At 52.7% G+C, this 57,671-nt stretch carries 57 protein-coding genes and 2 pseudogenes (2 of these 59 cut by a window edge); 40 read left to right on the top strand and 19 right to left on the bottom strand.

Going from position 1 to position 57,671, the window contains the following annotated elements; genetic code table 11:
• The 5 genes from LIX15_RS31640 to LIX15_RS31620 all read right to left on the bottom strand — a co-directional run.
• Window positions 1–553: the 5' portion of an LLM class flavin-dependent oxidoreductase gene (locus tag LIX15_RS31640; protein ID WP_227778790.1), read on the bottom strand. It extends 428 nt beyond the left edge of the window; 553 of the gene's 981 nt are visible here — the first part of the coding sequence; it begins with the start codon at window positions 551–553; its stop codon lies beyond the left edge, outside the window.
• A gap of 8 nt (window positions 554–561) precedes the next feature.
• Complete coding sequence (locus tag LIX15_RS31635; RefSeq protein ID WP_227778788.1) at window positions 562–1,776, bottom strand: acyl-CoA dehydrogenase family protein; 1,215 nt, start codon at window positions 1,774–1,776, stop codon at window positions 562–564.
• Between the two features lie 138 nt (window positions 1,777–1,914).
• Complete coding sequence (locus LIX15_RS31630; protein WP_425556828.1) at window positions 1,915–2,688, bottom strand: SDR family NAD(P)-dependent oxidoreductase; 774 nt, start codon at window positions 2,686–2,688, stop codon at window positions 1,915–1,917.
• Window positions 2,685–4,229: a class I adenylate-forming enzyme family protein gene (locus LIX15_RS31625; protein ID WP_227778787.1), complete on the bottom strand. Its 1,545-nt coding sequence runs from the start codon at window positions 4,227–4,229 to the stop codon at window positions 2,685–2,687. Before LIX15_RS31625 ends, LIX15_RS31630 begins: the two co-directional genes overlap by 4 nt.
• 102 nt (window positions 4,230–4,331) lie before the next feature.
• Window positions 4,332–5,030, bottom strand: coding sequence for an HAD family hydrolase (locus LIX15_RS31620; RefSeq protein WP_227778785.1), 699 nt, complete (start codon window positions 5,028–5,030; stop codon window positions 4,332–4,334).
• 123 nt (window positions 5,031–5,153) lie between these two features.
• On the opposite strand from LIX15_RS31620, the gene LIX15_RS31615 reads away from it, so the two are divergent.
• Together LIX15_RS31615 and LIX15_RS31610 are read left to right on the top strand one after the other, a co-directional pair.
• Entirely contained in the window at window positions 5,154–6,797 is a 1,644-nt protein-coding gene (locus LIX15_RS31615) for a long-chain fatty acid--CoA ligase (protein ID WP_227778783.1), read from the top strand.
• Window positions 6,798–6,897: 100 nt separating this feature from the next.
• Window positions 6,898–8,142 carry an MFS transporter gene (locus LIX15_RS31610; RefSeq protein ID WP_227778781.1) on the top strand — a complete coding sequence of 415 codons (1,245 nt, stop codon included), beginning with the start codon at window positions 6,898–6,900 and terminating at the stop codon, window positions 8,140–8,142.
• A 151-nt stretch (window positions 8,143–8,293) separates the two neighbouring features.
• Here LIX15_RS31610 and LIX15_RS31605 read toward each other — a convergent pair whose 3' ends face one another.
• On the bottom strand, window positions 8,294–9,859 hold the full coding sequence (locus LIX15_RS31605) for a long-chain-fatty-acid--CoA ligase (protein WP_227778780.1): 1,566 nt from the start codon (window positions 9,857–9,859) through the stop codon (window positions 8,294–8,296).
• 199 nt (window positions 9,860–10,058) lie between these two features.
• Between LIX15_RS31605 and LIX15_RS31600 the strand changes: the two genes are divergently transcribed.
• Both LIX15_RS31600 and LIX15_RS31595 read left to right on the top strand, forming a co-directional pair.
• Entirely contained in the window at window positions 10,059–12,137 is a 2,079-nt protein-coding gene (locus tag LIX15_RS31600; protein WP_227778779.1) for a hydantoinase/oxoprolinase family protein, read from the top strand.
• Entirely contained in the window at window positions 12,134–13,801 is a 1,668-nt protein-coding gene (locus tag LIX15_RS31595) for a hydantoinase B/oxoprolinase family protein (protein WP_227778777.1), read from the top strand. The genes LIX15_RS31600 and LIX15_RS31595 overlap by 4 nt, the downstream gene beginning before the upstream one ends.
• A gap of 62 nt (window positions 13,802–13,863) precedes the next feature.
• Here the strand turns inward: LIX15_RS31595 and LIX15_RS31590 are convergent, their stop codons facing one another.
• Window positions 13,864–14,673, bottom strand: a complete 810-nt coding sequence (locus LIX15_RS31590) for an SDR family NAD(P)-dependent oxidoreductase (RefSeq protein WP_227778776.1) — start codon at window positions 14,671–14,673, stop codon at window positions 13,864–13,866.
• A 187-nt stretch (window positions 14,674–14,860) separates the two neighbouring features.
• Here LIX15_RS31590 and LIX15_RS31585 point away from each other — a divergent pair, with 187 nt between their 5' ends.
• Window positions 14,861–15,859 (top strand): thiamine pyrophosphate-dependent dehydrogenase E1 component subunit alpha, encoded by a 999-nt coding sequence (locus LIX15_RS31585; protein ID WP_227778774.1) that lies wholly within the window; start codon window positions 14,861–14,863, stop codon window positions 15,857–15,859.
• Window positions 15,860–15,861: 2 nt separating this feature from the next.
• Window positions 15,862–16,827, top strand: a complete 966-nt coding sequence (locus LIX15_RS31580; RefSeq protein WP_227778772.1) for an alpha-ketoacid dehydrogenase subunit beta — start codon at window positions 15,862–15,864, stop codon at window positions 16,825–16,827.
• Between the two features lie 127 nt (window positions 16,828–16,954).
• Here the strand turns inward: LIX15_RS31580 and LIX15_RS31575 are convergent, their stop codons facing one another.
• Window positions 16,955–17,695 (bottom strand): SDR family NAD(P)-dependent oxidoreductase, encoded by a 741-nt coding sequence (locus tag LIX15_RS31575; RefSeq protein WP_227778770.1) that lies wholly within the window; start codon window positions 17,693–17,695, stop codon window positions 16,955–16,957.
• Between the two features lie 150 nt (window positions 17,696–17,845).
• On the opposite strand from LIX15_RS31575, the gene lpdA reads away from it, so the two are divergent.
• Window positions 17,846–19,270 carry a dihydrolipoyl dehydrogenase gene (gene lpdA / locus LIX15_RS31570; protein ID WP_368410737.1) on the top strand — a complete coding sequence of 475 codons (1,425 nt, stop codon included), beginning with the start codon at window positions 17,846–17,848 and terminating at the stop codon, window positions 19,268–19,270.
• 56 nt (window positions 19,271–19,326) lie between these two features.
• Window positions 19,327–20,595 carry a dihydrolipoamide acetyltransferase family protein gene (locus LIX15_RS31565; protein WP_227778769.1) on the top strand — a complete coding sequence of 423 codons (1,269 nt, stop codon included), beginning with the start codon at window positions 19,327–19,329 and terminating at the stop codon, window positions 20,593–20,595.
• Window positions 20,596–20,627: 32 nt separating this feature from the next.
• Here LIX15_RS31565 and LIX15_RS31560 read toward each other — a convergent pair whose 3' ends face one another.
• The gene (locus tag LIX15_RS31560) at window positions 20,628–21,686 is read right to left on the bottom strand and encodes a 2,3-butanediol dehydrogenase (protein ID WP_227778767.1); all 1,059 of its coding nucleotides are present in this window, start codon (window positions 21,684–21,686) and stop codon (window positions 20,628–20,630) included.
• Window positions 21,687–22,075: 389 nt separating this feature from the next.
• Here LIX15_RS31560 and LIX15_RS31555 point away from each other — a divergent pair, with 389 nt between their 5' ends.
• From LIX15_RS31555 to LIX15_RS31540, 4 genes are all read left to right on the top strand, one after another.
• Complete coding sequence (locus LIX15_RS31555; RefSeq protein WP_227778766.1) at window positions 22,076–24,175, top strand: hydantoinase/oxoprolinase family protein; 2,100 nt, start codon at window positions 22,076–22,078, stop codon at window positions 24,173–24,175.
• Window position 24,176: 1 nt separating this feature from the next.
• Complete coding sequence (locus LIX15_RS31550) at window positions 24,177–26,162, top strand: hydantoinase B/oxoprolinase family protein (protein WP_227778764.1); 1,986 nt, start codon at window positions 24,177–24,179, stop codon at window positions 26,160–26,162.
• A gap of 2 nt (window positions 26,163–26,164) precedes the next feature.
• A complete protein-coding gene (locus LIX15_RS31545) occupies window positions 26,165–26,464 on the top strand; it encodes an acetone carboxylase subunit gamma (protein ID WP_227778762.1) in 300 nt (99 codons plus the stop codon).
• Window positions 26,465–26,628: 164 nt separating this feature from the next.
• Entirely contained in the window at window positions 26,629–27,705 is a 1,077-nt protein-coding gene (locus LIX15_RS31540) for a phosphotransferase family protein (RefSeq protein WP_227778760.1), read from the top strand.
• A gap of 59 nt (window positions 27,706–27,764) precedes the next feature.
• Here LIX15_RS31540 and LIX15_RS31535 read toward each other — a convergent pair whose 3' ends face one another.
• The gene (locus tag LIX15_RS31535) at window positions 27,765–28,283 is read right to left on the bottom strand and encodes a winged helix-turn-helix domain-containing protein (protein WP_227779297.1); all 519 of its coding nucleotides are present in this window, start codon (window positions 28,281–28,283) and stop codon (window positions 27,765–27,767) included.
• A 1,858-nt stretch (window positions 28,284–30,141) separates the two neighbouring features.
• Here LIX15_RS31535 and LIX15_RS31530 point away from each other — a divergent pair.
• The 7 genes and pseudogenes from LIX15_RS31530 to LIX15_RS33560 all read left to right on the top strand — a co-directional run.
• Window positions 30,142–30,669 (top strand): annotated as a pseudogene (locus LIX15_RS31530) (tyrosine-type recombinase/integrase); the annotation flags it as partial.
• A gap of 261 nt (window positions 30,670–30,930) precedes the next feature.
• Window positions 30,931–31,077 (top strand): hypothetical protein, encoded by a 147-nt coding sequence (locus LIX15_RS31525; RefSeq protein WP_227778758.1) that lies wholly within the window; start codon window positions 30,931–30,933, stop codon window positions 31,075–31,077.
• 298 nt (window positions 31,078–31,375) lie between these two features.
• Window positions 31,376–32,113, top strand: coding sequence for a hypothetical protein (locus LIX15_RS31520; RefSeq protein ID WP_227778756.1), 738 nt, complete (start codon window positions 31,376–31,378; stop codon window positions 32,111–32,113).
• Between the two features lie 353 nt (window positions 32,114–32,466).
• On the top strand, window positions 32,467–32,628 hold the full coding sequence (locus LIX15_RS31515; RefSeq protein WP_227778755.1) for a hypothetical protein: 162 nt from the start codon (window positions 32,467–32,469) through the stop codon (window positions 32,626–32,628).
• A gap of 96 nt (window positions 32,629–32,724) precedes the next feature.
• Window positions 32,725–32,910, top strand: coding sequence for a hypothetical protein (locus tag LIX15_RS31510; RefSeq protein ID WP_227778754.1), 186 nt, complete (start codon window positions 32,725–32,727; stop codon window positions 32,908–32,910).
• Window positions 32,911–33,066: 156 nt separating this feature from the next.
• The gene (locus tag LIX15_RS31505; protein WP_227779295.1) at window positions 33,067–33,387 is read left to right on the top strand and encodes an SHOCT domain-containing protein; all 321 of its coding nucleotides are present in this window, start codon (window positions 33,067–33,069) and stop codon (window positions 33,385–33,387) included.
• 511 nt (window positions 33,388–33,898) lie between these two features.
• On the top strand, window positions 33,899–34,294 hold the full coding sequence (locus tag LIX15_RS33560) for an antibiotic biosynthesis monooxygenase family protein (RefSeq protein ID WP_227778752.1): 396 nt from the start codon (window positions 33,899–33,901) through the stop codon (window positions 34,292–34,294).
• Between the two features lie 222 nt (window positions 34,295–34,516).
• On the opposite strand, the gene LIX15_RS31495 is transcribed toward LIX15_RS33560, so the two are convergent.
• Window positions 34,517–35,011, bottom strand: a complete 495-nt coding sequence (locus LIX15_RS31495) for a luciferase domain-containing protein (RefSeq protein ID WP_227778750.1) — start codon at window positions 35,009–35,011, stop codon at window positions 34,517–34,519.
• Window positions 35,012–35,191: 180 nt separating this feature from the next.
• Window positions 35,192–35,821 (bottom strand): helix-turn-helix domain-containing protein, encoded by a 630-nt coding sequence (locus LIX15_RS31490; RefSeq protein WP_227778749.1) that lies wholly within the window; start codon window positions 35,819–35,821, stop codon window positions 35,192–35,194.
• 321 nt (window positions 35,822–36,142) lie between these two features.
• On the opposite strand from LIX15_RS31490, the gene LIX15_RS33555 reads away from it, so the two are divergent.
• Window positions 36,143–36,535, top strand: coding sequence for a high-potential iron-sulfur protein (locus LIX15_RS33555; RefSeq protein WP_345413353.1), 393 nt, complete (start codon window positions 36,143–36,145; stop codon window positions 36,533–36,535).
• 146 nt (window positions 36,536–36,681) lie between these two features.
• On the opposite strand, the gene LIX15_RS31480 is transcribed toward LIX15_RS33555, so the two are convergent.
• Window positions 36,682–37,221: a universal stress protein gene (locus tag LIX15_RS31480; protein ID WP_227778745.1), complete on the bottom strand. Its 540-nt coding sequence runs from the start codon at window positions 37,219–37,221 to the stop codon at window positions 36,682–36,684.
• Window positions 37,222–37,318: 97 nt separating this feature from the next.
• A complete protein-coding gene (locus LIX15_RS31475; protein WP_227778743.1) occupies window positions 37,319–38,092 on the bottom strand; it encodes an SDR family NAD(P)-dependent oxidoreductase in 774 nt (257 codons plus the stop codon).
• Between the two features lie 217 nt (window positions 38,093–38,309).
• On the opposite strand from LIX15_RS31475, the gene LIX15_RS31470 reads away from it, so the two are divergent.
• The 11 genes from LIX15_RS31470 (at window position 38,310) to LIX15_RS31420 (ending at window position 47,469) form a co-directional block, all read left to right on the top strand.
• On the top strand, window positions 38,310–39,206 hold the full coding sequence (locus LIX15_RS31470) for an ABC transporter ATP-binding protein (RefSeq protein ID WP_227778742.1): 897 nt from the start codon (window positions 38,310–38,312) through the stop codon (window positions 39,204–39,206).
• 222 nt (window positions 39,207–39,428) lie between these two features.
• A complete protein-coding gene (locus tag LIX15_RS31465) occupies window positions 39,429–40,073 on the top strand; it encodes a DUF2705 family protein (protein ID WP_486327139.1) in 645 nt (214 codons plus the stop codon).
• A 238-nt stretch (window positions 40,074–40,311) separates the two neighbouring features.
• On the top strand, window positions 40,312–40,752 hold the full coding sequence (locus LIX15_RS31460) for a hypothetical protein (protein WP_227778740.1): 441 nt from the start codon (window positions 40,312–40,314) through the stop codon (window positions 40,750–40,752).
• Between the two features lie 117 nt (window positions 40,753–40,869).
• Window positions 40,870–41,475, top strand: a complete 606-nt coding sequence (locus LIX15_RS31455) for an NADPH-dependent FMN reductase (protein WP_227778739.1) — start codon at window positions 40,870–40,872, stop codon at window positions 41,473–41,475.
• A gap of 114 nt (window positions 41,476–41,589) precedes the next feature.
• Window positions 41,590–42,645 (top strand): ABC transporter ATP-binding protein, encoded by a 1,056-nt coding sequence (locus LIX15_RS31450; RefSeq protein WP_227778737.1) that lies wholly within the window; start codon window positions 41,590–41,592, stop codon window positions 42,643–42,645.
• Window positions 42,642–43,478 carry an ABC transporter permease gene (locus tag LIX15_RS31445; RefSeq protein WP_227778735.1) on the top strand — a complete coding sequence of 279 codons (837 nt, stop codon included), beginning with the start codon at window positions 42,642–42,644 and terminating at the stop codon, window positions 43,476–43,478. Before LIX15_RS31450 ends, LIX15_RS31445 begins: the two co-directional genes overlap by 4 nt.
• A 135-nt stretch (window positions 43,479–43,613) precedes the next feature.
• Entirely contained in the window at window positions 43,614–44,465 is an 852-nt protein-coding gene (locus tag LIX15_RS31440) for a hypothetical protein (protein ID WP_227778734.1), read from the top strand.
• A 289-nt stretch (window positions 44,466–44,754) separates the two neighbouring features.
• Window positions 44,755–45,228, top strand: coding sequence for a hypothetical protein (locus LIX15_RS31435; protein ID WP_227778733.1), 474 nt, complete (start codon window positions 44,755–44,757; stop codon window positions 45,226–45,228).
• A 280-nt stretch (window positions 45,229–45,508) separates the two neighbouring features.
• A complete protein-coding gene (locus LIX15_RS31430) occupies window positions 45,509–45,892 on the top strand; it encodes a MarR family winged helix-turn-helix transcriptional regulator (protein ID WP_227778731.1) in 384 nt (127 codons plus the stop codon).
• A gap of 16 nt (window positions 45,893–45,908) precedes the next feature.
• Complete coding sequence (locus LIX15_RS31425) at window positions 45,909–46,718, top strand: DUF899 domain-containing protein (protein ID WP_438267242.1); 810 nt, start codon at window positions 45,909–45,911, stop codon at window positions 46,716–46,718.
• A 1-nt stretch (window position 46,719) separates the two neighbouring features.
• Window positions 46,720–47,469 carry an SDR family NAD(P)-dependent oxidoreductase gene (locus LIX15_RS31420; protein WP_227778727.1) on the top strand — a complete coding sequence of 250 codons (750 nt, stop codon included), beginning with the start codon at window positions 46,720–46,722 and terminating at the stop codon, window positions 47,467–47,469.
• A gap of 12 nt (window positions 47,470–47,481) precedes the next feature.
• On the opposite strand, the gene LIX15_RS31415 is transcribed toward LIX15_RS31420, so the two are convergent.
• A complete protein-coding gene (locus LIX15_RS31415; RefSeq protein ID WP_227778726.1) occupies window positions 47,482–47,652 on the bottom strand; it encodes a hypothetical protein in 171 nt (56 codons plus the stop codon).
• 219 nt (window positions 47,653–47,871) lie between these two features.
• Between LIX15_RS31415 and LIX15_RS31410 the strand changes: the two genes are divergently transcribed.
• Window positions 47,872–48,816: a CehA/McbA family metallohydrolase gene (locus LIX15_RS31410; protein WP_227778725.1), complete on the top strand. Its 945-nt coding sequence runs from the start codon at window positions 47,872–47,874 to the stop codon at window positions 48,814–48,816.
• 241 nt (window positions 48,817–49,057) lie between these two features.
• On the opposite strand, the gene LIX15_RS33550 is transcribed toward LIX15_RS31410, so the two are convergent.
• Both LIX15_RS33550 and LIX15_RS31400 read right to left on the bottom strand, forming a co-directional pair.
• Window positions 49,058–49,183 carry a winged helix-turn-helix transcriptional regulator gene (locus LIX15_RS33550; protein ID WP_227779293.1) on the bottom strand — a complete coding sequence of 42 codons (126 nt, stop codon included), beginning with the start codon at window positions 49,181–49,183 and terminating at the stop codon, window positions 49,058–49,060.
• 390 nt (window positions 49,184–49,573) lie between these two features.
• Window positions 49,574–49,783 carry a DUF8172 family protein gene (locus LIX15_RS31400; protein WP_227778723.1) on the bottom strand — a complete coding sequence of 70 codons (210 nt, stop codon included), beginning with the start codon at window positions 49,781–49,783 and terminating at the stop codon, window positions 49,574–49,576.
• A 154-nt stretch (window positions 49,784–49,937) separates the two neighbouring features.
• Between LIX15_RS31400 and LIX15_RS31395 the strand changes: the two genes are divergently transcribed.
• From LIX15_RS31395 to LIX15_RS31380, 4 genes are all read left to right on the top strand, one after another.
• A complete protein-coding gene (locus LIX15_RS31395; protein ID WP_227778722.1) occupies window positions 49,938–51,872 on the top strand; it encodes an aconitate hydratase in 1,935 nt (644 codons plus the stop codon).
• 358 nt (window positions 51,873–52,230) lie between these two features.
• Complete coding sequence (locus LIX15_RS31390; RefSeq protein ID WP_227778720.1) at window positions 52,231–53,193, top strand: transcription initiation factor IIB; 963 nt, start codon at window positions 52,231–52,233, stop codon at window positions 53,191–53,193.
• Window positions 53,194–53,427: 234 nt separating this feature from the next.
• Window positions 53,428–53,808 carry a DUF555 domain-containing protein gene (locus LIX15_RS31385; RefSeq protein WP_227778719.1) on the top strand — a complete coding sequence of 127 codons (381 nt, stop codon included), beginning with the start codon at window positions 53,428–53,430 and terminating at the stop codon, window positions 53,806–53,808.
• A 217-nt stretch (window positions 53,809–54,025) separates the two neighbouring features.
• Complete coding sequence (locus LIX15_RS31380; RefSeq protein WP_227778718.1) at window positions 54,026–54,166, top strand: hypothetical protein; 141 nt, start codon at window positions 54,026–54,028, stop codon at window positions 54,164–54,166.
• 384 nt (window positions 54,167–54,550) lie between these two features.
• On the opposite strand, the gene LIX15_RS33545 is transcribed toward LIX15_RS31380, so the two are convergent.
• The gene (locus LIX15_RS33545; RefSeq protein ID WP_345413328.1) at window positions 54,551–54,775 is read right to left on the bottom strand and encodes a hypothetical protein; all 225 of its coding nucleotides are present in this window, start codon (window positions 54,773–54,775) and stop codon (window positions 54,551–54,553) included.
• Window positions 54,776–55,152: 377 nt separating this feature from the next.
• The gene (locus LIX15_RS31370; protein WP_227778717.1) at window positions 55,153–55,911 is read right to left on the bottom strand and encodes a creatininase family protein; all 759 of its coding nucleotides are present in this window, start codon (window positions 55,909–55,911) and stop codon (window positions 55,153–55,155) included.
• A 229-nt stretch (window positions 55,912–56,140) separates the two neighbouring features.
• On the opposite strand from LIX15_RS31370, the gene LIX15_RS31365 reads away from it, so the two are divergent.
• The 4 genes and pseudogenes from LIX15_RS31365 to LIX15_RS31350 all read left to right on the top strand — a co-directional run.
• Window positions 56,141–56,401, top strand: a complete 261-nt coding sequence (locus LIX15_RS31365) for a hypothetical protein (RefSeq protein ID WP_227778715.1) — start codon at window positions 56,141–56,143, stop codon at window positions 56,399–56,401.
• A gap of 155 nt (window positions 56,402–56,556) precedes the next feature.
• Complete coding sequence (locus LIX15_RS31360; protein ID WP_227778714.1) at window positions 56,557–57,135, top strand: hypothetical protein; 579 nt, start codon at window positions 56,557–56,559, stop codon at window positions 57,133–57,135.
• Between the two features lie 71 nt (window positions 57,136–57,206).
• Window positions 57,207–57,496: pseudogene (locus tag LIX15_RS31355) on the top strand (tyrosine-type recombinase/integrase); the annotation flags it as partial.
• A 133-nt stretch (window positions 57,497–57,629) separates the two neighbouring features.
• Window positions 57,630–57,671, top strand: the 5' portion of a protein-coding gene (locus LIX15_RS31350) for a hypothetical protein (protein WP_227778712.1). It continues 225 nt past the right edge of the window; only the first 42 of its 267 coding nucleotides appear in the window; its start codon is at window positions 57,630–57,632; its stop codon lies off the right edge, out of view.

The raw sequence follows: 57,671 nt of genomic DNA, 5'->3' as shown, positions 1-57,671 counted from the left end.
AGGCGTCTGGGAGACGGTTGAAGGGAATATTGTGCGGAATCCATCCGTCACAGAGTCTCCCAGTCGCTCGTCTGTTCGCCGGACCGAGTGCTGCATTGTACACGGGCACATCCACATCAAGTCCGGGAAAGTCTGCGACACTAATCAGGTCACCATTGTACGTTACGCGGTCGGAATCGCTTAGATATGCCTTGATGAGCTCGACCGTCTCGTGGGTCCGACGAACCGGCCGGTCATAGGCCATTCCGTGGAGATCCTCGACAGCCTTCAGGGTACTCGGACCGACTCCAAGTGTGAACCGTCCGGGTGCAATTCGGTCAACCGTGGCTGCCGCCATCGCGATGACGGCTGGCGATCGTGAGAAGACGTTCACGATGGCGGTTCCGAGTCCGATCGTTTCCGTCTGCGTGGCGATGTCGGCGAGCTGAACGAAGGCGTCGGTTCCCCAAAGCTCGCTGACCCATAGAGTATCGTAACCGAGGTGTTCTGCTTGTTCCGCAATCGCCGTAGACGACTTCGTGGATACCGATGGGAGGATGAGTCCGAGTGGCATCGCGACGATTATTCCTCGTACCGAGTGACGTTAGTAAGCTCGGATTCGTCCACATCGGAGAACGAATCCCGTGCGATGACCCGCTTGTGCACCTCGTCTGCCCCATCGACGAACCGAAACTGCCGAACGTTCTCATAGAAATCGGCAATGGGGAGGTCCTTTCCAATACCATTGGCACCGCACAACTGCATCGCCACGTCGATGACATCTTGGACGACGTTTGATGTGTAGAGCTTGCTCATCGACACCTCCACTCTGGCTTCATCGCCGCTGGCGATACGGTCTGCGGCATTCCTGACCATGCACCGTGCTGCGTGGAGTTCTGTCTCGGCTTCCGCGATATCGAATCGGATGCTCTGTTTGTCGGCGATAGGGGAACCGAACGCCTCGCGCTCTGACACATATGCCTTTGCCACAGCCAATGCGCGGTTCGCCATCCCCGAGTATCGCATGCAATGCGTGAGTCGAGCTGGGCCAAGACGTTGTTGAGCAATGGTGAATCCCTCGTTCTCGTCCCCCATGAGATTCTCGACTGGGACGCGGACGTCTTCAAATCGAATCTCAGCGTGACTCGTACCGAGGAGATCGTCTGCCATGTGAGGGATGCCACGTTCGATGTTCACACCAGGTGTGTCGGCTGGAACGAGAATTATCGAACAGCCACTGTATGGGTGAGCGTCGAAATCAGTTCGTGCCATTACAAGGAAGATGTCCGCTTCGACACCGTTCGTCGTCCACCATTTGTGCCCGTTGATGACCCATTCATCACCGTCTCGCTCGGCAACGGTTTGAATCATTTTCGGATCGGAGCCCCCGCCCTGCATGGGTTCGGTCATACAGAAGCCCGAACGAATATCGCCGGCAACGAGTGGTCGAAGCCATTCGTCTTTCTGCTCCTCGGTGGCGACGAGTTCGAACGTGTGCATGTTTCCCTCGTCCGGGGCATCGACCCGGATAGCTGGTGCAGCTAACAGACTCCTCCCAGCGGCTTCGAACGTCGGGAGTGCATCTCGAAAATCGAGACCCATGCCGCCATATTCGGGTGAAACCTGCGGCGCATAGATATCGCGGTCACGTGCTTCCTCACGGAGTGTGGCAAGTTCGTCGTCGGTTATCTGCTCGGTACCGAGTAACTCCCGTTCGGTGGGAATCACGACTTCATCTACGAACTCGTCGACGCGTGCCGCGACTGCCTCTGCACGTTCGGAGTCATTGTACTCCATAATCTACAATGATGTGTCTATGATAAAAGTTCTCCCACTAGTCAGTGACTTGTCACAGAATGGTGAGATAGTGTCGAGAAAAACGAATTCGAACCGAAACGGACGACGACATCCGCCGATTTGAGCAGTAGCGGTTCGCTATTTGCTTGTCCAGCCCCCATCGACTGTGAGGCAGGTCCCGGTTACGTAACTGGCAGCATCACTCGCAAGGAAGACCACCGGTCCCGCAAGTTCTTCGGGGTCAGCGAAGCGATCCAACGGCGTTCGGTTAATAATCGATTGCCTGAGTTTGTCGTTTTCGCGTAATTCGGTTGTAAGATCCGTTGCCACGTATCCCGGGGCGATGACATTTGCGCGAACCTCTGGTGCCCAGTCGAGTGCGATGCTCTTCGTCATACCGACAAGTCCGTGTTTCGACGCAACATACGGATGTTGGCGGGGAAGGCCGACTACCCCACCGACGCTGGCAATATTGATGAGCGACCCTTTGTCACTTTCGTTGAGGTAGGGTGCCGCCTCCTGCGTGCACCGAAATGCGCCACGAAGATTAACATCGAGGGTAACGTCGTAACCCTCTGAATCGACATCTTCGGGACAACCGAGCGCTGCCGATGGATTCACCCCAGCGTTGTTCACGACGATGTCGATACCACCGAAGGTGTTAGCTGTCCGTTCGAACAGCGATTCGATATCACCGTCGTCGGTCACGTCGGTCAGAATTGCGAGTGACTCGACGCCGTGGGACTCGACTCGTTTTCTGGCCGCCTCGACATCCGACGCGGTTCGGGAGGTTGGGACAACTGTCGCGCCGGCGGCTGCAAGGCCATCGGCGATGGCTAGTCCAATACCTCTGGTCCCGCCGGTAACGATTGCGACGCGCCCAGTGAGGTCGAACTGATCTATAATGCTCATTGTTCCACCTCCTGAGACTCGCGATCCCAGTGACTTGGTTCTTCCTCGCGCTCGCGTGCCCGGAGTTCTTGCTTCTGGATTTTGCCAGTTGGCGTGTACGGAAAGTCGTCGACGAACTCAATGTATCGAGGGATTTTGAACGGTGCCAACTCGGCACGACACTGCCCGACAATGTCCGCTTCAGCCAGCTCGTGACCGTCCTTGATTTGGACGAGTGCCTTGACGACCTCGGAGTAGAACTCGTCGGAACTCGGGATGACGGCCACCTCGTCAATCGCATCGAGCGCTTTGATGACCCCCTCAACTTCGTACGTAGCGATATTTTCGCCGGCCCGACGAACGATATCTTTCTTTCGGTCGAGGAAGTAAACGAAGCCGTCCTCGTCGAGCTTCCCATAGTCACCCGTGTAGAACCACCCGTCACGTACTACCTCGGCTGTCTTGTCGGATTGACGATGGTAGCCAGCCATGAGTGCTGGACATTGTTGGATGATTTCGCCCTTCTCTCCGGCTGGGACGTCGGTGCCGTCTTCATCGACGATTCGGATTCGTTTTTCCGCTGGTGGGAGGCCGATGCTGCCGATGCGGCGCTTCTCGGTGTCCGTCGGGTTGAGTACTAACATAGGGTTCTCGGTAAGGGAATATCCTTCGACGACTCGTACACCGAATCGCTCTTCAAACGGTTCGATGAGTTCTGGTGGCGTGCCCGCAGAGAAGACGAGTTCGACTGGATTGTCGGCGTCATCGGATGATTCATCGACGTTATCGAGCATTTTGAGCATGCTCCCCATCGCGTTGAACTCCGTCACGCCGTGCTCCCGGCACCAATCCCACCACTGGGAAGAGGAAAACCGCTCGTAAATAACCACTTCAGCCCCCGCCGCCGCCGCACCGAGTGTCGAGTAGATCTGTGCGTTGGCGTGGAACAACGGTAGAGCAGTGAACAGCGTGTCTTCGATGGTCATTCCCATGCGCTTTTGGAAGTCGAGGGCGCTTCGCGTCCAGTTTTCATGTTGGCATTCGACTGCCTTCGGTGAACCCGTAGTCCCTGATGTGTACATGTGGAGCCCAATCGCGGTCTCATCACCGTCATGGGAATCGACCGCAGCCGGGTGGTCGGCGGCGAGCGCAGACAACGACTCGTAGTCAGCTACGGGATCTGTCGTCACAATCCGCTCGACAGTCGTGCTTTCAGCGGCTGTTTCGGCCACGTCCAAAAGTGCGGGCGTCGTGACGAGCACGTTCGGCCGCGAGAGTTCGAGTGAGTGGCGCAGTTCATTCGGGGTATACGCGGGATTGGATGGTGCAGTGACGCTGTCAAGGTATGCGTTTGCGAACATGAGAAACATAAACTCGGGACGATTCGGGAGGAACAGGCCGACAACATCCCCGGTTCCGACGCCCAGTGAGGATAGGACGTTCGCGTATCGCATGGATGCATTAGCGGTCTCCAGATAGCTATAGCGTTCATCGAGGAACGTCAGAAACGGCTTTTCAGGGGTTTTCTCGGCTCTGGATTCGAGGAGTTCTTCAATTCGCATCCGTGCCCCGGTATACGTACATCTATCACATGTAGGTTGCCCTTTGCCAACACTTGTCTAAACGCATTTGCACCAATATATAATTCGAATTAAACGATATTGCTAGTATTTCTCCTCCACGAGGTCGATGACAGTCTGCAGATCTTCGACGTGGTAGTCAACGGCAGCGCCATCGTCAGCACCGTACGCAACAGTGCACATTCCGACCTCAGTCGCCCCGACCATATCGTGCTCATACCGGTCGCCGATCATTACAGCATTCGACGGTCTGACACTAGCTTTTCGCAGCGCCGCTTCGAACATTCTCGGGTTGGGTTTCGTCCATCCAACTGATTCAGAGGTCGTAACCGAATCAAACGACTGCATAACTCCAAAACTGTCCAATATGAGCTTCGCCTCTTTGTCATCGATATCGCTTACCACGCCAACGTGGAGGTCGATCTCGTCGAGATATTTGACTGTCTCAACAGCACCTACATTCGGCTGGAGCGTTTCTCGTTGAATACGCTCGAACAGTGGTACCCACGAATCTGTCGGAATTGATTCCGCAGTCACCTCGTCAACGGCTTTCTCGTAGGCGGCTCGCGATGAACGAAACTCCGTCCCATTTCGTTCACGGAAGTGTTGTCCGACCACCGCACGCCATGTCTCGATTGCGTCTTCAACCGGCAGCAGTAGGTCGTACTCATCTGCGAGCGCTTCGACGAATTGCCAATGTGATTTGCGAGCCGATTTAACATCCAGGAGTACACCGCCGATATCCCAGAACACTGCCTCACACTCGCTTACGTCGTTGGTCATGCGCTTAGTTGGAGGGTCAACGGAATGAAACCACCGGCAAAAACCCACCGCGGGTTATGGTTGAGTGAAAATACCGCGGTCGGTAGAACTATTGGGGATGATCATCGTTTTTCATGGTAAGAAATGACAGCTACGGATTTGACGCTACGTCCGTTTTACTGGCGTGCAACAAACCTATTCCCCGAAAAGGAAATCGTCTCACGGGATTCCGATGGTACCACGCGATACGATTATCGTGAATTCGGTGAGCGAACAGAGACACTCGCTGGTGCACTGTCAGCACTCGGTGTAGAGCTGGGTGATCGGGTCGGAACGCTGGGTTGGAACACACATCGTCACTACGAAGCGTACTTTGCAATTCCACTGATGGGTGCACAGCTTCATACGATCAATCCTGTCCTTCCCGATAACCATGTCGAGTTCATTGTTAACGACGCCGGCGATGATATACTCCTCGTCGATCCCGGTGAGCCATTCGAAACGGTCGAACGGCTCTGGGATCGGTTGGCTGGTGTTCGCGAAGTAATCGTCATGGATGATGAGCTGCCAGAAACCGACATCGAGTGCGTTTCAGTCTATGATGAACTCGTCGCCAACGCGGACTCATTTGAGTGGCCGACACTATCGGAGGACCAGCCAGCAGGGATGTGTTATACCTCCGGCACGACGGGGAAACCAAAGGGTGTCGAGTACAACCAGAAAATGATCTACAGTCACGCGATGATGGTGGCAACACCATCTGCTATTGGCATTGGTGAAAGCGACGTCGTTATGCATGTCGTACCGATGTATCACGTTAATTCTTGGGAACTCCCGTTTTCCACAACGATGGCCGGAGCTAAACAGGTATACCCTGGTCCGTCGCCAAGTGCGGAGACACTCGCCCGTCTCATCGAAGAGGAGGGTGTTACACTCACGGCTGGCGTGCCAACGGTCTGGATAAATCTGCTCGACTATCTTGACAATAACAACGCCGATATCAGTAGCTTAGAACGTATTGTTGTCGGTGGAAGTGCCGCACCTCGGGGCGTGATGCGCCGTTTCAAGGAGGAATACGATGTCGTTATCGAACACGCTTGGGGAATGACCGAAACGATGAGCATCGGCAGTGTTTCACGCTCGAAGAGCCACATGCAGGATTGGGATCGTGATGAACGATTCGAGAAACGAACTAAGCAGGGGCTCCTCTCCCCGGGAATGGAGATGAAAATCGTCGATGAAGGCGGGAATGAGTTACCGTGGGATGGGGAATCAGTCGGCGAACTGTACGTTCGTGGGCCGACAGTGATCGGGGGGTACTATAATCGACCACAGGCAAACGAAGCGAGTTTCGACGGTGATTGGCTGCAGACCGGCGATATTGCGACCGTCGACGAAGATGGTTATCTAGAGCTCGTCGATCGCTCGAAAGATATTATCAAAAGCGGTGGTGAATGGATTTCGAGTATCGAACTAGAAAACAAACTTATGGAACATGATGAGATTCTCGAGGCTGCAGTCATCGCCGTTCCACACGATCGCTGGCGTGAACGTCCAGTTGCCTGCGTCGAGCGAAAACAACAATCGACGCTTCAAGAAGACGCTGTATTAGAGTTTCTCGAGAAGGCGTATCCGAAGTGGTGGCTTCCGGATAAGGTCATTTTTATCGAGGGGGTTCCCAAGACCGCGACTGGGAAATTTGACAAGAAACAACTTCGTGACGAATATGAGAATACTGATCTCCCACAAACGCCGGGCAAGGATGACGAAACCGGAGATAATGATTGAGCGTTCTTTGATTCTCAGTGTCCGATTCAGGGGTGTTGCTGAGCCTCATTTACCGCATTATGAGCGATAGTATTTTCACAAAATAAAATAACTCAACACTATGCAATCGCGAATATCAAATTCTGGTGTCTATTACGGGTGGTTCGTCGTTGGTGCATGTTTTCTCGGTTCGTTAGTTGTCTTCGGAATATCGTACTCATTTGGTGTCTTTTTCGACCATATGCTCGTCGAATTCGGTCGATCACGAGGAGAAACCTCTCTCGTCTTTGGTATTCAGACGTTTGTGATGTACGTTGGGGCGGCCGTAATCGGTGGATTCATTGACCGATATGGTACCCGACCGTCACTCCTAGGAGCAATGGGATTACTTGGTATCGGATTTGGTGGCGTTACTATGAGCACATCCTTTACACAGATCATTCTATTCTACAGTATTATCGCGTCTCTTGGCTTGAGCGTCGTATATGTAGTCTCCTTTGCAACCGTTCCTCGATGGTTCAAGCGTCGTCGCGGATTTGCAGGTGGCATCGCGAGTTCGGGAACGGGTGTTGGGATGTTATTTGCCACTCCTGCAGCATCGGCTCTCATCGTCGCTGTCGGGTGGAGATCGACCTACGCGCTCTTTCTTCTGGCTGCGCTGGCATTGCTTGCTATCGCATTTTTAGTCATTGCGGACAGCCCCCGTCGGCTCGACGTTAATATCTCTCGAGAATTCTCGAATGCTCCTGAGTTTGAATCCCAAAAGACGTCGTGGCGAACACAACTCAGTGAAACTGTTGCAGTCGCTCGCACGCCGTCGTTTCTGTTAGTCTTTTTTGGGTGGGTGTGCATCTACGCGACACTCTATATCGTGTTCGCCAACCTTGTAATCTACACTGCAGACACTGGCATGGGTCGCAGTGTCGGAGTATGGGCACTCGGGCTCATTGGCGGCGCAACAAGTTTGGCCCGACTTGGAATCGGACTTGTTTCGGATAAACTTGGCCGAACACGGGTGTTTGTTGTCTGTTCGGGAGTCATGGGACTTTCGACATTTATGTTGGCAATGATCAATTCCGCAGCAGCAGTATTCATTTTTGCAATCATATACGGTGCTGCATATGGTGGAAACGGAGCACTCCTGTCGCCGCTTACTGCAGATCTTTTCGGGGCTAAGAATATAAACGTCATCTTCGGTCTCATCTCCGTTTCATTCGCCATTTCTGGTCTTCTGGCACCACCACTCGCCGGACTGATCTATGATGCCTTTGCGAGTTATGTACCGGCATTTGTAGCTGCCGGACTAATTGGTGTCCTCGGAGCAGGAATGGTCGCCCTCGGAGGAGACATCGCACCTAGTCAATAACGGGTTTAAAGATGCGTTCGACCCAATTTATCGAGCTATTCCAACCCGACTATTTCCATCGCCTTAAACTATTCATCTAGTGGCATCAAGAAAATATGACACTGTGTCAAATAGTCGCTGTTCGAGTATTTTGTCACGGAGTCGTCGATTATTAGTCTCGAAGTTTAAATTTCTGAATCTTACCGCTGGGATTTTTGGGAAGCTCATCTCGGAAATAGTACGCCCGTGGACGTTTGAAGTCCGCCAATTCCGGACTCTGCTTACAGAAGGCATCAAGTGACTCTTCAGTCGTCTCATCACTGAGAACAACATAGGCCACGATGGTCTCGCCCCACTCATTATTCTCTTCACCAACGACAGCCACTTCCGCAATAGATTCGTGCTGGTAGAGGACGTTTTCGACCTCGGTCGGATAGATGTTTTCACCGCCACTGATTATCATATCGTCTATGCGATCGATGAGGTAGAGATAGCCACTCTCGTCGAGATAGCCGGCGTCACCGGTAAAGAACCAGCCATCTCGTATCGCCGATTCGGTCTCCTTTGGTAGCTTCCAATAGCGGTTCATCATAGGCGGACCTTGAAGGACGATTTCGCCGATAGCCCCCACCTCTAGCGTATCGTCCGGCGAGACCATATTTTCAGGCGACTCGCTTTCAGTTGGTTGAACAATTCGAACCTTGTGATTCGGTGCTGCACGACCAACGCTTCCCAGATTCTCTTTAACCTCGAAGGGGAGTAGGAACGTTGCATTGGGCCCCATCTCAGTCATCCCGTATGCAGTCGCGAACGAGTCGGTAAATACGTCCATGCATTGCTCTAACAACGAGGGTGGCATCGGTGCTGCTCCATAGACTCCTAACGCAAGTGAACTCCCATCGAAATCGATTTGCTCCGCGGTCTGGAGTAACTCCGACCATGTTCGCGAGGCGACGAAGAGATACGTTGCCTGTTCCTGGTCGACCATCTCTAAAACCCGTCGGGCGTCAAACTCGTGCAGGATGACCGACTTGGCACCCAGGTTTGCACGCGCGAACAAGCCACAGTTGAGCTCTGCGACGTGATACATCGGCATGACTGATATACCGATCTCCCGAAAATCAATACCTTTGCGACCGTTATACAGCATGTTATGGTAGGTTGCGTCCTCGTGTGTATGAACGACGCCTTTCGGTCGACCAGTCGTTCCGCTCGTGTAAGCGACAATATACTGATCCTCCGAGTTCAGTTCGACGGTCGGGGTCTCAGAACTCGACTCGGCGAGTAACGAATGGAAGCCGACGGCGTACTCCGGTGTGTTGGTAACGTCATCGTCGATGAAGATGAAATGCTCAACCATCTCTAAGTCATCCAAGCAGTGCTCGATCGTTTCACGTGTATCTTCTTCGAACAAGAGGAGTTTCGAATCACAGTCGCCGAGAATATAGACGACGTCTGCCGGTGCCAGTCGGTAATTTACCGGATTCATGACTGCGCCAGCACGAGCAGTGCCGTACGCCGCGACGGCGAATTCTGCAGAATTCTTTAGAAACAGCGACATGCACTCATCAACATCAATGCCGAGGTTCGAGATTGCGTTTGCAAACCGAGTCACTTTGTCATTGAATTCAGTGTACTCCCACCGGATATCTTTATACGGGTAAACAATTGCCTCGCGGTCGGGGTACTTTTGTGCCGTCCGTTCGAGTGTCTCGGGAACCGTTGGCAAGATACTCATACATACTATCTATTCACAAAGCATAATTATTTTCCTGGTCACTTTGCGCCAAGCTAACGGATCGTGGACAGTCGGATGAATATTCTCTCTGTTTCCGTGAACTTCGCCTCCGCCTGTGCGCTTCACGCGTTGAGGATTGAGGCTAACCGACTGCATCCAACTAAAAATATATATTCTCATTCATGGATTATGCATGTGCATGTACAGCATGGGCATCGATATCGGTGGAACGTTCACCGATTTCACCCTGGTCAACGAGTCGACTGGGACTGTAGTACTTGACAAGGAACTATCGACACCGGAGAATCCCGCGATTGGAGCCCTGCGAGGCGCACGACGAATCGTCTCAGAGAATGGGATCGATATTTCCGACTTGGAAACGATCATTCATGGCACAACACTTGTTTCAAATACGATTATCGAACGAACGGGTGCAAAGACTGGATTACTCACAACAGACGGAACTCGCGACGTGCTTGAAATCAGACGAGGATGGCGATATGATATCGACGACTGGCAAATTAGCTATCCTACACCGTTAGTCCCCCGAGACCGTCGTCTCGAGGTGAGTGAACGACTCGATAGCGAGGGGGAAATCGTTGAACCGCTGGATGTCGGTGAGCTAGAACGAGCGGTTGACGCCCTCGTCGAGGATCACGGCGTGGACGCTCTCGCTGTCGCATTCCTCCACTCGTATGCCAACGCTGAACACGAGCAGGCCGTCCGGGAGCATATTCAGACCAACTATCCATCGGTGAGCGTCTCACTATCCTCTGAGGTCGCAGGAATCATTCGTGAGTATGAGCGAACCTCAACAACGGTCATTAATGCGTACACTGTTCCGATAATGAACGAGTATCTAGGATATCTCCAGGATGAACTCAACGCAGATGGATTCACGGGCGAACTCTACATGATGACCTCAAATGGGGGTATTCTCGACGTCGAAACGGCCAAGACCGAACCGATTCGATTGGTTGGATCCGGTCCTGCTGCGGGGGTGCTTGCAAGTCGGTTGTTTGGCCGCCAGCATGATCGTCAACAGCTATTTACTTTTGACATGGGCGGGACAACCGCCAAAGGAGCGGTTATCGAAGACGGAACGGTACCGATGATATATCGAACAGATGTCGCCCGAGAACACCGTTTCAAGGAAGGGAGCGGCTACGATCTGGTGTCACCGATGATCGAACTCACCGAAATCGGTGCGGGCGGCGGGAGTATAGCGACCATCAATGACGTGGGGCTGATGGAGGTGGGTCCCCAAAGTGCAGGCGCAGACCCCGGTCCCATCTGTTATGATCACGATGGAGAACGACCAACAGTCACGGACGCGCTGCTTCTTTTGGGGTATCTTGACCCGAAGAACTTCTTCAGCGGACGGATGGATCTTGCTGTCAAACAGACTGAAGCCATTTTCGAGGAAGAACTCGCCGATCCGCTTGAGCTCTCTATAACTGAGGCGGCGTGGAGCGTTTTCGAAATCGTCTGTGAAAACATGGCGACTGCATTCCGCCAGCACGCCTCCAGCAAGGGAGCTGACCCTCGTACCCAGACGATCGTCGCAACCGGTGGTGCTGGTCCCGCACACGCCTACCGTGTTGCGGAGAAGATTGGCATTAGTGAAATCATCTGTCCACACGGAGCCGGTGTGGCCTCTTCAATCGGGTTAATGAAGGCCCCTCGATCCTATGAGACTGCCTCGACGAGTCGGGGAACCCTCGATAGCTTGGACTCGGATGAATTTGAAGCGGAGTTCACCGCGCTCTACGAGGAAGCACGAGAAGTCCTCATTCGGGCTGGCTGTGACGAGGGAAACCTCATTTCACGCCTCAGTCTCGATATGCGGCATGTCGATCAAGGGCAAGAACTCAAAGTCGAACTCCCTGATGTAAAACTCGATGTTGTGACCCCCTCTCTTGCACGCGAGCAATTTGAGGCGACCTATCGTGATCGGTTCGATCGAGACAGTCTCGACCATCCAATCGAGGTGATGACCTATCGAGTGGATCTCCGAGAACCCGAGGCTGGGACATCATTCTCCCACCAGTCGTCAGATATTGTAAATGAGACAATAAATGAACGTGACATCTACATCAGCGAAACTGGCACGACCAATGCGACAGTTCACCAGTGGGACACCCTCGATCCAGGAACCGCCGTTTCCGGACCGGCGGTCGTAGAGGCAGCACACACCACCGTCGTTGTTGGGCCGGAATGGACCGCGGCAGTTGAAGAGAATATGAATATCATCATGACACACGAGGTCGAATCATGAATCACGACGCTAATCCGACGGAACTTGATACACAGGTACTCTGGAATCGACTCCAAGCAACCGCAGAAGAGATGTGGGACACAGCAGGTCGGCTTGCCTTCTCCATTAGCATCCGCGATTGGAACGACACATCGACTGCTGTGATGACACCTGCTGGAGATGCGGTTGGACTGTCAAGCCGGAGCGTTCCGGTTCTCTCGGGCGCGATTTCCCGAACCACGCGGTTGATCCTCAAAGATTATTTTCCACCAGAGACGCTCGAATCCGGAGACGTAATCATCACAAACGACCCTTGGATTGGCGGTGGACATCTCTCAGACGTGGTGCTTCTTAAACCGGTTTTCGTCGGTGACCAACTCGTCGCTTTCGCCGGTGCACTCGGTCATGTTGGTGATATTGGTGGACTCATGGGTGGGTGGGGAACGGACGCTCAGCAGTATTACGAGGAGGGGCTCGCAATCCCACCGCTGAAGCTCTACAATGCTGGCGAAATCAACGAGGCTGTTGAGTCATTCATCAGGGGTAACGTACGAATTCCCGACCAAGTTATTGGCGACATCGAGGCACTACGTTCTGCAACAATGGTTGGGGCGAATCGAATCTGTGAACTGGTCACTGATCGTGACATCGAGTTCTTCGCGGCAACAACTGGAGAGATCTTGGATCGTTCGGAGCAAGCGATGCGCAACCGTCTCGCGGATATTGACGACGGAACTTACGAACACGAGCTTTCGTTTTCGGTCGGTGATCTCGACGTTACGATTCAAGTGGCGGCAACCATCGATGACGATGAGATTCATGTCGATTATACTGGGTCGTCCGAGCAAGTCACTGGCGGAATCAACTGTCCGTACGCCAATACCCATGCCGTCACCCAGTATATCATCCGATGTATGACCGAACCGAGTACCGCAAATGCCGAAGGATTCTTCGAGCCGATTTCGATCACCGCACAAGAAGGATCCATCGTGAACTGTACGCGCCCCATTGCGACCGATGCCCGTCACATCACGTACACACACGTTGAGGATTGTCTAGTTCAAGCGCTCGGACAGGCGATTCCTGAAAAGGCAGTGACGGAAAGTGCCGGGCTACAACTAATCAATTTCAACGGCGAAGACGCGGATGGAAACCCGTTCATCGGCGTGAACGCCCCATTCGGCCCGTTCCCAGCACGCGCTGCCAAAGACGGAATGGGTGCAGTGGACTTTCCGTATAACGGCAAGAACGTTCCCATCGAAATCTTCGAACAATACGTCCCCGTCCGTGTCGAGGAGAACAGTTTTGTCCCCGACACAGAAGGGGCTGGAAAGTTCCGCTCTGCACTGGCGAACCGAATGGTGTTCCGAAATCTTCTCGACCACGAGATAAACATTAGCGTGACCTCGAACAAAGACGACCACGCTCCCGCTGGGTTCGACGGCGGTCAACTAGGTGTTAAAGCGACTGCATTCTCCTCATCTTCGGAAAAAGACATCCCAACAAACGGGCGTGTGATAATGGAACCCGGTGAGACGCTGACGTTTGACACGGCAACTCCCGGCGGCTACGGAGATCCACGTGAACGCGATAGGGAGCGCATCGAACGGGACGTTCGTCTCGGATTCGTTTCTTTAGAAAGTGCGCGTGAAACGTATGGGTACGACATAGACTTCGACGTATAGATCTCCAATAAAATAGACTCATTTATGGTATGACGAAAGCAGGTATCTTATTGATTTCGTAGTTACTCGTCGAACATCCCCATTTCATCGAGCGTATCCCAGTAGCTGTGGAGGCCACGAATGTGTTGGCCGCCATCAACACAAATTGTCTCACCAGTGACCCAGTACCCATAATCAGAAAGAAGGAATGCAACGACCTTGGCGACATCCTCCGGTTCGCCGATGCGTCCGAGCGGCGTTCGGTCGACAAACCGCTCACCCATCTTCCCATCGACCAGGCCATTCCCTTCGGTCAAAGGCGTACGGATAGATCCTGGCGCAACGGCATTAACGCGAATACCATACCGCCCGGCCTCTGCGGCGAGCACCTTCGTAAATTGACTCACCCCTGCTTTGGCTGCTGAATAATGGGGAAGTCCATCTGTCGCAGCCTTGTAATTCAGTGAGCTAGTGTTTACGATCGCGCCTTCGATATCGTTTTCTAACATATGGTTCACGACAGCCTTGGAACCATAGAATGGGCCATTCAAACACACCTCGATGGTTTGTTCCCATTCCTCGGCATCCATTTCCCAAGTGCGGGCGAGTCCAGCAGCACCGGCATTATTGACTAGTATTCCAACTTCACCGAACTCCTCGACCGTCGCATCGACCATTGATTGAACACTTTCTTCTTCAGTCACATCACATTCCACTCCGAGCGCTTTTCCATCATATGTCTCGGTGAGTTCCTCCGCGACCTCGTTGGCACCCTCTTCATTCACATCCGCGATGACTACCGAGGCACCAAAGCTCATCAGTTCCTCAGTGATACTGCGGCCGATTCCCTGTGCACCACCGGTAACGATGGCATGATTGCTAACAAGTTGCATGCAAAGGGGGAGACTAGCAGTAGGTATAAATCTAGGCATCTGTTAACTGAACTGAGACGTTGCGCATCAATGGTGGATTACCTGTGAGTGAACCTTTGATATGCAAATCCGTGGCAATTTTATCCTATAAGTATTATTCGGGATAGATTTATGCGATCAACTCACAAGGTCTTAGATGTAGATAGGTATGCCATCCGAAATTAGTGTCGACGATGAGACAGCAACGCAACTTCTCCAGCAGATGCTTCGCATTAAAGCATTCGAGGATGAGACGAAAGCACGATACGAAGATGGGGAAATCCCGGGGTTCGTTCACCTTGACTATGGCCACGAAGGGAATCACGTTGGGATCGGTGCGGCCATGGAAGATGATGACTGGCTCGCTGTCGGGGGAGCCCGACTCGTCGGCCAATACATCGCAAAAGGAGTGCCATTGACGGAGATTATGGCCGAACTCTATGGCCGTGTTGGCGGCGCCAACAGTGGCTTCGGTGGGCAGATGCATATTGCCGACATCGACCGGAAGCTGTATGGCCATGCTGCGACGATCGGGTCCGGCCAGAATCCGGCGGTTGGTCTTGCATTGGCAGAGCAAATGAAAGGGACGGACAATGTCGCAGTAACCACCATCGGTGATGGCGGAACAAGTCGGGGATCATTCCATACTGCTCTCGTATTTGCTGCTTACTGGAACCTTCCCGTCGTATTCGTTATCGAGAACAATGGGTGGGCAATCTCAACGCCCTCGGATGCTCTTGCGCCGGATCATCTTTCAGACTACGGCATACCCCATAAGATTCACAACGAAAGCATCGACGGAAGTGATGTCGAACAAGTCTACCAGACCGTTTCAGAGGCAATCGAACGCGCTCGAAACGACGAAGGGCCATCAGTTATCGAATGTCGTGTCGCCAGACTTGGCCCACACTTTGAGGGTGACAAAGAATTGTACCGGAATACCGAAGATCGTGAGCGTGACTCCAACGAACGGAATCCGATCGAGAATTACCGAGAACGTCTGCTCGAAGCCGGCGTATTGACCAAGGCAGAGATCGACGATATGCAAGAAAATATCGACGCAGAAGTACAGGAAGCGGTCGAGTTTGCTCGTAACAGTCCCGAACCGAACCCCGAATCGGCCTACGACCATGTGTACCGCCTACCACTCTACGGGCAGGGTGAATAACCATGACGAGAGAGATTACCTATATCGAAGCGATTGCAGAGGCACTCGACGAGGAGTTAGCGCGAGATGACGACGTCATCCTATTTGGCGAGGACGTCATGGAGTTCGGAGGAAACTTCGGCGAAACTGCAGGGTTATACGAGAAGCACGGTGAAGAGAGAGTCCGTAACACGCCACTCTCGGAGATTGGAATCGCGGGCATGGCTCTCGGCGCAGCGGTCGGTGGCCTCCGACCGGTTGCTGAACTTCAATTCGCAGACTTTGCGGCAACAGCCGGGGATGAAATCTTTAATCAAATTCCGAAGCAGCCGTACGTGAGTGGTGGCCGCCTCAAAGCCCCACTCACCATTTTTGCTCCATCAGGAGCAGGGATCGGAGCGGGGGCACAGCACTCACAGTCCGTCCACTCATGGCTTGGGAACGTCCCCGGCTGGGTGGTCGTTACCGCAACGACACCGTACGACGCAAAAGGACTATTAAAAAGCGCCATCCGTGACGACAACCCCGTTTTCTTCCTCCCGCACAAGATGCTGAGCGAGACGAAAGGTGAAGTACCCGAAGAGGAGTATACGCTCCCGCTTGGAGAAGCTGCCGTCGAAAAGGAAGGTGAGGATATGACTATCGTAGCAACACAGGTAATGTTTCATCGTGCAACAGAGGCAGCTGCTGAGCTTGATGTCGATGCTGAAATCATCAACCCTCGGACGTTTGCTCCCCTCGATACCGAAACCATTGCCGAAAGTGTTGAGAAGACTGGAAAATTGCTTGTCGTCGATGAAACCGTCGAACGATATGGGACACAAGGTCACATTGCCAATGAAATTGTCGAGAACAATTTCTTCAGTCTCAATGCCCCACCAAAGACGATTGGGGTGAAGGATATTCCAATCCCATTGAGCCCTGTGCTTGAACAGGAAGCAATACCGAGTACTGATCGGATCAAATCGGGAATCAAATCCCTCGCTTAATGACGAGGTTGAAATAACAAGTCCTATTTCAGAATGGGATCGAAAATGTAGAATTGTGTCCAAGTAGTCGGTTGATTAACTCACCGTGTGTTGTTTTTCGGTACGAAACCCATAGGAAGGTGTCTGATTAGACGAACCCGCCGTCTATTTTGAAGCCACGGCCTGTAATGTATGACGCATCGTCACTGGCAAGGAACGCGACAACGCTTGCTATTTCGTCAGGCTCACCGAGCCGGGAGAGGGCACTCCGACTGGCCATTGCTGATAACTCCTCTTTGGAATACCATTGCTGGGTCATCGCTGTGTCGATAGTCCCCGGACAAATTGCATTTACTCGGACTCCGTCTCGACCAAGTTCGTGAGCTATCGAGCGCGTGAAGTGCAACACGGCAGCTTTTGTCATTGCATACGTCGAAATTGGTGCCGGCATCCATCCCGCCATTGACGAGGTGTTGATTATAGACCCGCCACCATCTGCAGCTAACAACGGATAAGCGGCGTGACAGCCGTTCCAGACCCCTTTCATGTTTACATCGATCATTTCATCGCGATGTTCTGGAGTAGTGTCTGAGAACGATGCGTCCTCCCCAATACCGGCGTTATTAAAAACGACATTGAGACCGCCGTAGCGATCGACCGTCGCTTCAAGAAGCGTCCCAAACTGCTCGTAGTCACGCACATCAAGCGAGTGAAAGTCAGCAGATCCCCCGTCGGTTTCGATCGCTGCGACGGTCTCTTCGCCTCCTTTTTCATCGATATCTGTGACAACGACCGTCGCGCCTTCCGCTGCGAGCCGTTTTGCAGACGCACGGCCGATTCCGGAAGCACCGCCGGTAATAACCGCTACACTGTCTTCAAGACCTCTCATGTCCTAAACTATAACAGACAAATACAAAAGTTTATCTCTAGTTCCAATGCTAACTCTTTACCGAACGTTCCTGCAGATATCATTCGCCACCGTCCATCCGGGAATAGGCTGTCCGTAGGGCGCTAGATCGGATGGTTTCTCAGTTCACGTTTGAACGCACGGAACGATTATTATGCAGCCGATTCGATACATGAGTATATGGACACAGAGTTACTGGTAGTCGGCGGTGGACCTGCAGGGTATTCTGCTGCGATTCGCGGCGCACAATGTGGATTGAGCGCCACACTTGTAGACGACGGAAACATCGGAGGGACATGCCTCAACACCGGTTGCATCCCTTCGAAGGCCCTACTCAGCGCAACGAAAATCGTCGCCGAGGCAGAGCGCTCGGAAGACTTGGGCATATATTCTGAACCATACGTCGACTTCGCAGAGATGGTTGCCTGGAAAGATGAGGTGGTCGAGCGACTTACTTCGGGCGTGGAACAGCTGTGCCAGACGAACGATGTTACGATCGTAGATGGACAAGCCCACTTCATTAACGACCACACAGTACGCGTCGATGACGAGGACATTCGATTTGATCAGGCGATCGTTGCAACCGGCAGTCGTCCGATCGAGCTGCCGGGGTTCGCGTATGATGATGCGCCAATATTGGACGCGGCACAGACACTCTCACTCGACCATGTCCCTCCCCGCCTGCTCGTCGTGGGAGCGGGCTATATTGGCATGGAGATATCGACAGTTTTCGCACGCCTAGGTGCAAGAGTTACTGTTATAGAACTGCTGGATTCCGTGCTACCCCAGTACGATACTGAGCTTACGAACCCGGTTAGAGAAGGCGCAGCCAAATTGGGTGTCGATTTCTATTTCAATGAGAGTGCATCGACGTGGATGCAACGCGATGAGAGTATTGTGGTGACAACCGAGACTCAGAATGGAAAGTCGACGGAACACGAGGTCGACGCGGTACTGGTTGCCGTCGGACGAATTCCGGTCACCGACGGTTTGAACCTCGAAAGTATCGGTGTTGAACTGTCTGAAAAAGGATTCGTGGAGACTGATAGGGAAGGGAAGACGAGTCGTGACCACGTTTTCGCCATCGGCGACGTAGCGGGAGATCCGATGTTGGCACATGCGGGAGTCCATGAGGGGATTGTGGCAGCAGAGACGATTACAGATAAGGATCCAGCTAGCAGAAGTGCGATACCCGAAGTCGTGTTCACAGATCCAGAGATAGCAACCGTCGGTGAAAGTCCAACTGCTGTTCGGGAGCGAGGAGGTAACCCCATAGTAGGCCAATTCCCATTCAGCGCAAGCGGACGGGCGATGACGGCAGATAAAACTGAAGGTTTTGTCCGTCTCGTGGGCAATGAAGAGGGCCGGATTGTCGGCGGTCAGATAGTCGGATCTGATGCCTCTGAACTCATTGGTGAGGTAACGGTAGCAGTGGAGAATGGAGTACACCTCGCTGATCTAGAGTCCACTGCTCACGCACATCCAACGTTCTCGGAAGCGATCATGGAAGCAGCAGCACAAGCGTTCAGCAAAGCGATCCACACGCCGAACCGGTAATACTGTCGCGAACACGGGTGGGATTTTAAATAGATGGGGAATCGATTATTCAGGAGATGGTAGAGATCATCAGAATCCCAAAGTTAGGGTTGAGTGATTACGGCGACCTGGTTTCGTGGGAAGCAGAGGATGGCGAACATGTAACCGCAGGTGATGTCGTGGCAATTATCGAGTCAGAAAAAGCGAGTGCCGAAGTTGAGGCGCCCACTGATGGCACACTACTTGGACGGTATGTTGAAGAGGGTGAGGAGATCGAAATTGAAGTCGGTAAACCACTTGCAGTCATCGGCGACGAAGGAGAGGAAATACCCGATATCTCGGCGATAGAAGACGGTTCCGAAGTATCCACGGAGGGCAACAGTGGAAAGGATAACAGCAGCAAAAACCGAGCTACTTCTTCTGATGACGGATCCGATGTCATAACTGACGTAAAAGCGACACCACGTGCGAAACGCCTTGCTACTGAGAAAGATGTCAACCTAAAACAGATCGAGGGAACCGGCCCACAAGATGCGGTCAGCGAGGAAGATGTCCAGGCATTTCTAGAAAGTAGCGACACAGACACGAAAGGCGATGAACAAGAGGTGGAAACTGAGCAAAGCAGTTCAGCGGGCCTTACTGTTACAGACAGTCGAAAGCTCACCGGTACCCGCAAAACCATCGCAAAGCGTCTCAGCCAGAGTGCGCGAGAGAAACCCCACGTTATGGGGACGAGGGAAGTGAGTGTCGAGCGAATTCAGGCACTCCAATCACGACTATCAGAACGGTACGGAGTCGAGGTATCGCTAAACGATATTATTTTATTTTTCGTCGGTCGAGTACTTCAGGATCTACCGGAATTCAATGCTCACTTCGAAGATAGCCAACACAAACTCATCGACGAAGTGAATATCGGATACGCTGTAGATGGTCCAAAGGGACTTGTGGTGCCCGTTATCGACGATGTGACTGGGCGATCACTTGCTGAACTTGCCGAGCGACGTCGAAACCTCGTCGGAAAGGTACTTGATAACGAGTTTACGACAGTGGATCTTCAGGATGGAACGTTTACCGTCACAAATGTTGGTGTCTTCAACATGGACGTATCCTATTCAATTATCAATCCGCCAGAGGTCGGCATCTTAGCTATTGGTCGGCGAAAACAAGCACCTGTAGAACGTGATGGCGAAGTCGAGTTCGAGACAGTCGTGACGATGAGTTTGACTATCGATCATCGGGTTCTTGATGGTGCAGATTCGGGGGCGTTTCTCGAATGTCTCGCGGAGTATCTCGAGTATCCTGGGAATGCACTTGAGTCCGTTCAGAATGAGCAAGAATCAGTGTGAAAACTCCTGTTTGAACCGCACGTGCGGTCGCCCTATGGTTTGACAAGGATCTTTACATCGTCACTTTCCGGTTCGAGAAGGCGTTGGAATGCATCATCGACGTCATCCAAGGGAACTTCTCCTGTGACGTATTTTTCCGGATTGAGTCGTCCATCAGACATCATTTGTAATGTGGTCGGAAACTCATCGACGTATCCGAACGACCCTTTTACAGTTCGTTCCGCCTGCATGATATCATTGGGGTGAATTGAGGCGTCGTCTTCGAAGACGCTGACCACGACGACGGTGCCACCGTACTTCGTCGAACGCATGGACTGAGTGAACGTCTCACTGATTCCGGCGGCCTCAAATGCAACATCGACACCCCCGTTCGTTTCCTCCCGAAACCGGGAAGTCGGGTGGTCCTCTCGTGGGTCTACTACGAGATCCGCGCCGAGATCACTGGCGATCTTTCGTCGGGCTTCACGTGGCTCACTGACGAAGATCCGATTCGCTCCCGCGGCGACGGCTGCGTCGACAATACCAAGGCCGATTGGCCCCGCACCAAACACAGCAATATCGTCTCCGAGACGCATCTCTGATCGACGAACTGCATGGACGGAAACGCTAAGCGGTTCGGTGAGAGCAGCATGCCGCAATGGGACGTTCTCTGGGATCGGTATTCCAGCTACTGCAGGAACCACAATGTCCTCAGCAAATCCCGGACTGCCGACTGCCGTTCCATCGTATGCAGTACAAAGTTGTGGTTTCCCCTCCTGACAGTATCTACACTCACCACACGAGAGAAGAATATTGAGGGCTACTTGATTGCCCACGTCAATATCCTCTACATTATCGGCTACATCGACGACAGTACCCGTTATCTCGTGTCCCATATTCTTGGGCAAGTACTCGTCCCATTCTTGCTCCGGGATGTTGTGGTTGCTGTCTTCGGCGCGGATTGGGACGGGACCGATTTTGTACTCATGCACGTCCGATCCACAGACACCAGTGTAGGCCACATCAATCCGAATCGTTCCCGGTTCGAGTGGTGGTTTTTCCTCATCGGTGACACGGATGTCTTCTGGGCCATACAATTTTGCAATCTGCATGTGCATCTGAACCGTCGAACCATAATTATTTATAAGTTGGTTCGAATTCGGCTCATCACTAGTTACATAACTAGATCTGTAAACCCATGCATGGCTCAACTTGTATCACGATAACTCTCCACACACTTAGTGTTTACTATTCGTAAGACAATTTTATTATCCAGAACAAGTTGAAAGCCAATTAGCGGTTAATTAACAACTGGTAAATTTGGGCTTGGTTATTACCCACAGTGCAATCACTGACGTGATCGTGATGATATAGTGATATTTCTTCCCTATGAACTATGGCGTAAGCAAAAGGATAACCGTTCTACGGTCGATATTCCGCCAGTTTCTAGGTATTTTGACCAACATTAATATTTAACACATAGCATTGTGTCTATGGCTATATGGGTTATCTTTGCAATGTAGATACAGGTGGTACCCACACCGATACCGTTGTCATTGACGAAAACGGTCATGTTACAGAAGCCAAGGCACCGTCAACACCAGATGACTTTGCACGTGGGTTCTTCGACTCACTCGAAGTTGCTGCCAAGAAAAAAGAGCTCTCTTTGCAAGATCTACTTGCAAAGAGCGAACTCGTTTCTCATGGGACGACTGTAGGAACAAACGCCATTATCGAAGGAGAAGGGACCAATGCCGCACTCGTGACGACACGAGGCGCTGAAGACGTCATTTTCATCATGCGAGCTGCGACCGGGCGTTCGAAAGGGCTCCCAGTTGAGGATGTGCTCCAATTCCAAAAATCAAACAAGCCAGATCCGATCATCCCGAAGAAGCGCGTGTATGGCATCAACGAGCGTATCGACTGCATGGGTGATGTGGTTGTTGAATTTAACGAAGAGCAAGCACGAGAAGTTACCAGTCAACTTGCCCAGCAAGATGTTGATGCGGTAGCTATCAACTTCCTGTGGTCGTTTCTGAATGACGGCCATGAGCGTCGGATGGAGTCAATCATTCGAGAGGAGTTAGACAATGATGTCTTTGTGACTCGTGCAAGTGATCTCATCCCAAAGTGGGGTGAGTACGAACGGACAACTGCTGCGGCAATCAACGCCTTTGTTGGTCCGACATCAGCATCATATATTCAGCGCATCGATGATCGACTTTCGGAGAACGGCTATGATGGAACGCTCCTTGTCATGCAATCAGGGGGTGGTGTTGTTTCCGCCGAGGATGCAGTCCGTGAACCGATTCGTACGATCAATTCTGGTCCTGTGGGAGGTATGATCGGGTGTCGATTCCTCGCAGAACAACTCGGTCACAGGAACGTTATTGCTGGCGATATTGGTGGAACAAGCTTCGACATCGGACTGTTGATCGACGGCGAACCGCTAACCAAGCCAACGAACGTTATCAACCAATATGAATATATGATGCGAACCATCGATACCGAGTCCATCGGGAGCGGCGGTGGTTCTATCGCGTTCGTGGACAACGAGGGTGATCGGCTTCGAGTTGGACCACAAAGTACCGGCGCTACTCCCGGTCCGGCCTGTTATGATCAAGGTGGGAATGAGCCGACCGTCACCGATGCTGACCTCTTATTAGGGTTCCTCGATGAGGATGATTTCCTCGGCGGACGGATGACCCTCGATCGGGATCGATCGGTCACAGTTATCGAGTCTATTGCTGATGAACTCAGGATGGATACCATCGAGACAGCAAGTGGCATCATCGAAGTCATGAACGCAAAAATGGCAGACATGATTCGCCAACGTACTGTCAACGAGGGATACGACCCGCGAGAGTTCGTTCTCTACGCATATGGCGGTGCTGGGCCGCTACACGTCCCTGGCCTTGCCCCGCAACTGGACATCAATACCGTTGTTGTTCCCGGTGGGAGTACAGCGTCTGTCTGGTCAGCGGTCGGTGTGTCTTCCTCGGATGTTCTCCATCGAAGGGAAGTTTCGAACATAATGAACGCGCCGTTCGATTCGGAGACAATCACTCACCAGTTTAACGACCTAGAATCGGCCGTCATCGCAGACCTACACGATGAAGGGTTTACTGACGATGATATTCAGACGCAGCGGTACGCAGATATGCGCTATCAAGCTCAAGTACACCAACTTTCAATTCCACTTCCTAACGGCACCCTGACAGCAGAGGACATGGAGGCAGTCATCGCCCGATTCGAACGAACATATGAGGATCGATATGGGAAAGGCGCGGGCTATAGCGAGTCTGGTTTCGAGTTGGTGACAACGCGGGTAGATGCATATGGGGAAACGACGAAACCCGCGATTCATGGCAAATCAGGTGTTGATGAGTTAGAACCATGGAAGACAAAGGAGGTATACTGGCCGAGCAACCACGCATATTTCGACACACCACGCTATCGAGATGCCGATGTTGGGGTTGGTGCAACGATAGAGGGGCCAGCTATCGTCGGGATGGAACATACGACAATTGGAATTCCACCGGAGAGTACATGCGAGGTGGATAGCATGAGCAATTACATCATCAATTTTGGAGGGAAATGACATGGCACCCGAAGACCACTACGGAACCGATATCTGGGAGGACTTTCGAGATGGCTATATTCCCGGGGACACCCTTGACATCCATCCAAATGTATCCCTTCACAACGAAGCAACCAATGACATTGATCCAGTAACTCACGAAGTACTCCGACACCGCCTCTACAGCATCAACGAAGAACACGGTCAAACTCTAGAGAATGTCTCCGGGTCACCAGTCGCGTATTATGCGCAAGATTTCAATCCTACGATTCTTGCGGAAGACGGTGAAGTTATCTTTCAAGGTCCCTATATCCAGTTTTTCTCACCGATTGCGGAACTCCAAGTGAAATGGATCCTCGAGAACCGGAGTGACAATCCGGGAATCGAACCAGGCGATGTATTTCTCTCGAACGATCCATGGATTGGTGCGACTCATCAGCCTGACGTTCACTTTATCGCCCCCGTATTCCATGACGGAAAACTGTTTAGTTGGGTCGTGAATACACTCCATCAGTACGACATTGGTGGGCAAAATGCCGGGAGCTTTTGCCCCGGGGCGAACGATGTATTTGACGAGCCGTCGCCGATACCTCCGATAAAAATCGTCGAAAGTGGTGAACTCCGAGATGACCTTCGTCAGCTCTATCTTCGACAATCTCGGCTCCCCCAAATGGTCGGGCTCGACTTCAACGCACAAATCGCAGGTGTTAACGTCGCACGGCGGCGGCTAAAGGAAGTTATCGATGAATACGGTGCACCTACAGTCAAGGGAGTAATGAACCAAGTTCTCAACGATGCCGAATCAGCGTTCGAAGAGAAACTTTCAAGCATTCCTGACGGAACGTGGCGGGCCCGTAGTTACATGGACGGTGCACAGACTGGTGATACGAATCTATACGTCGGTGAGATTCAACTGACTAAGAAGGATAATACCCTGATATTCAAAAACGAAGGGACAGAAGACAACCAAGGAGCAATGAACCTGACGTACTCAGGGTTCCGGACGGCCATCATCAGCGTTGTAAATCCGATGATGATGTATGATGCAATGTGGGTCGCTGGCGGTGCACTCCGACACATTGACATCGAGACAGTGCCCGGAACCATCACTCACGCGCAGTGGCCTGCGGCCGTCAGCACAGGTGGCCAAATCGGCATTGAGTTCGTCATCGCATTGGTAAACGACGTCGTTGCACGAATGCTCGCTTCCTCACCCGCGCACAAGCGAGACCTCATTTCAGGCACACACGAGTCTTCTGGGGCTGTCGCGCAAGCGGGGGTTGACCAGTGGGGCAATGAATTTGGAACGATGAATTTAGATTGTATGGGTCTCGGGGGTGTTGGCGCATCACCACACAAAGACGGCATCGACACTGGTGGTGCATACTGGGCACCCAAGGCACCGATACCGAATATGGAGTACAACGAGCAGGATTACCCGATTCTCTATCTCTACCGAGACGAGGTAACTGATTCAGGAGGTGCGGGTACCTACCGTGGCGGTGTCGGAATGCATTATACATGGAAACCACACAGAACCGACCAGATACAAAACGTATTGGCTGGTGTTGGCGGAGCCGTTCCACTCTCACGAGGTATTTCAGGACACCCGGGTACCCCCATTCGTCCCCGTGTGATCCGTGATTCGGATGTAAACGAACGCTTTGCGGATCGTGAAATGGTAGACTCTATCGACGATCTTGAAGGTGAGGTTGAGACGCTCCCAACAAAAGCTGCAGATGTCCAGAAGCCAGATGATATTTGGGAAGTGCGAACTGCTGGGTCGCCGGGGTACGGTGATCCACTACTGCGCGATCCCGCTGACGTTGCGGCAGATGTTGCCCGGAGCGTCGTCTCGAAGGCTGCCGCGTACGATGTATATGGGGTTGTCCTCGAAATGGATGGTTCTGACGTCACAGTCCGTGAAAGCGAGACTGTGGAACGACGCGAGGAGCTACGCGATCAACGCCTTGTAAATAGTGTTATACCCGCAGAGGAGGAGCGATAACGATGGAGATTCACGAATATCTAACGCTTGATACAGGGACTGGTTCAATTAGTTGCCGCGAGTGTGGCAACCACATTGCCAACGCTGAAGAAAACTACAAGAAACACTGCGCAATGGCCATCGATCTACTGACTGAAATTGGACCGGGATTTGAATCACCAGCAGAATTGCTTGACTCGGATCACGATGTACAATTCCGGCGGTTTTACTGTCCGAACTGCGCCGTTCTCATCGATCACGAAATTGCCCGTGCTGAAGATCCAATTCTTCACGATATCGAGCTTGATCTCCACTCACTCTGAAAGAGGACGGTAGTATTTCGTATTTGATATACCTGTATATTGGCCTCTCGAAGCCCATTCGTTGGCCTAGATGACCGATAGTTATTCATAAATCGGCCTTGAACAAAGATGATGAGGAACGATTGGATGACGACCAGTGAGCCCACCAATACTGACAACCACCCATGACTGATGACCATTCAGATGAAGAATATTTCGAGAGGCTTGTCGACAAAGAGTCACTCCAACAATACTTACAAGAGAACCTTGGCGAGGCTGCGATATTCGAGATTGAACAACACCAAGCGGGCCACTCTAATGAAACGCTGTTCCTAACGTGGGGAGATCAAGAGTACGTTATTCGACGTCCTCCACCAGGAGAAACAGCCGAGAAAGCACATGATGTCCTCCGGGAATACAAAGTCGTTTCTGCACTCCAGGATACGGATGTTCCTCTTCCAGAAACCATCCTCGAATGTGACGACACATCAATTATTGGGAGTGATTTCTATCTTACTGATCGCCTCCATGGCGACGTTATCCGTAATTCGGAACCAGAGCGATTCGCAACACCGGAGGCGCGTGCTGCCATCGGTAAAGAGCTAGTTGATAGCCTCGTAGCCATCCACGAGGTCGACTATGAGGAAGTTGGGCTGGGCGACTTTGGATATCCCGAGGGGTTTACCGAGCGCCAGGTAAACCGGTGGACAAAACAACTCGATTGGGCGTTTGAAGTTACGACGGACGTCCGAGACGTCCCACTTCTCGACGACGTTGGAGATTGGCTTAGTGCAAACCTCCCAGAGGAGAATACGGCATCGCTCGTTCATGGCGACTATAAATTAGATAATGTAATGTACGCTCCCACGATGTCACCAGAAATCGTTGCTGTCTTCGATTGGGAATTAAGTGCTCTCGGAAACCCATTCACCGATCTAGGATGGATGCTTGCGTTCTGGCGAGATTCGGGCGATCCCGAACCCGCAGTTCCCGAATTAGTTTCGACAGTACCGGAGCGTCCAGGATACATGACGCGTGCAGAACTTGTCAAACGGTACGAAAGAAAGACGGGGGTGACATTCGAACAAGATCGGTTCTACCGAACGCTCGCAGTGTACAAGCTCGCAGGACTCGGTGAAATGTTCTTCCGCCGGCACCTTGATGGCAACAGCGATGACTCGCTCTACCCGGTGATGGAGAATCGTGTTCCACGACTTGCTGAGCGGGCTATGCGGATAATCAACGGTGAAGAACCACTCTGAAAAGTATGCTTGAACGGTTCAAGCGAATGTAGACTCCATCGCAGGTCGTTTGCCACCTGTTAATCCTTAAGCAGTGTTTCGAATACCTTTGGGTCGGTGTTGAACTTCAATACGTTCGTTACGACACTGTTTCGAAGGTCATCTAGTAGTTCGCCATGCTCTTTGTAAAATTCGTGGATCCATTTGGACTCTTGTTCACGGTCTTTGAACATCATAATTGATTTCCATTTATATTCCCCATCTGAGAGAAAGTAAATAAAGGTGTGTTCGTCATTACGGATTGTCTCCATAGCAGATCGCCAATTGTCACGGAAGTTTGGTGGATGGAATTTGTACTCGAACAAGCTGAAAAACAGATACTCTTCGTTTGGGATGATGGCCTCGCGAAACACACCCGCCTCTCGCATTTTTCGTATCGATTCACTTACTGTCACCCGCGAGATATCCACTTCATGCTTTTCTTCTAAAATGTCTCGTAGTTCACGGGCAGACAGGTCGGGATCCTCTGCGAGTTCGCTCAGGATGATCCGATCTCGTTCTGTAAAATTCCAGTCGGGGGTTGGCTTTTGTTCGCCCATAATTTCCCATGGTGGTCTGTCGCTACATAGTTTACCATTTAATTGACTATTGTCCATATAGATGTTATTAATGTATGCTATTCAACATCATTATTTATTTTTACACCTCCTCGACAGGTATTCGTTGAGCAATGATATGGTCTTTGGTGGTTATAGTAATGCATAAATTGATCAATTCATCGCTGGTCGCTTAGCCGATTGTCTACCCAGACAATAAGGAAGCAGTCGATATGTATTTTGAGTGTGAAACCATTTTTCGATGTGGTTTCACTCTGTGTAGTCGAGCTGACCGCTCAACAAGATTCGAAAGAGGGCAGTCCGATACCCGTAGCCATCATATGGAGACCTCACGCGTGCCATACACCCCCCGAGTTCGGCATCATTTCCGATTCAATCGTGGTTCTGAAATGAATGTCAATTCTTCTTCAACGCACTGATCTCGTGAGGATAGTGGGCGGAGTCCCCACAAATGCCGGGCTTATGAACCAATGGATTTGAACAAGACGTCACCCGATGAGAGGAGATTGATGCTTACAATAATAGTTATTTGGCGCTTGTCGACGTTTTTATGAAACGTGGGACAGGTGAATGGCATCACGAGCAACCCACGTTTTGTCAGGCGATGACAAACCTGATGGCAAACAACCTGACCCGACATTTTATAATCTGTTAGTGAGTATCATGGTGGTTTTGATGGTAGCAAGAGATGCGATCGGGTGAACGTCACTCACTTCGTTGATTAGTATAAGAATGAGTTCAAAAGAATGTGATCAGCTCAGGAGAATCTCATCTATTCGTCCAACAATTCCGTCAATGTTCTCTTATATAATTTCCAGAATGGGAGAAAAAGAACTAGACCGGTCGTAATAAGAACGAGAAGAAACGCACCACCACTAGCATCGAATGTGAAGGCAACCATGGTCGCAAGGCCGACTGTAAGTACCAAATAGAGGAGGAAAAGAAACGCTTGTCCTGCTCGCCCTTTCAATGGGGTCGCTGACCAGGCACTCAACATAGTGAATGATTCTCTCCGTGAGACTATCAGTTTCACTCCTCTGTACGATCGTCAGTGAAATGGCACAAGTAACGATTGAATATTCGAAAAGATCCACATTAGTCATATTCACTCACATGAACCCGGCTTCTGTGAGAGGTCGGATCATGTGAATAGCTCAATTTCGCGTTTGTGGATTCATCGGACATTCGGTGTATTCATTACCGTATTGGAATCTAAGCGGAACTAGACCACTCGTTCACAGCACTTCATGTATCTGTAATCGTATTAGACTGGTAGCCAACTCAGGTATTACGGCGGATCGTTGATCCAACGACTATGAGTAATCCACCAGCGACCAAACAAAGTCCCAGAAAAAGAGGAAGCAGTGAGGAAGTAGCATAGTTACAGCCATCATACCAAGACAGCGTCATTCTTTGCAAATCAACGCCGGTGATCCTGCTTCGACTCAAATCAATGCTGAAAATATCTGGGTTGTGATCCGGACACAGCCTCAACGTGCTCGATACAAAAACTAGCGATAGCGGCATGAGTCCGATTCCAAGAGAAACAAGCAAGATTCCAATCTGGCGAATAGTAATCCTTGACACGTGTTAATCTATTTCTATGTGTGTCATTCCTGTATCTTTCCATTGACGACGAATAGGAGAATTGATTTTTCACAAAGTGGGTTCAGACGCTGTGCGCCAAGATGTTCACTGACGAGTGTCGCTCTAATCTGTGCGCAGTTATTCGTATAGTTCGGATAGATTATTGTTGAGTGCGTGGTGGGAAGTGACGGCTGGAAGTATCTGCTCCATCAGTTGGATGATTAATTGCATATGTGCCGCGTGATCGGATTTCAGCGACTCGTTCGAACACGAGATCGCCATTCGATTGATGGGCGACTGTGGTCTGCGAGTGACGGAAGTTCTCGGCGTCACGCCCTCCGACATCTCACGTATGGACGACGGACGCCACTACGAGCTAGAGGTCACGAACGGGAAAGACACGACCGGGAGCTACGACGGCGGGAAGCAGCGCGAGACGTGGTTGCCGGTCGAGATCGAGGCAACGATCAATCGCTACGTCCAGCAGGCCGATCTTCGGGGCAACGACCCCCTGATTGGACGGTCAAAACGTACCGTCCAGTACTGGGTTGAGAACGCTGCCGACCACGCTGCCGACGAAACGGACAACGACGACTATCGGCGCGTCTCAACGCACGATCTCCGCCGCTGCTGGGCGAACCACCTACTCGTTGAGGAGAACGTGTCACCGCGAATCGTGATGGCGCTCGGTGGGTGGTCGAGCTATGACGCTATTGAGCCATATTTCGCTGCACCCACTGAAGCGAATATCATTGCGTCGATGAGCGCCGTTAAACTGTAAACGGCAAATCAAGGGCCGAGGATCACTACTCCTGAATTCTGTAAGCGGAAGTGAAATCCATCAGGTTGCCGCCCTCGGGAAAGCATATTTCGTCTGTTCGCACCATCCATCAGCTTCAAACCAGCACTTTCCCGGTCTGATCCCTGATTTTGATTGAGTAGATCGAGAGTGCGAGCCTTCAACCAAGTTGCTCACCCGTTAGGAGCTTATACTAACCGATGTCACCCCCGATTTATCGGAATTCAGCTGCAATTCGAACTCATGAGTGAATCACACATGGTAGGATTGTCGGTTGCGGATCGCGTGATCGATACGGAAGATGACGATCCAAATGTGGGTAGCGGTGGTAAGACCACCGATACAGACGATAACGGATTCGGAGTTTTCGACTTCACTTATCCGAATTGAGTGAACAAAACCAATCTCCATCTGAGATCATCGTTCCCGTCTTGGAAGAAGGCAGCGTTACGAGCCGTGTGATCGTCTCGCCCTATCCCTTTCCTCTTCGAATGTGGTGGATTACTCTGTAACGGCTCTGTTGAAATTCTCAGAGGGTGATAGAAATGGCGTGCTGAATAGAGAGCGCATATTTTGCACGTTGTACGGCTCTGTCACTATTGAAAATCGGTCGTGTCGGCGTTCGAATCCGTTGGTGCAAGACTATGTCAAAGGATTATCTTCCCTGCCACACAGACATCTGTTATCTATGAAGACAGCCGACGCGAAGCAAATCGGGATCCTCTGTGCTGATGATCAGCCGGTGTTCACTGCTGTTGCCAGCCAACTTCGGGACGCAGGACATACAGTTCGATTCTTCGATCCGCGATCCGAACTCTCTCCGACCCACATCGATGATCTCGCTCTGCTCGTCAACAAGCAGGTGTTTCCACTTAATCTCCCCGTTCTCAGGTATGCACGGCGAACCGGGACGCCCTTGTGGAATAACCTCGTCGCAACGATTGCATTGAGTTCGCGGCTAATCGGGCTACGAGCGCTAGAGACGGTCGGATTTCGCACTCCTCAAATAACCTTCGAAAAACCCGAGTTTGAGTACGTCGCAAAGCCCTGCTACATCTGGCACGGCGACCCCGAACTGAACGGTGAGGGAGGATTCTATCAAGAGCGGATCCACACGGAGCCCATCGATTACAAGTACTACGCCGTCAACGATGGAGCGCGAGTCCAAACGGCGGCCAAGCGTGTCACCTCGAAGCTCCACGGCCCCAAACGATTCCTGAACCAGGTACGTCCTAAACCGACGCTTACACGGCGTCTTCGCCGCCTCGTCACCCGACTCGATCTTCGCGGCGTCGGGATCGACTTCGTCAAAGATGACGAGGACCGGTTCTGGGCCGTAGACGTCAATCTCGCCGCAGGGTACCGGGACAGCGAGTTAGAACCGGCCCTCTATAAGTCGATTCGTGTAAACCTGCCCGACCGGTGATCTGGGAAGTACTTTTTCGAACTAGTACTGAGGAGAGAGTTTCTGCTGAATACACGCTCTGTATTTAGCAAGTGGATTCTCGTAGGTTGGTATTTTATACTAACCTGCGTGGTTGACTTCTCCACAAAATCATAAGCGGAAGTGAAAACAGCCACCCCCACGCCCTCCGGTAAGCATGTTTCGTCCGCTCGAACCACTCACCTTCTTCAGAACGACGATTCCCCCCTGACTGTGATCGAGACAGCTGAGATTGCAAGCTCGCAATCGGTCACCGCTGATTAGTAGCTCATACTAATATTCTGACCCCTTCAGTTTTGTCGACTCTCAGTCGCAACTCGAATCCTAATGAGGCGATGGCAGAGACAACCGACTCGGCCGAGGAAAGTATCGAAGACGACGAAAGCGGCGATGATTCGGCTCCCGATCCACCAAACGAATTGCTCGAGCTATGTGAGCGGCTGGAATCGAACGGGGCGACGGTAACGACCGACCGAGGTGGTCATGTGGTTGAGTAGTCGGGAGACAAGTATTGAGTACCGTCAGCGGCTAGTGAGCTGTTCGAGTGTCCACAGGACATCAAGTGGTGTCTCACGGACGGGGAGTTCTCCATCGTGCAGTCCCGCCCGATCACGTTGTTGTTTCCCGTGCCCACGTCAGAGCCGGACGACGATCGATTGCACGTCTACATGAGCATGGGCCACGGACAGGCGTTCGCGGAGGCACTCCCGCCGCTCGTGTGTGATCTCTGGGTGACGTACGTTCAGAGCTCATTCACAACAGTGTGTGCAGCGAGTTAGCATTCAGTAGCGCTCCTATTCTAGCCGGTCAGTTCCTTGAGTTGATTCGATGAATACGATATTCATCGAATTGCAACGCATTGGATTGTACCCTCAGTGAATATGTTCGAGTCAAAAGCCATGGCAAATGCCCGCTTCTTAGAATATGTGAATAGAATGTTCCAGAATCTGCTCGCGGGATCGGTTCACCAGATTACGAGTAGTGCGAATACGATCGCATTGCAACTTCGAATGGGGCTAGAAAGCGGCTCCTGGGGCGGCGGAGGATGGGGATGGGGGTTCGGATTCCTCTGGCCCCTTCTCTGGCTGATCGTCTTGGCCGCTACTATTGGGATTGTGATGTACTTCCTCACTCGACAAACTAGTAGCACGAACGCCAATAATGCACTCGTAGTGCTCCGTGAGCGCTACGCACGTGGTGAAATCGAAGATGAAGAGTTTGAGGAGCGAGCATCACGACTTCGGGATCATCCCTGAAATCATTCAGGCTGGTACAGAACGGACGGCGGTCTTCATAGTAGGTGGATCCACCGGATTATTTTCCTATCTCGTCGTTCGTTAAGGGAGATAACAATTTTGTCTCAGAATAGATGCCAATATTACAATTATGACTTGAAGTAGGCGAATGTATAGAAATAGACAAAACGACTGAAAAGCCATTTCTAGCTTTTGGCGGACAAGCAATTTCGCGTTGGCAATAAAATTCTATATATTTAATAGTTAAATAAATATATATGAAGACAACGATGAAACATGTTCGACCAAATTTTGAGGGGATAACGGCACGTCTGTTTGAGTGATGACTCCAAAGTCATGTCCAATTCAATCGAAGGTGCAGAGTACGGACGGTGCACGAACTGAATCGAACGAAAATCATGGGTAGTCCACGCAGCAGGGTCCACCTCGTTTCGTCGTTTTCGGACTTGGTATCGCCCTCGGACTTTTCGCCACTCGCCAACTCCAATCCAATTCCGGAGGACAGTGATTCATGGCCAAAATTGGCGATGAAACGGTCGGCGCGACACTAATAAACGTTTTTGATGTCGACCCCGAAAACCAGCAACAACTTCTCGACGAGATTCAGGAAACCGTCGAGTCGATGAGTGAGATTCCAGGATTCGTCTCTCTGAGTCTTCACCGCAGTCTTGACGGCGAGCGTGTCGTCAACTACGTGCAGTTCGAAAATCGAGAAGCGTTCCAGGCAGTTCACAACTCACCGACTGGGAAGAACAGATGGGAGAGGCGATGGCCGCTGCCAAACCAAATCCACACTTTTACGAGCTCGTGCTCACAAACGAAGCGTCGGACTAGTACAGCTGCTAGACCGTTCGATTTCACTTTTCCACACCAAGATAACCACCTTCTGAGCGATAAGAACTCATGAAGATCGGAATCTCTGAGGGGGCGCTGTCGTAACCAAAGATGAATGAATCAACAGGTTCAATAGCATTTCGGCACACCTATATAATTGCCATATATGCAATATTATATATGGTAATTGTGAACCAATTCTATCCATATCAATTATAAGTAGCTGGATGCACTCATCGAATCCGCATTTCTACATAGACCGGTGACGGAACGGTCTCTAAATGAGGAGTCTGATTTACTCGGAATTGATGATCTGGGTGAGGACTGCGCGAAGCTCATCACTGAGCTTCAATTGCCGGATTTCGGCCTCAACATCGAGATCAATATTCTCAACTTGTTCTTCGATATCAGATGTTTGCTCAAGCATGCTCGCGTGATGTAAATAGGAAAGACGCAGTAGGAAGACTGCCTGTTTAATGTCGTCTTCGGATTCGATAGCAAAGGTTGTTGCACGGTTCGGAACCACGTGATGTTTCTCAGTGTGACCTTCCACAAGCAACTGTTCTCGAAGCGGTTGTGGATAGCTGATATCCACCAGCCCTAGTTGATGTGGATGGACGTGTCCGATCTCTCTCTGTCCGAGACTGAACGTGGTGGAGTTAAATCGTCCGTCGCCAGTCGTGACCCCTGGCCACGACGACACTATTTCAATAACCTGTTCGACATACTGTTTGATATCTTGATTATCGCCGGCTGGCAATGCTTTCGGAACTCGGTCGTCTTCTGGCATGGATATACTACAAGTCGAAGAGAGGAGCGCATGTATCGTAGTTTCTCATGCGAACACCTTCGCGCATTCGAAAAGACGAGTCACTGAGCAAAAGCCAGACTATGAGATGACACCATAACGGGGGTGTGCGAAGTAATTGTGCTCCTGGAGAAGAGAGACAACGTAATAGTAAGCCACGGTCTATTCAACTGATTCTGCAAAGAATTCCTTAATGATGGTCTCTTCAGCGTTATGGAGTACGACGCTCGCAGTCGACTTGCTGACGTCCAGTTCGTCGGCAAGGTTGGTGAGCGAACATCCTCGCGGGGTATCGTAATAACCGTACTCGATGGCTTCGGTCATGAAACGGTGTTGGCGGTCAGTCAATAGATCGGTCGGATCGGTCGATTGTGTGACTGACATAATTTCATATGTGAGGCCAGTCGCGTCTAACTCATCTTTGAACCTCGATAGCCGCTCATGTGAGGTAGTTATATCGGAGATCACCCATCCATTGCGAATGGCCAAGGGGAAGCGTGGCAGGTTCTCCGAGGCGATCAGGGCACGATACGGTGGGGGTATGAATGGGAGCGAGTATTGAATGAGTAGGGTCTGTTCATCGGCATGCAGTAAGTCATACGATGTCAACCAAGATACTTCGTCGAGATCTCGAACGAGAGCTTCAGTGTCTGAAGTCCGGATTTCGAGGATCGCTAGCAGCCCATCCTCTGTCGGGTTGCTAGCTAGAATTCGGAACTCATCGTCCGGATGTTGGGCTGAGAGGGCGGCTGGTCCACCAGGAATTTTGGCCTTCAATTGTGCTCTGGGCATATATCGTCTATTAGGTTGTCAGGGTTATTCATGTAATCGCGAACATATTCGAGCGACCAGCGACAGTACTAACTTGCTCTGTCGGTAGCATTCGTCAGCAGTTACTCGAATCAGAGTGTACTTTATGCACTCTATTGTCTTTGGCCCAACGGAGGGTAACGAATTCGGTGGTGGTTCAAAGAAAGCATTTAGCCAGTACTGATTGGCCAGTCGTAGCTCCAGATAGCACCCGTCTCCGCATAAAGAAGACGTCAACTAGATCATGTATACGAACATGTTAGAGTGAACATCCACGATTCTTCTCACTAGAATTGTAATGTGATGTCATCCGATACCGAATCTCGGCAGACCACAACCGACTCGCCAACACAATCTAGCCATACCCATAGGAGTTCGCACACACAAGACATACCGCAAGATGACGGCTCACAGTCCAACCAAAAGCTAGATTCAGCTCGAACAACGGCAGCCCGTCGACGGTTCCTTCAATTACTGGGAACTGGGGGCGTGCTATCCATGGCGGGGTGTTCAAACAGCACTGGCAAGGCAGCAAAAGGGCAGGTGAGTTATCAAGACCATCCCAAGGGAAATCAACAATGCTCGAACTGTCGGTTTTATAGGACCGCGGAAAATGGTGACGCCACAGGCACGTGTACCCGAGTGAAGGGAGAAATAGCTCCTGATGCGTGGTGTAACGTCTACTCCAAAGGGTGAACAGGATCAACGGCACTGATTTCTCCGACAGCCATACAACGAAAAGCCAATCAAGAGCAGTGAACAAACGAAGCTACGATTTGACCAGCAGTTGCTAGAATGGATCTCCGATAAGTAATCAAGCTGCAAATCACTCGGACGCTTTCTTATTTCTGTTCAGATGGACGACTGTGCTCCCTCGCGTAGTGAGCAAGTTCGCGCTGAGTGGTGTATTGACTAGCCCTCTCGTCGATGTTAATCACTGGAACGGGTGCTTCCTGATGGATGCGAGTGAAAGTTTGCTCGAGGAACGATTGGTTGGGGGAAGTCTGCTCGTGTGTGCTCAGAACAATGCAGTCGATCAGGTTCGCTGCGACATAATCAAGAATCGCTTCATGCGGCATACCGTGAAGCACATCGATCGCAGACACGCATCCATAGCTTCGGTTCACTGGGTAGTGAGGTGATAACCGTGAGGAGGATCGCTCCGGTTGTCTGTGTTCGTTCTGACCGCCACCATCATCGGTCTGGATGATCGCACCGGAGTCAAGACAATCGAGGACATCGATGCGATGAATCGTTGCTTCGGACGCTTCACGGAAGACGAGCTCCCATTCGGCGATCCGTTTCGCTCGCTCGCTGCCATCCGTGAGCACAAGAATCGATTCATACGGGAGTGTATCGTGCTGATTGCTAGTTGGCAGCATTACTCAATTATGATTTCCAAGAGCTCTATACTATATTCACGAACACCTTCGACCGAATCTTCATGACACGTCTGTTCCTATGACCTGGCCTGGTTAATTATCGTTGTAAGTTCAGCCCTCCCGTTACAGGAACAATTGTTCCGTTGATGTTGCCGTTGGCTGGAGATCCGAGAAATACGACAAGGTCAGCAACATTCTTGGGCGTCGTGATCTGCTTCGAGGGCGTCTGCTCCGCAATTGCCTCGCGGTCGGATTGAGGCACTTGCTCAAGATTTTTCTCGGTCAGCACCATGCCTGGCATCACGACATTCGAGAGGATACCCGTCTCACCAAGTTCGGTGGCCAACACGCGGGTCAAGCCATGGATGCCAGCTTTGGCTGTTGCATAGGGGGCCATATTTTCCGATCCGATTTCGGCTGAGCTTGAGGAGATATTGATGATCCGTCCCCAGTCAGCGTCTCGCATGGCCGGAAATGCTGTTTGGACTGTATGAAAGACTCCATCCTGAATTCCATGGACCAACCGCTGCCACTCTGCCAGTTGAATATCCTCAAACGGAATGGGACGTAGATCCGATGGAACAGCGTTGTTCACGAGCACATTGATCGTCCCCCAGTGATCGATCACCGTTTGCACCGCTGTGTCAATCGATTCGTGATTGGTCATATCGTATTGTATGACGAATGCGTCCCCACCAACCTCGCGCACGCGATCAGCGGTTTCCTCTGCCCCATCCCGATTGGAGTGATAGGTAATCGCCACACGGGCCTCTTCCCGGCCGAAGGCGATGGCGATTCCCCGGCCAATTCCAGAGGAACTTCCGGATACCAATACTACGCAATTCTGTAAACCTGTTATTTTCGGCGTCATCAATCGCCGATTGGTTCGACTGCCACACGAATGTTCAGTCGAACATGTTCCTCTTGACATCAATTAAAACATGTTCGAGTAAACATCCACGTCACACGCTCGCCAACTGTGTTCTGTGAAATCATCCAATACCAAAACACAGCAGAGTGCACATCAGTCGCTTCGCACTGAGAGCGAACAAAGAAACGATATCAGAGACACACGAGGGGATCAGTCGATGGAGTCGGCGATTGTTGAAACCACTAATCTCACCAAGCGCTACGATGATATTACCGCCGTAGATAGTCTTGATCTCACCGTGCGTCGAGGCGAAGTGTATGGATTTCTCGGTCCTAATGGAGCAGGCAAGACGACAACACTGCGGATGCTACTTGGTCTCATTCGGCCAACTTTTGGCACGGCTACTGTGCTAGGTGAGCAGCCAGGAACCGCAACGGGGCTTGCACGGGTCGGAGCACTAGTGGAATCACCTGCCTTCTATCCCTATCTCACAGGGAGGCGCAATCTACATGTACTAGCACGATACGCTGGTATCTCATCATCTCGAATTGAGACCGTGTTGCACGAGGTCGAGTTGACCGATCGGGCGAGGGATCAGTTCAAGACGTACTCCTTAGGTATGAAGCAACGGTTAGGGGTAGCTGCGGCCCTGTTAAAGAACCCCGAGTTACTGATCCTCGACGAACCAACCAACGGCTTGGATCCTAAGGGGATGACGGAGATGCGCACACTCATCCGGAATATCGGCCAGGGGGAACGGACGGTATTGCTCTCTAGTCACCTCATGGGTGAAGTGGAACAAATCTGTGATCGAATTGGGGTAATACAGAACGGAGAGCTGATCGCCGAGGGAACGGTTGACGAGCTTCGAGGCCACGCCGAATTGCTCGTGCGAGCTGAGCCGTTGGATCAGGCTAAACAGCTCCTGGAAGGGATGATTGGAGACGAACACGTACAAGAGTCAGATGGTGCACTTCTGCTGACTCCAGATACTGTGCAGGCGGGTGAGATCACTCGAGTATTGGTTAGGGGCGGGATGACAGTCAAGGAAGTGCGACCTGTTGAGCGATCGCTCGAAGACACGTTCCTAGAATTAACCGGAGGAAGTCAGTAAATGATCGAAATGACTAAAATGTCGACAACCATCTCAGATAGTTTCATGGCGGAATTGGACAAAGCAATTCGAAGACCAGCCATTTGGGTTGTGATTGTGGTTGGAACCACACTGTCAGTAGCATTTAACTATGGTGTTTCATATGTCACCTATACCAATCCTGGGAGCGGCGTTTCCGCTGCTGCACAGCAAGAGATGTTGACAACCATGTTGCCAGACCAGATGATTGCGACAGTGATCGCTGGCTTCCCGGTCTTCGCCAGTGCGTTCGCACTCGTGCTCGGCGTACTCATCATGGGCAGCGAGTTCAGCTGGGGTACGTTTAAAACGATTCTTGTCCAGCGACCGGGACGGCTAAGCGTGCTAACCGGCAAGCTACTGGTTCTCTCCGGTGTTGTACTCGCATTCGTGCTTACAGTGTTTGTGTCTGCTGCGATAAGCAGTTACACTATTGCCACAATTGAGAATGCATCAGTGAACTGGCCATCGATGTGGGACGTTCTGATAGCAATCGGTGGCGGATGGTTGATTCTGGCTGTCTGGGCGGTGTTTGGGGCCGCGCTCGCCACCCTATTTCGGGGAACATCACTCGCCATTGGACTCGGGTTAGTCCACCTCCTACTAGTGGAAGGAGTCCTCGATGTTGGAAGGCAAACATCAAATATCTTAGCTGATCTCTCGGCGGCCCTACCGCGGTCGAATGCGAGTTCGCTAGCTGCTGCGGTGATCCCGTCGTCGTCGGAGGTAAGCGAAGCTGGCGTTGAAGCAACTGTTGGCTCGACTCAAGCCACGCTCGTACTCATCGCGTATCTCGTCGGCTTCGTATTGGTTACCAGTCTGGTATTTTATAAGCGCGACGTGACCTGATTGTCTAATCGTTCGAGTACACTCCTCACTCAGGGAAATCGACGCTCTTCGGTGCAATTTTCAACACGGGTCAATGAGTGAGATAGCCATCCGAGCCAATACCGCCTTCATCGGCTTCCGAGATGGGCCCCATCCGAGCGCTGGACAGACGCCGATATCGATGACCAGAAACATCCGCCTGTCAACGAACATGTTAGAGTGAACATCCAGGGCACGTGCCGACCTTGTCGTTCTCACGATGGTAACCGTCTATACACTGATGGACATCCTGCACGTGCTAGTCGGTGGAGTGTGGGCCGGCTGGACCGTGTTCATGGCTGCGCTCATTATTCCGGCGGCACGTGACGGCCGTCTCGGCGTCGAGGCACTCACTTGGCTGACGGGGCGGTTTGCCCGGTTTTCGCAGATAGCTCCAGTCCTCATGCTTCTGACTGGGGGTTACATGGTGAGTCAAGGGGCCATCACCGACGCACCACTGAATTCGCTACAAGGTCAGCTAGTGGTGACGATGGTTGGCCTCTGGCTCGTTCTCTCGGCCTTGAGTAACGTGGCGAGTCGGTGGCTTGTCGCAGGTATTGAGCCTGGTGGTGTCGAACTTGCCGCACGCAGCGCCGCCAGGTCGTTCTACGTTGCGGGCGGTGTCGCCCTTGCGCTGTTATTCGTCGGGGGGTGGCTCTAGGGAAGATCGAATCACAGGTTGACAGTTTTCGTCACCTGTTTGGGAGATCGTTCAGAGTCAGCACGACCGGCCAGCAACCTGCATCACCACGCGAACTACGCGCAGCAACACTACTCAATGATAAATAGAACTCCCACGGAATCACGGACGTATCATTCGAAGGACACGGCAGAGCAATTCTACGTCGTCGGCATTCATGGAGCGATCGAACAGCACGAAATCGCTCACCAGGCACTTACTCAGGCGCTGATCGGGGCTGGAAATACAGGAGCAGCAACCCATCTCCTGGACCTCTCTGCTTTGACCCTCCCGTTATATAATCCGGATCCTCCGGAATCACGCTATGCGGTCGTCGTCATGCGTTGCATCTCCCAAGCTGATGCCGTTCTGCTTACTACCTCATCTCGGCACGACTCGTACTCGACACAATTGAAGAATGCACTGGAGTACTGCGGACCCGATGAGTTCAACGGCACGCCGGTGGGCTTACTTGGCGTTGCTAGAAAATCGGAACCCACACCTGCGCTGAATCAGCTCCGAACGATTTGTACGACACTCGGCGCACAGGTACTCACAACGCAGGTCGGCATTGCGACCGAAGCGACGTGCGAAGACGACGAGTTACCTCACGACCGAGTGACCAATCTCCGGACGCTGGGTCAGCAGGTCGTTGAATGGATCTCCCCTAAGTGGTCGAGGGCTGGTTCACTACATGATTTCTAACACTTGCGGAGCCATGGATCGGAGAGAGCTGGCACTGCCGTGTTCCAGTCTCCGAACATATTCGAGTGAACACCCACGGAATGCATCTTCTTACTATATGATGAGGCTCCAACGATGCAGAACCACCACCACACGACAGAGACCAGCCACGACCGAACGTTGGCTATTGAGGCGATCGGTCTCAAACTGACGTATGCGAACGGTACTGAGGCAGTGACGGACGTCTCACTCGAAATCCCGTCTGGCGAGTGCTTCGGATTTCTTGGGGCGAACGGTGCTGGAAAGACCACGACAATTAAGATGCTCACGACTCTGCTCCAGCCAACGTCCGGACAGATTACTATCAATGGATATGATGCTTTCACGGAGTCCAACGCTGTCCGCGAATCGATCGGCTACATGGCCCAGGAGACGAGTATCGACCCGGCACTCACTGTGCGCGAGAATCTCCGTTTTTCTTGCCGTGCCTACGGTGTCCCGACCGTCGAGCGTGAAGCGCAGATCGATGACCTTCTCGAACTCGTCGGCCTCAGCTCCAATGTCGACGACCGCGCACAAACACTCTCTGGTGGGCAGAAAAAGCGCCTTGACGCTGCGATGGCATTGGTTCATCAGCCCCCGATCGTCTTCCTTGATGAGCCGACGACGGGTCTCGATCCGGCAGCGCGTACCCGCCTCTGGGAGTACTTCCGCGAGATTAATCGACAGGGAACAACTGTCTTCCTCACGACCCAGTATTTAGAGGAAGCCGACGCACTCTGTTCTAATCTCGCGGTCATCCTCGACGGTGAGATTGTCGCAACTGGCTCGCCCGCAGACCTCAAAGCTGAAATCGGTGGCGAGGTCATCGAGATCACACTCGCTAATCCAAACGAGACAGCTGTCGAACACGTCCGAGCAATTATCGAGGAGTCCGAGGTGGTAACCTCAGATGATATTGAAGCCATTCAGCCGACAGAGGACGGACTCAGCGTGACGTCCACCGACGCCCGCGAATTCGGAACCGATTTCCTCGTGAGACTCACGGAGGCTGACGTCACGATTACTGGGTTTACCATCCGCTCGCCGACGCTCGACGATGTGTTCCTCGCACTGACTGACGAGTCGGTCAATGATGTTGGCGACCAAGACGTCCACTCGACCGATCACCACACGGAGGCACGAGAATGAGTACACCCTCGCACCCCGAGGATGAACTTGAATACTCTACCGAGAAAACTCCCGGCAACGGCTTTTTCGGAGATTTCTGGACGAATTTCCTCCGCTGGAACCTGAAGAAAGTGCGCGAACCGTTCGTTCTCGTCTTCGCACTGGTACAACCACTTATCTTCCTCGTGCTGTTCAGCCAGGTGTTCGGCCAACTCGCTGCGGACGCCGTGCCAGGAGGTGACTACGTCGCGTATCTCGTCCCGGCGATTGTCATTCAAGTTGCACTGATTACGGCGGCTGGCTCGGGAACGGGATTCGTTCAGGACATCGAGTCCGGAATGTTCGAGAAGACGCTCGTTTCACCGATGAGCCGCACGGCAGTGTTCAGCGGAAAAGTCCTCTCTGATCTTCTACTAATCGTGGTGCCGACCTTGATCATGGTGGTGCTCGGGCACGTGGCCGGTGCACCGGTGACAACCGGCTTGCTCGGTATATTCGGTATCCTTGCCGTGGCAGTCGTGTTCTCGGTGTGGTTCATGGCATTCTCGAATATCCTCGCCGTTGTGACCGGTAGCACCCGAGTGACGGGCATTGTGACGAACCTTGTTCAGTTCCCGTTGTTGTTTGCGAGCACAGCATTCGTTCCAGTAGACGCATTGCCAGGATGGCTCCAGACTGTGAGTTCGGTAAACCCGATTACGTATGGGGTGGATGCCGCACGGGTGATCATGCTTTCCGGCTGGGACTGGGGCATCATCCTCCCGTCGCTCGTGGTGCTCGGGATGCTCGATTTACTGTTCGGCATGTTGGCCGTGTACTTCCTCAATCGCGCATCAAGTGCAACCGTTCGTTAGATCGTACCTGCTTCACCCAGCTGTTCACATGTCTAACTCCCATAACGGAGTCCAATGAACTCCCTGCTTTGGCCAGGCTCGGTAGAAGAACATGTTCGAGCGAACTCCTACAACACATCCAACCGTCTTTCAGATATGGATTCATCCACCGACGACACGGACCATGCCGAGTATCGTTCAACAGAATTAGGATCCGAGTCACCGGCCGAATTACGAGAGTCATCCACAGAAGAGTATGCCGTCGTTGCTGATTCTACGTATTCGAGAGCACAGTTCATCGAACCATCGTCACTCGGCTATATTCATATCGGGGCCACGGTACGTCCTCGCTCACTGCCGCTTACGCTGCTGCCAATCGGGCGCGAGAAGACGGAACTCTTGACCCGTCTGAAGGAACGGGCACGCCACCTCGAAGAACTTGAAGCAGTCGAGACTGCGACCATCTTCGAGACAGCTGCCATGCCGCCACTGCATCGGCTCCCATATATCAAGGAGCACAAAGACTCGATCCACCTTGCTCGATTCGACGTTGCCGTACTCATCGAGACGAAATCGCCTGCGGCGGCACGCGAAGTCCAGGAAACACAGGCCTATCAGACCCTCATGGACGCTATTCAGAACGCAGCGACGGATGTTCATGTCATGGCCTCACGTAATGAAAAGCGCATTGGTGATGTCGACAAGACCAAACAGGGCGTGTTCATCTTCAACTACTTCGTTGCCGACGACCCCGAAGTGATGTTGGAATTGTTCGACTATTTAGCCGGAAGCTATGTGGCTGAAACCGGCCTTGATAACTCGACACTACTCGTTCCGCTCGATGACGAGAACGCCGATTATGTCGCCATCAACAATGCCCGGTGGGACATCGGGATCCTACGATTCCTCTGGCGCGAATTGACGAATAAATCTCTCCGAAGCTTTGTCCAGACAAACCTCAAAGCGAATCAAGTTGGAGCTATGCCTGTTTTGTATCGGCTTGCATGATGAGAGAGCGATTCGAAGCAGGGTTCTAACCACCTCTACCGGTGACTGCCTCGATTTAGAAACAGCCTATCTGATTGCGTTTGTCTATACCGCGATTATTTCCCCCATCCCTATTTATTATACTACGCATCTAAATGTGCACAATACTCGAACGAACGTGTTCGCGAAAACATTGGTACAAGATCGGCACCTATCGACACTTGATGACAGCAGAACCGAAATCGAACCTAAGAATCAAGCAGTCGGTTGGAAGAGTACCCATTAGCAGTCCAGAAGACGAGAGAGAACCATGACTGAACAGACTACACAGACACCATCTCAAATCCAAGAAGCAAGCATGCAATGGCTAACTCTTCAGCGTGCTGTCGCCATTGGGATGGTTATCGTGGTTCTGATTCCGATGGTTATTGTCTTACAGCAGGTTATCCCTCCTCTCGCCGTTGCTGGCGTATTGTTTGGTACTGCGTTCGTATTTACATGGCTGCGGCCGCGTGCTGCCGCGCTCGCAATCGGTGTCGTCTCCGTACTGTGGTTATTGTTTCAGTTGTCCAACTTCTCGCAGGTCTTTTCCATCCTCACCCTGCCATCCGAAACGCTGTTCTTTCTCGCTACGCTGAGCACTCTCGTATTACCCATTGCTGGGCTCGTTGGTCTCCTTGGGTTGGTAATGGAGCTGTCCGATACGCTTGCGATTCGGACATTGCAGGCAACGGGAATCGTCCTACTCTGCGGGATCGCAGTTGCTCTACTAACTATTGTGTAACTGTCCTCACATTCAATCCTTCTGCATTTGTTCCTCAGCGGAGGAGTTGTTCTATTATATCTACTACCGGACGTATTCGGTAGTATTCTTACGCGTCATACGGTTCCGAACTACTGTATCGTGCCTTTGAATAAGTCAAAGTCTGTGTTGTAGACCTGCTCAATTCGATTAGAATGGATTAATTCGTAAAATCTCTGATAACCGGTGGAAAACGGCAAGCTCAGATAAAATAGTCTCTGCTGCCCAGAATGTGTATATACACGTATCGCGTAGCGTTCGTGTGGATTTCTCCGCCACCAAGGACTGCCACTGCCTCGCAGCGCGCCGCCGCGCACGAGAGATAACGCGACTCTACGAGGAGAAGCTCCGCCCGCACGGACTGCGGGCGACGCAGTTCTCCGTGCTCGCTGCGCTCGCGTTGAAAGGCCCGACCCCCCTCGGGGAACTCGCCGACGTTCTGGGTTTGGAGCGCACGACGCTCACCCGGAGCGCTAATCGCCTCGGGGACGAGGGGTGGGTCGCCGACGCCGAGTCGGAGGACGCCCGGGAACGCCGCCTACGGTTGACCCCGGCCGGCCGGGAGAAGGTCGAGAGCGCGTATCCAGCGTGGAAGGAGGCCCAGGATGAGGTGGATCGGCAAGTCGAGCCGCTGGAAACGGAGTGAGACTACAACAGGAGACATGACCATGACAGACAGCGAACTCGAACTCCCGGCCGTCGTATCGCGAGACGAGTGGCGGAGTGCTCGGAAGGAACTGCTCGAAAAGGAGAAGGAGCTCACCCGGAAGCGCGACGAACTGAACGCCGAACGCCGCCGACTGCCGATGGTCGAAATCGAGACGGACTACACGTTCGAGGGACCGGACGGTGAGGCCAGCCTGCTCGACCTGTTCGAGGGGCGCCGCCAGCTCATCGTCGATCACTTCATGTGGAGATGGGACTCGGGCCAACCGTTGGACGAAGGGTGCCCGAGTTGCTCGGCCCGGGTCGACCACATCGCCCGGGGGCACCTCACACAATTACATGCCCGCGACACCTCGTTTGCGTGCGTCTCCCGTGCGCCGCTGGCAAAGATCGAGTCGTTCAAGGAGCGTATGGGTTGGACCTTCCCGTGGTACTCCTCGTACGGCAGCGACTTCAACTACGACTTCCACGTCACACTGGACGAGTCCGTGGCTCCCATCGAGTACAACTACCGGACCAAAGCCGAATTCGAACAAGCAGGCGTACCAATCGGCGACATGGAGCAGCCCTTCGACTGGCACGGCATGAGCGTTTTCGTCCGCGATGGCGACCGCGTCTTCCACACCTACTCCACCTACGCTCGCGGTACTGAACAGGTCGGCGGCTCGCACTATTACCTTGACCTGACGGCACTTGGTCGGCAGGAGAAGTGGGAAGAACCGAAAGGTCGTGCAACTGGTCTCGGAATGGAGGCAAGTAGTGATAGCCTCCGCTATCCCGACGAGTACGACCACGAGGAGGTGTGAGATGCTGCTCGAAAACAAGATTGCCGTGATTTACGGTGCGGGCGGTCAAATCGGCGGTGCAGTGGCCCGTGGATTTGCCCGCGACGGAGCCAGGGTCTTCCTCGCCGGGCGCACCGAGGAGAAACTCGACACTGTTGCCGACGACATCCGCTCGAACGGCGGCGAAGCGGACACCGCCGTCATCGATGCCACAGACGAGCAGGCCGTCGACGAGTTCGTCAATGGAGTGGTCGAGCAGGCCGGATACATCGATATTTCGTTCAACCTCATCGGATACGATGACGTTCAAGAACCGCTCACCGAAATCTCGGGCGATGATTTCCTGCAGCCGATCACGACCGCGATGCGGACACAGTTTTTAACGACCCGATCAGCTGCCCGGCACATGGTCGAACGTGGGTCGGGCGTGATCTTGTTTTTCGGCGGTGATGGCCCGCAGACACTCCCCGGACTGGGCGGCTTTAAGATCGCGCTCGATGCCATTGAGGGGCTGCGCCGCCAGTGGGCTGTTGAACTCGGAGAGCATGGCATCCGCGTCGTCACCCTGAAAACGGGAGGAATCGTTGAGACCATGCCGGAGAATATCCCTGAACGGGACGAAATTGTCGCTGGCATTGAGGAGGAAACCCTGCTGAACCGGACAGAGACACTGGAGGACGTAGGAAACGTTGCATCCTTTGTGGCCTCGGATCAAGCTCGTACCATGACAGCCACGGAGGTCAACATTTCCTGCGGCGCACTGATGGATTAGGTGGGCTGTAGACTAACCGATCCCTCGGTAGTGGTCCTCCTCTTCCGGTTCAACGCTCGTCGTCCAGTGCGGATAGAGCTCTAGGAAGTTCGTCGGGTCGGTGATGCGTTCCCAGACAGTGCTGTAGTCAGCGGCGATCAACACGCTCGACACGGTTGATTCCACGGCTATGGGCAGACTCATGCAGTATGCGAGCGGCAGCGCGCTGACCGGCTTCGGAGTCAAGCTCGCAACTGAGAAGCAGCCAAGTGCATAAGCCCTGAAGTCGAGCAGATAGATCCCTCACGCACGACGAAACTTCGGAGTTTAAATTTCACTAGAGCTCGAGCATGACTAATCTCTCTAGCCGACATTTACTGTACAACTAGCAGGGTACTATAGACCTGAGGACTATAACGAGTTATGGTAGACTGGGAAAAGACCCGACCGATGGCGCGAGACCTGCTCAGGGACGGTCAGAAGGGCCGCTTCTTCCGCGGCAACCTTCACTGCCATTCCATCAGATCCGACGGCCTGCTGGAACCCGAGGAGATTGTGGAAGCCTACCGCGACGCCGGTTACGATTTCCTCTGCCTCTCCGACCACTTTGAGGAAGAGTACGGCTATCGAATAACCGACACGCGTCCCTTCCGGAACGAAGACTTCACCACGATCCTGGGCGCCGAGCTCAGTTCTGCCCCGTGGGAGGACCGCAACGCCTACTGGGTCACGGCCGCTGGCCTGCCCGCTGATTTCGAGCCGTCCGACGACCACGCCGAGGCCATCCGGCGGGGCGGGCCCCTCGGAGCATTCGTGGTATTGCTGCACCCGGGACTCAACAACCTCACACTGGAGGCTGCAGATGGGCTACCGGGGCTGGAAGCCGTAGACGCCGTTGAGATATATAATCACAACAACGCAATGGCTGCGGTTCCAGACAGGGCCGACGGCGCTTACATGCTGGACGGCCTTCTGGAGCGTGGACATAGGCTGCTGGTGAACGCCGGAGATGACGCGCATTTCGGCCACCCGAAGGATCGCTTCGGCGGGTGGGTGGAGGTTTACTGCGATCACCTCGACCCGGACGCGTTACTAAGCTCACTCAAGGTCGGGCGCTACTATTCGACCCAAGGACCGGCACTGCGGGAGCTCGTGGTGGACGGTGACAAGTTGTTCGTGGAGACGAGCGAAGCGTACGCGATTTCGCTGACTACGAGCGGCGACCGGTGGCAGAGCGGGGCTGAGCGCACGGGCGAGCCGGTTGTAGAGGCTGAGTTCGATCTCACGCCGTTCCGCGGCTCCTACTGCCGCGTCACCGTTGTCGATTCGGCAGGAAGGCGGGCCTGGAGCAACCCTGTGTGGCCGTGAGACGTAGGGCTACGCGATGGGCATCCTTCTACGAAACTCATACGCTTTGGGCGAGTGATAACAGCCAAGCGATTCTGAAATAGTATAAATGCTAACGACTGGGAGGACCGTTTTGAAGAACAAACAGATACCCCTTGTCGCTTACCACCAATCTAGACTGCATTCGTGGCACCTACTCATTGGAAAAACGCTTGACTACCAAGTTCACTGACTGAGGGACTCTCACTAACCTTGGAACATCTCAATATTGATGATAGACGCCCCATCGACAGAAATACTCGAACATTGGTGTCAGATCCGTTGTTTTCTCGGTTGCAGTGTATTCTACTCGTGGGGGATTTCGTCGTTTGATTTTCGCGTTATGAATCCTGACGCGGTCAATTCTTGGAGACGGTCTGTCAATGTTGTCGGTAGAATCTCCAACTCCTCCTGTAAGACAAGGGCAAGAGCGGTCTGGTTTGGTACTCGAAATTGATTCGTCGTGGTGTTATGGCTCACGGGTGGGCTGCTTCAAGGAGACTTGTCGGCTAGTGTATTCTCGTCCACAGGAGGGTTCTTCTGGTTGTGGTAGGAAAAGAGAGTGTCTCTAACCAATTTCAGTTTTACTTGTAGTGTCTAATCACTGCCTCTTAGACCATAAGCGGAAGTGGGATCCGTCGGGTCGCCGCCTTCGGGGAAGCAGATATCGTCCGCTCGCACCGCTCACTGCCTCCAAATCAGATATTTCTCTGATTATTCACCCTGGTTTTGAGTGAAGTCACTCCCTATCGAAGTCAATCTCGTTCGCGTCTCCGATTTCCGTGTCTCTCTTATACAGGACGTAGACGGGGGTTTCAAACGGATAACCCATGAGTCTCGTTGTGCCGTCTGAATCTGTTTGCCGGGAGAGTAGATCTGCTGGAGAGACCAGGCTATACTTCAGCGAGAAATTCTCGGCTTGGGGATGATAGTAGACGACATGAGACATCTGATAGGTGGGTTTGTGAAGCGAGCTTAAATCATCTCAGCGTCCTCATTCGATACTGCTATCGTTTTCTCCCTCGCGGGTGGCTGTTGGCATTCACATTGTGGTGTGGGAGTGTGTCACAAGAACAAAGGGGACACTGGCCGTCTCTCTACCCATGCCTGGAACAGTAACCGAGAAGCTCATCGAGGACCATCTCGTCGACGGCCAGATGGAGCCGGGTGAGGAGATTGCAATAGAGATCGATCAGACGCTCACGCAAGACGCCACCGGGACGATGGTGATGCTCGAACTCGAAGCGATGAACGTCGAGCACCTCGAAAGCGAGCTCTCCGCACAGTATGTCGACCACAACCTGATTCAGGAGGACAACAAGAACCCCGACGACCATCTGTTCTTGAACAGTGCCTGCGAGAAGTGGGGTGTCTGGTACTCGCCTGCCGGAAACGGGGTTTCACACCCCGTCCACCAGGAACGGTTCGGCGTGCCAGGCAAGACGCTGCTGGGGTCAGACTCGCACACGCCAGCTGCGGGTGCGATGGGGATGCTCGCGATCGGCTCCGGTGGCCTTGACATCGCCATGGCGATGGCCGGCGAACCCTACCATGTGAACGCACCGGAGGTCTGGGGCGTGGAGTTGCGCGGCGAACTGCCAGACTGGTGTAGCGCCAAGGACGTGATTCTGGAGATGTTGCGCCGCCACGACGTTGACGGCGGCGTCGGACGCGTCATCGAGTATCACGGGCCCGGGCTGGACACCCTGACCGCGATGGATCGCCATGTGATCGCCAACATGGGGACTGAACTGGGTGCCACCAGTACGGTGTTCCCGGCCGACGATTCCGTGAGGTGGTTCCTCGCCCAACAGCAGCGCGGGGACGCGTTCCGGGAGTTGCGCGCCGACGACGATGCCGAGTACCACGTGACAGAGACGATTCACCTCGACGAGATCGAGCCGTTGATCGCCAAGCCGTCCAGCCCCGGCAACGTCGTTCCGGTGGCGGACGTGGCGGGTGAGGACCTCTATCAGGTGTACATCGGGTCCAGCGCGAACCCAGGGCTTCGTGACTTCGCAGTGCCGGCGATTATCATGGACGGGGAGCGCGTTCCGTCGGCGGTCAGTTTCGACGTGAACCCTACCTCTCGGCAGATGCTGGAGAATTTGACGGAGATGGGACATCTCGGCGAGTTATACGCGAGCGGCGCTCGCGTCCACCAAGCAGGGTGTAATGGCTGTATCGGGATGGGACAGGCACCCGCGTCCGGCCGCAACAGCCTCCGAACGGTTCCACGAAACTTCCCAGGGCGTACCGGCACCCGCGAGGATAGCGTGTTCCTGTGCAGTCCCGAGACTGCGGCTGCGAGTGCGCTCACTGGTGAGATCACCGACCCGCGCACCCTCGAAGAAACGCACGGCATCGAGTATCCGGAGTGGACTGAGCCCGAGGAGATTATCGTGGACGAATCGGCGCTGAGTCCGCCGCCGGAGAACCCGGGTGGCGAACTGGAGAAGGGACCTAACGTGAAATCACTGCCGGAGTTCGAACGTGTTCCGGACGCCATCACCGGGCCCGTGTTGATGAAAGTTGGCGACGACATCTCGACAGATGAAATCATGCCCGCCGGCTCGGACGTCCTCCCCTATCGGTCGAACATCCCGAGGATCAGCGAGTGGGTGTTCGACCAGGTTGAGCAGGGCTTCTACAAGCGAGCACAGGATCAAGGAGCTCCGTGGATAGTGGCCGGCGGGTCGAACTATGGGCAGGGTAGTTCACGCGAGCACGCAGCCCTAGCACCCTATTATCTGGGGATGAGAGCTGCGCTGGCCGTCAGCTATGCTCGCATTCACTGGCAAAACCTCGTGAACTTCGGAATCGTCCCACTCGAGTTCGTCGACCGAGCCAACTACGAAGCGATCGACCAGGGCGATACTCTCGAGCTTCCCAACGTTCGCGATGAAATCCAGAACGGACTTGAGGTCACCGTGCGTAACGCCACTCAGGACACCACGTTCTCGACCAAGCACAGTCTAAGCCCGCGCCAGGTCGAAATCGTGTTGCAAGGCGGGTTGATCGAAGATTACAAGAACTGAAATCGGAAATATTGACGAGCTTCACGGGCCGAGCGTTACAGACCCAGTCCCCCATTCACTTGGATGAGGATCTGTACTCGAAGTTTGAGGTGATAGAATTGTTAGATTTTCTCCCGAATCATATATAATAATAAATACTTCTGTGCAGACGTAATGACTGTGACTTTGCCACGGCGGGCCCACATCATGCTAACTAACCACTCGATACCGCAACTTGTCACGCATAGCATACTCGGATACGATCACCGAAATCAGAGTGTTTGCAATCGAGATAGACACGGGATCGACGCCACTCTCGATAGTGCTGCCAGAGCAGCAGACAGAGAACTTAACCCTTCAGCCCATCCTATGTCAACATATGGCACGCCTTACTCGTCGGAAAGAACGCAACAACGAGACGGAACGCAATACCGATGAACAAGCGAGCGTCCAGCCCTGTCCTGAGTGTGACTCGGCTACCCTTCTCACGAGTGCAGATGGGAGCGAGACAGTTTGTGAGGATTGTGGCTTAGTTATTGAGGAAGAGACTGTCGATCGCGGGCCTGAGTGGCGGGCGTTCAATCATCAAGACCGTCAACAGAAGTCACGTGTGGGCGCGCCAACCACACAGACGATCCACGACAAGGGGCTATCGACGACCATCGACTGGAAAGATAAAGATGCCTACGGTCGCTCTCTTTCGTCTAATAAACGCAGACAGATGCATCGACTGCGCACGTGGCAAGAGCGCATCCGGACGAAGGACGCGGGCGAGCGGAACCTACAGTTTGCGCTCAGTGAGATCGACAGGATGGCGAGCGCACTTGGCATCCCGCGCTCGATTCGCAAAGTTGCGTGTGTGATGTATCGCCGTGCACTCCGCGAAGATCTCATTCAAGGCCGATCGATCGAAGGGATTGCGTCAAGTTGCCTCTATGCGGCGTGTCGCAGCGAGAATATCCCCCGCAGTCTTGAGGAGGTTTCGGATGTGTCGCGTGTGGGACGGAAAGAGATTGGTCGATCGTACATGTACATTGGACGGGAACTTGATCTCGAAATACAACCGGTTGACCCGAAACAGTATGTCCCTCGGTTTTGCTCAGAACTCGGGAGCAGTGACGCCGTTGAAGCGAAAACGAACGAAATTCTTGACTGCTCGATAGCACAGGGCCTACTTTCAGGAAAATCGCCTACTGGTTACGCCGCTGCAGCGATTTACGCTGCCTCACTGCTGTGTGATGAACAACAGACACAGAGCGAGATCGCTGCGGTTGCCCAGGTCACCGACGTCACCATTCGCAACCGCTATCAAGAGCAGCTCGACGCGATGGGCATCGACTAACGGGAGCATGTGGTGTCGATGGAACGGTTGGTTGCCACCCGCAACTACCAGCCATCGTATCGATGGCGCCCGCATCGAGTCCTACTAGCAGTCGTATTGCCACTGCGCTACTGTCCCGTCGAAAACCATGGCATGACTCTGTGATACTCGTGAGTAAATGGAGGGATCAGCAACTTCCCACACGCTGGAGACCCAGCAAAGGTATTTCCCGCTCCTCATCCAAGTGTTTTCTCAATGGACTGCCAGGTAGTCGTGGAAGCCGCGATCCCAGTGTCTCATGTCGACACAGTAGACGAGGCGCTCCGGATTGCGATCGCCAAAACCGGTGAGATGCTCAACCCTGGTCTTAATTATGTCGAGATCGAACCAGAAACGCGGACGGCGCCGTCCGGTGAAGCGCTATCCCCTGCGTTCGTCGTAGCGGACAACGCCCTTATCGCACTCACGCTCGAGATGACAGTCTTCAATGTCGAAAACGAGGTACACGCGTCACGGGTCGCACTCACAGAGATCGGGCAACAGCTGGACGATATTTCGCTGACGGTGCGTGAAATCGAGACACTTGCAGATACCAACGGTGATCAAACAAACGACGACGTCACTCAACAGCAGTAGCCCACAAAGAGAACGTTCCAGCGGGTACACTCACGAACCCTGGTTCTCTCGATGGGCTCTCTGCAGTTTCTATACAAAATTCGTCGAGATGGTCATTAACGAGGGTTGACCGACAGCTGAACCGAGGTCTCATTTTTTACATTATCAGAAACAGGGCACCGCTCCTCAACTTTTCATTAATCGAGATGTAAGAATTCACTGAATTCGAAAAAGATGAATGAGTACTCCCGTTCCACAGAACGAGGTCATCCACTCACACATCGTCCAACCGGGATTACGACGTTTTTCCACCATTCAGAATCCGATCGACAATTTCGTCAATGCGTGGGACACGCTCATCGTCCTCCGGTTCATGTGATGGGTCATATGGGACGTGAGGCATATTTCTGTATCTCCGTTCTATATACAAAAATGGTCGCCAGGGGAATAACCCTTTCCGTGGTATCTTCATCCCCTCATTCCCGTATTCGAACGCCAGTGTACATAGAATACAAGCAGTATTTTGAGTGGAGGAACGATGAGATAGGAAGAGACCTACTGCTGGAATAAGTTGCGATTAAGAAGATTTGGTTTCTATGATAAAAAGAGAGAACTCCATTTTATACAGTAGTCCCTAGCGATATCTTATTAACTACATCTTCGATGGAATTACCTATACGTAAGTCGCTTGGGCGAACCGCAAAACCGTCGTGCCACTGGAGTTACGCAGGAGGACCTGATAGGTACACACCCAGACGGATCATCAACGCATATCAAGGACATGCTTTCCTACAGCGGCCAGAAGGACGAGACAGATGAGAATCATCGTCCCCTGTGAGACGGCTGCGATGGTCGATTCCACCGGTTCACCGGTCAGCAACGTGATCAGGTCTGGAATCCCACGAGCCGATCCTAGTACACCAAGCACTGCCAGTAATCCGATTCCATAGGCAGCAAGGCGTTGCCGATCTGTTTGGCGTCCCACCATGCCCAAAAGGACGATGAGAACGCCGAAGACGGCTGGAATAAGTGCTGTGATGCTCGCGCAGTGAGTACGTAAGCACCGATGCCCAAGACGACAAGTGCGAGTCCGAGTACTATACCCAGTGTGAACGCGGACGTATTGGAGTTCGTCATATATGAGACCTTGTGGAGGAAGCTCGTATAGCTTTTTATACTGGACGTACTGGATTACCCTTATCAGCTATTCCACTAACTTTGATTCCTGTGAGATGTCGGTCGGATCTCGTGGAAGACTTAATTTCGTATATGAATAAACACGCAACACGGACCAACGTCGTCCGTTCTATCCTGTAAACAGGGGAGTGTCTCACTGCAGGGTGAAGCAGATTCCGACTGCCGTTTTCAGATTGCATCCCGCTCGGCTTCGATTTGGGCAGCATATGCGGTCGCGACTGTCTCGAGAATGGTTTCCCCCGCTTCCTGAGTCGCTTCTCGCGGGTCGCCGAGGACGCCATTCTCGGTGATCGCCGCGAATCCCTCGGTCAGGAGCCGTGCAGTCGATATTTCACCCTCGGTTCCGACTTCAAGTTCGTCGGTTCTGACGAGTCCTTCGTCCACCGCCAGTACGACAGCGGTTTCGGCGGCTCCCGCGTGAATCACCGGTTCCTCGTACTCGACGCCACCCGCTCGAAGCCCCTCGTTCTGTAGCTCCATGAGTTCGTGGAGATCCGCGACGGCGACGACGTTCGCGTCGATTTCGCGGGCGATTTCCGGCGCGACGGTGTTGACGGGCGCGAAGTTTCCGCCGTGCGTCGGCACGAGGACGACGTGTTCGAACCCGTGTTCGTCGAGCGACCGACAGTACGAGCGAATTAGATCCATCAGCGTCTCGGCCGGCACCGTTATCGTTCCGGGGAACTCCATGTGGTGGCCCGAACACCCCGGGCGAATCGTCGGCGCGGCCAGTGCGTCGCCGAGTTCCTCGGCGATGCGCCGCGCGAGTTCGTCGCCAGCGAGCGTGTCCATGATGAGTGGGAGGTGCGGACCGTGCTGTTCGACCGCGCCGACGGCGACAATCACCGTCCGCGTTCCTTGTTCAAGAGCGGTTTCTACCTCTGGCCATGTGTACTCCTCAAGGAGTACTGAGCGTTGAGAAGACATTCGCACACCTCTGTCTTAGCTCTGACAATATAAACATGACTGAATAGATTATTCCATACAGAATTAGTTATATACATCTGTCCTCGTTTCGGCGCTGGCAGGATTTGAGGAAGCTACTGGAGTCCGGTTCTCCAGAGGAGATTCATATAATTATACAATTCATCTCTCTCATGGCTCTGATAAGACACCTTCACTCCTGGGACAGACTGATGCAGAGCTACTCATACATATGCTGCTTTTCCACACCACGATCTTAGCGGAGTTGGAGGAAGAGCGAGAGACGGTTCCGCTCAAACTCTTGCTGATTGACTCTCCTTACGGGAATGGTCCTGATGATGAGAACGCTGCCGATGTCACGGATTTCCTGTTGGAGCTTCCTGAAATCTTGGAGATGTATAAGTTGATTGTTACGATTCCGGACTCTAACCTGACCGGTCGGGATAAACTGGAAGATTCCTACGCCTTGGAGCCGGTTGAGCAGCATATTTAAACGGTTAGAGTAGCCAAATGGGTCTTTTAACAAAGAACACCAAGCAACGCTACCTTCTAATTATTACATTCCACGTTTTGAGTATCACTGATTAGAAGGCCATACTAACGTTCCGACCCCTCCGATTTATCGCCTTGCAGTCGCAACGCGACACTGTGAGCGAAACAGAGATGACACGACTGTCGGTCGGGGATTGCGTGATCGATACGGACGACGACAATCCAGATGAAGCGATTGTTATCGCACGACCGCCAGCGACGACAATTGCAGAGTGGGAGTTTCCCACGAACGAGGGCCCGATGACAACTGCTGATACGAATCCTGAGTATCCAGCCGACACGCAATTAGTGTTGGTGTCATTTCTCTCGGACCTCAATGACTATTGGGAAGAATGGGATAACGCTGACTCTGCCGACCTCTACGACGGCGTTGAAGACAATCACGTCCATCGCTACGGCTTTCCTGAGCCACGCTTAGCACCCGTTGACGAGCGTGAAACCACGCCGGAAGAGGATACAGACCTGACCGATAATGAGGCCGAACCGCCGGAGCAGTTCACACCAGTTATCGACCGGCTTGAACAAAATGAGTTCACGGTGAGCTATGATGCAGACGAGCAAGTCATTCGTGCCGAGAAGTTCGGGGTTGAGCATACTATCAATCACGATGGGACCGTTGGTGGTGAGAGTGGGATCAAGAATCGGGTGAAGTCGATTGTGGATCGCTTCCTCTGACGTTGGTAGACGTATGCCCTACTGCAACATTGTCACTACGCATCGACACGTCTCAACTCGGCTTGCAGGCCGATCTTGAGGATGATGACCCCTGATTCAGCGGTCGAAACGCACCGTCCAGTACTGGGTCGAGAACGCTGCCGACCACGCCGCCGAGGAAACAGACAACGACGACTATCGGCGGGTGTCTACGCACAACTTGCGCCGCTGTTGGGCGAACCACCTTCTTGTTGAGGAAAACGTCTCACCGCGGATTGTGATGGCGTTTGGTGGCTGGTCGAGCTATGATGCGATTGAGCCGTATCTCGCTGCGCCCACGGAAGCGAATATCATTCCGTCGATGAGCGCCGTTGAGTTATGAGTGGCCAATTAAGAACCGGGAATCACTACTCTAGAAATCCATAAGCGGAAGTAACTCACCCTGGGACCCCCGACTCAATCTATGTGCTGGGGTTCTACTACGAACAATGTTCGATCCGCTTGGACGACAATTCGTGTACGGTCAAAGACACACCCAAATCGTTCAGAAGAAGCCC

The organism is Haladaptatus pallidirubidus (genome assembly GCF_020700235.1).
Lineage (GTDB): Archaea > Halobacteriota > Halobacteria > Halobacteriales > Haladaptataceae > Haladaptatus > Haladaptatus pallidirubidus.
The sequence above is the reverse complement of the archived record's forward strand: the minus strand, read 5'-3'. Positions and strand labels throughout refer to the sequence as shown.

Coding starts and splice junctions, on each gene's coding strand:
- LIX15_RS31565 (WP_227778769.1), top strand. CDS start 19,327: ATGGTAGAGATCATCAGAATCCCAAAGTTAGGGTTGAGTGATTACGGC.
- LIX15_RS31555 (WP_227778766.1), top strand. CDS start 22,076: ATGGGTTATCTTTGCAATGTAGATACAGGTGGTACCCACACCGATACC.
- LIX15_RS31505 (WP_227779295.1), top strand. CDS start 33,067: ATGTTCCAGAATCTGCTCGCGGGATCGGTTCACCAGATTACGAGTAGT.
- LIX15_RS31620 (WP_227778785.1), bottom strand. CDS start 5,030: ATGACCAACGACGTAAGCGAGTGTGAGGCAGTGTTCTGGGATATCGGC.
- LIX15_RS31445 (WP_227778735.1), top strand. CDS start 42,642: ATGAGTACACCCTCGCACCCCGAGGATGAACTTGAATACTCTACCGAG.
- LIX15_RS31465 (WP_486327139.1), top strand. CDS start 39,429: ATGATTGCGACAGTGATCGCTGGCTTCCCGGTCTTCGCCAGTGCGTTC.
- LIX15_RS31380 (WP_227778718.1), top strand. CDS start 54,026: ATGAGTACTCCCGTTCCACAGAACGAGGTCATCCACTCACACATCGTC.
- LIX15_RS31410 (WP_227778725.1), top strand. CDS start 47,872: ATGGTAGACTGGGAAAAGACCCGACCGATGGCGCGAGACCTGCTCAGG.
- LIX15_RS31390 (WP_227778720.1), top strand. CDS start 52,231: ATGGCACGCCTTACTCGTCGGAAAGAACGCAACAACGAGACGGAACGC.
- LIX15_RS31575 (WP_227778770.1), bottom strand. CDS start 17,695: ATGAGAGGTCTTGAAGACAGTGTAGCGGTTATTACCGGCGGTGCTTCC.
- LIX15_RS31435 (WP_227778733.1), top strand. CDS start 44,755: ATGACTGAACAGACTACACAGACACCATCTCAAATCCAAGAAGCAAGC.
- LIX15_RS31470 (WP_227778742.1), top strand. CDS start 38,310: ATGGAGTCGGCGATTGTTGAAACCACTAATCTCACCAAGCGCTACGAT.
- LIX15_RS31480 (WP_227778745.1), bottom strand. CDS start 37,221: ATGCTGCCAACTAGCAATCAGCACGATACACTCCCGTATGAATCGATT.
- LIX15_RS31520 (WP_227778756.1), top strand. CDS start 31,376: ATGAAGACAGCCGACGCGAAGCAAATCGGGATCCTCTGTGCTGATGAT.
- LIX15_RS31550 (WP_227778764.1), top strand. CDS start 24,177: ATGGCACCCGAAGACCACTACGGAACCGATATCTGGGAGGACTTTCGA.
- LIX15_RS31440 (WP_227778734.1), top strand. CDS start 43,614: ATGGATTCATCCACCGACGACACGGACCATGCCGAGTATCGTTCAACA.
- LIX15_RS31610 (WP_227778781.1), top strand. CDS start 6,898: ATGCAATCGCGAATATCAAATTCTGGTGTCTATTACGGGTGGTTCGTC.
- LIX15_RS31495 (WP_227778750.1), bottom strand. CDS start 35,011: ATGCCAGAAGACGACCGAGTTCCGAAAGCATTGCCAGCCGGCGATAAT.
- LIX15_RS33560 (WP_227778752.1), top strand. CDS start 33,899: ATGGCCAAAATTGGCGATGAAACGGTCGGCGCGACACTAATAAACGTT.
- LIX15_RS31615 (WP_227778783.1), top strand. CDS start 5,154: ATGACAGCTACGGATTTGACGCTACGTCCGTTTTACTGGCGTGCAACA.
- LIX15_RS33545 (WP_345413328.1), bottom strand. CDS start 54,775: ATGGTGGGACGCCAAACAGATCGGCAACGCCTTGCTGCCTATGGAATC.
- LIX15_RS31385 (WP_227778719.1), top strand. CDS start 53,428: ATGGACTGCCAGGTAGTCGTGGAAGCCGCGATCCCAGTGTCTCATGTC.
- LIX15_RS31475 (WP_227778743.1), bottom strand. CDS start 38,092: ATGACGCCGAAAATAACAGGTTTACAGAATTGCGTAGTATTGGTATCC.
- LIX15_RS31455 (WP_227778739.1), top strand. CDS start 40,870: ATGATAAATAGAACTCCCACGGAATCACGGACGTATCATTCGAAGGAC.
- LIX15_RS31525 (WP_227778758.1), top strand. CDS start 30,931: ATGAGTGAATCACACATGGTAGGATTGTCGGTTGCGGATCGCGTGATC.
- LIX15_RS31515 (WP_227778755.1), top strand. CDS start 32,467: ATGGCAGAGACAACCGACTCGGCCGAGGAAAGTATCGAAGACGACGAA.
- LIX15_RS31535 (WP_227779297.1), bottom strand. CDS start 28,283: ATGGGCGAACAAAAGCCAACCCCCGACTGGAATTTTACAGAACGAGAT.
- LIX15_RS31395 (WP_227778722.1), top strand. CDS start 49,938: ATGCCTGGAACAGTAACCGAGAAGCTCATCGAGGACCATCTCGTCGAC.
- LIX15_RS31590 (WP_227778776.1), bottom strand. CDS start 14,673: ATGCAACTTGTTAGCAATCATGCCATCGTTACCGGTGGTGCACAGGGA.
- LIX15_RS31370 (WP_227778717.1), bottom strand. CDS start 55,911: ATGTCTTCTCAACGCTCAGTACTCCTTGAGGAGTACACATGGCCAGAG.
- LIX15_RS31625 (WP_227778787.1), bottom strand. CDS start 4,229: ATGCGAATTGAAGAACTCCTCGAATCCAGAGCCGAGAAAACCCCTGAA.
- LIX15_RS31635 (WP_227778788.1), bottom strand. CDS start 1,776: ATGGAGTACAATGACTCCGAACGTGCAGAGGCAGTCGCGGCACGCGTC.
- LIX15_RS31545 (WP_227778762.1), top strand. CDS start 26,165: ATGGAGATTCACGAATATCTAACGCTTGATACAGGGACTGGTTCAATT.
- LIX15_RS31540 (WP_227778760.1), top strand. CDS start 26,629: ATGACTGATGACCATTCAGATGAAGAATATTTCGAGAGGCTTGTCGAC.
- LIX15_RS31595 (WP_227778777.1), top strand. CDS start 12,134: ATGAATCACGACGCTAATCCGACGGAACTTGATACACAGGTACTCTGG.
- LIX15_RS31490 (WP_227778749.1), bottom strand. CDS start 35,821: ATGCCCAGAGCACAATTGAAGGCCAAAATTCCTGGTGGACCAGCCGCC.
- LIX15_RS31605 (WP_227778780.1), bottom strand. CDS start 9,859: ATGAGTATCTTGCCAACGGTTCCCGAGACACTCGAACGGACGGCACAA.
- LIX15_RS31365 (WP_227778715.1), top strand. CDS start 56,141: ATGCTGCTTTTCCACACCACGATCTTAGCGGAGTTGGAGGAAGAGCGA.
- LIX15_RS31450 (WP_227778737.1), top strand. CDS start 41,590: ATGCAGAACCACCACCACACGACAGAGACCAGCCACGACCGAACGTTG.
- LIX15_RS31580 (WP_227778772.1), top strand. CDS start 15,862: ATGACGAGAGAGATTACCTATATCGAAGCGATTGCAGAGGCACTCGAC.
- LIX15_RS31420 (WP_227778727.1), top strand. CDS start 46,720: ATGCTGCTCGAAAACAAGATTGCCGTGATTTACGGTGCGGGCGGTCAA.
- LIX15_RS33555 (WP_345413353.1), top strand. CDS start 36,143: ATGTCATCCGATACCGAATCTCGGCAGACCACAACCGACTCGCCAACA.
- LIX15_RS31600 (WP_227778779.1), top strand. CDS start 10,059: ATGTACAGCATGGGCATCGATATCGGTGGAACGTTCACCGATTTCACC.
- LIX15_RS31425 (WP_438267242.1), top strand. CDS start 45,909: ATGACCATGACAGACAGCGAACTCGAACTCCCGGCCGTCGTATCGCGA.
- LIX15_RS31560 (WP_227778767.1), bottom strand. CDS start 21,686: ATGCAGATTGCAAAATTGTATGGCCCAGAAGACATCCGTGTCACCGAT.
- LIX15_RS31585 (WP_227778774.1), top strand. CDS start 14,861: ATGCCATCCGAAATTAGTGTCGACGATGAGACAGCAACGCAACTTCTC.
- LIX15_RS31460 (WP_227778740.1), top strand. CDS start 40,312: ATGGTAACCGTCTATACACTGATGGACATCCTGCACGTGCTAGTCGGT.
- LIX15_RS31630 (WP_425556828.1), bottom strand. CDS start 2,688: ATGAGCATTATAGATCAGTTCGACCTCACTGGGCGCGTCGCAATCGTT.
- LIX15_RS31415 (WP_227778726.1), bottom strand. CDS start 47,652: ATGAGTCTGCCCATAGCCGTGGAATCAACCGTGTCGAGCGTGTTGATC.
- LIX15_RS31400 (WP_227778723.1), bottom strand. CDS start 49,783: ATGTCTCATGTCGTCTACTATCATCCCCAAGCCGAGAATTTCTCGCTG.